Below are 57,671 nucleotides of genomic sequence, written 5' to 3'. Positions count from 1 at the left end.
CCGATGTAGACAATCTTGCCTGCTGTAGATTACTCGAAAAACTCGGCTTTCGGCGCGAAGCCCATTATGTGAAAAACATCTTCTTTAAGGGCGCATGGGGCGATGAATACCTCTATGCCATGTTAAGGGAAGACTATATTGCACCTTAGCTAGCTCTTGGCTCATTCATGCTTGCCATGCAAGTTCTGAATGTCGTTTGGCTTCTGCTTGCTATCTCAGTAAAATCTTAAGCATGATTAGTTGAGTCTGCTAGCTTCAGCCTCGTTCGGATTAAGGAGTTCCCTATGAAAGCAACATCACTCGCCTTAGTGGCGGTTGGACTCACGTTAGGATTATCGGGCTGCGCGACCACTAAATCGCCCACGGGGCGTGGCCAAACCTTGCTGTATTCGGCTTCACAGATGCAGCAAATGGGGGATGCTTCTTTTGAAGAAATGAAAAAGCAGCAAAAGATCAGCAGCGATAAAAAGCTCACCCAGTACGTAAATTGCGTGGCCAATCGCGTCACCGCTGTGCTGCCCGATCAAAGCCAGAAGTGGGATGTCGTCTTGTTCAACTCCGAACAAGTGAACGCCTTTGCATTGCCCGGCGGACACATTGGCGTGTATACCGGCTTACTTAACGTCGCGAGTACCCCGGACCAACTGGCGACCGTCTTAGGCCATGAAGTGGCCCACGTCTTAGCCCAGCACGGTAATGAGCAGGTCTCTCGGGCGCAGATGACGGGCATGGGGATGCAAATCGCCGATGCAGCCCTTGGCGCGAGCGGCGTCTCAAACCGTGACTTATATATGTCGGCCTTAGGACTGGGGGCGCAGGTTGGGGTGATTTTACCCTTTGGTCGCGCTCAGGAGAGTGAGGCGGATGTCATGGGGCTGGAGTTGATGGCGCGGGCAGGGTTCGACCCAGCGCAGAGCGTGGTGCTTTGGCACAATATGTCGAAAGCGGGCGGTAGCCAAGGGCCAGAGCTGTTATCGACGCACCCATCAAACAGCAACCGCATCGCCCAACTCGAGCAATTACAGGGGCAAATGCAGCCTTTATATCAGAGCGCAAAGGCGAATATCAAAAACCAATGCGTGTTGCCTAAATAGTCTTTCAGAGCGTGGCGATCGTTTAGAGGCAGGCCTTATCTTGCCGCAATTAGGCGCTATTGCTGGATAAATACGCATCGGTTACGTAAAATCGCCGCCAAAGTTAAATAAGCAGTCAGTTTATCAGCATAGGGCGTGGAACTATGGTAAACTGGCGCGCAAAATTCCATTGAACATTGAGAGTCGTTAATTATGTCTGATAAATTCAGTACTGTTGAACAGCAAGCAAGCTATGGTGTAGGTCGTCAAATGGGCGAGCAACTGGCTGCTAATTCTTTTGAAGGTGTGGATATTGCTGCCGTTCAAGCAGGTTTAGCCGATGCATTTGCTGGCGTTGAAAGCGCTGTATCTATGCAAGATATGCAAGTTGCATTCACTGAGATCAGCCGTCGTATTCAAGCGGCTCAAGAGCAAGCTGCTGCTGCCGCTTCTGCTGAAGGCGAAGCCTTTTTAGCTGAAAACGCTAAGCGTGCTGGCGTGACCGTGACTGAATCTGGTCTGCAATACGAAGTATTAGTTCAAGGTAGCGGTGCAAAACCAACCTACGAAGACACAGTACGTACTCACTACCATGGTTCTTTCATCAATGGTGATGTGTTCGACAGCTCTGTTGTTCGTGGTCAACCAGCTGAATTCCCAGTGTCTGGCGTTATCGCTGGCTGGACTGAAGCGCTGCAACTGATGCCAGTAGGTACTAAGTTAAAATTATTCGTTCCACATCACTTAGCTTACGGTGAGCGTGGTGCGGGTGCTTCTATTCCTCCATACTCAACCTTAGTGTTTGAAGTCGAGTTATTAGACATCGTCTAATGTGATCGAAACGCCTAAGCCTGTCTTAGGCGTTTTTGTATGGAAGTGATGAACAGGTTTGAGGAGATTGAAATGGGTGGACAAGTGAGAGTTGCAATTGTCGGTGCGGGTGGACGCATGGGACGGACTCTTATTGAATCGGCTTATCATCAAGAGCACATTCGCTTAGGTGCCGCCATCGAGCGTCCCGGTTCAAGCTTAGTTGGCGTGGATGCGGGCGAGCTTGCCGGTGTGGGCAAGTTAAATGTCCTAGTGATGGATTCGCTCGACTATGCGACCGATGACTTTGATGTGCTGATTGATTTTACTGCGCCAGAGGCCAGTATTGTCCATTTAGACTGGTGTGTACGCCATAAGAAAGCCATGGTGATTGGCACAACCGGTTTCAATCATGCTCAAAAAGAACAGATCAATGCCTTTGCCGAGCAAACGCCGGTAGTGATGGCGCCGAACATGTCCGTGGGTGTCAATCTAATGTGGAAATTGCTTGAGTTGGCCGCTGAGGTCATGGGCGATTACACCGATATCGAGATTATCGAAGGTCACCACAGACATAAGAAAGACGCGCCATCTGGCACTGCGCTAAAAATGGGCGAAGTGATTGCCAAGACCTTAGGTCGCGATCTTGAAAAATGCGCCGTTTATGGACGCGAAGGGATCACTGGCGAGCGTGACCGTGAAACGATCGGTTTTGCGACTGTGCGCGCGGGCGACTTAGTCGGTGAGCATACCGCCATGTTTGCCGATATCGGTGAGCGTTTAGAGATCACCCATAAAGCCTCTAGTCGTATGACCTTTGCTAATGGCGCTATGCGTGCCGCCCATTGGTTAGTGGAGCAAAAACCGGGTCTGTATGACATGCAGCAGGTATTAGGTTTGAATTAACAGAAAAAACGCCATATTGGCGTTTTTTTTTGCACTCAGATACCAAGGTGTAGACGAGTTTGGATTTATCCTGTAAACTCGCTGGAATTTGTCAAAATTTCGTAAATAAGCGGAAATTGGTATCTTAACATAGCATAAAAACATTATATTTCAGTGGCTTGGCTCTTTATGGAGGTCGCGTTGACAAAGTCTGCCTTACTCGTACTCGAAGATGGAACCGTATTCACTGGCACAGCAATTGGTGCCGATGGTCTCTCTGTTGGTGAAGTTGTTTTTAACACTTCGATGACTGGATACCAAGAAATTTTAACTGATCCCTCTTATTCACGCCAAATAGTAACTTTAACCTACCCCCACATTGGTAACACTGGTACCAATAATGAAGACGTCGAATCCAATGGGGTTCATGCTTGTGGTTTAATCATTCGCGATCTTCCACTCGTAGCAAGTAGTTTCCGCAATCAGCAAACCCTCAGTGATTATCTCAAAGCGAACAATGTTGTTGGCATCGCAGATATCGATACTCGTAAATTAACTCGAATCCTCCGTGAAAAAGGTGCCCAAGCGGGTTGCATCATGGCGGGTGCTGACTTAGATGAAGCGAAAGCACTGGCTGCGGCTAAAGCCTTCCCTGGTTTAAAGGGTATGGATTTAGCGAAAGAAGTGACGACTGAGAAAGCTTACCCATGGCGTAAAGGTAGCTGGCGTTTAGTGGGCGGCTTACCTGAAGATACTCCAGCCGAAGCGCTGAAGTACAAAGTCGTTGCCTACGACTACGGCGTTAAGCAAAACATCCTGCGCATGTTGGTTGACCGTGGCTGTGATGTCACCGTTGTTCCAGCAAAAACACCCGCTGCTGAAGTGTTAGCGATGAACCCAGACGGTGTGTTCCTCTCTAACGGCCCTGGTGACCCAGAGCCATGCGACTACGCGATTGAAGCGATTCAACAAATCCTGAAAACCGATACGCCGATTTTCGGTATCTGTTTAGGCCACCAATTACTGGCATTGGCATCAGGCGCGAAAACCTTAAAGATGAAGTTTGGTCACCACGGTGCTAACCACCCAGTGAGCAATATCGAAAAAGGTAACGTGATGATCACCAGCCAAAACCACGGTTTTGCTGCCGATGAAGCCACATTACCTGCCAATATCAAAGTGACTCACAAGTCACTGTTCGATGGTTCACTGCAAGGTATCCATCTGACGGACAAGCCTGCGTTCAGCTTCCAAGGTCACCCTGAAGCGAGCCCAGGTCCGAACGATGCGGCCCCACTGTTCGATCACTTTATCGAGCTTATTGAACACTATCGTCTTGTAACGAAAAGTCAGAACGCTAAGTAATACGCAAGCTAGGAGAAGAGAGAAGCAATGCCAAAACGTACAGATATAAAGAGTATTCTTATCCTAGGTGCAGGCCCGATTGTCATTGGTCAGGCGTGTGAGTTTGACTATTCAGGCGCTCAAGCCTGTAAAGCCCTGCGTGAAGAAGGTTACCGCGTCATTCTGGTGAACTCTAACCCTGCCACCATTATGACCGACCCTGAAATGGCCGATGCCACTTACATCGAGCCAATCCAATGGGAAGTGGTACGCAACATTATCGCGAAAGAACGTCCTGATGCGATTCTGCCAACTATGGGCGGCCAAACCGCACTGAACTGCGCCCTTGAGCTTGAGGCTAAAGGCGTACTGGCTGAATTCAACGTTGAAATGATCGGTGCAACTGCCGATGCGATTGACAAAGCAGAAGACCGTAGCCGCTTCGACAAAGCCATGAAGAGCATTGGCTTAGAGTGTCCACGCGCGGGCATCGCCCACAGCATGGAAGAAGCCTATGGTGTACTCGACCTCGTTGGTTTCCCTTGTATTATCCGTCCATCATTCACTATGGGTGGCTCGGGCGGTGGTATCGCCTACAACAAGGAAGAGTTCGAAGAAATCTGTTCTCAAGGTTTAGATTTATCGCCAACCAAAGAGCTGCTCATCGACGAGAGCTTAATTGGTTGGAAAGAATACGAGATGGAAGTGGTTCGTGACCGTAACGACAACTGTATCATCGTGTGTTCTATCGAAAACTTCGACCCAATGGGCGTGCACACCGGTGACTCGATTACCGTTGCCCCAGCGCAGACCCTGACAGACAAAGAATACCAACTGATGCGTAACGCCTCTATGGCGGTACTGCGTGAGATTGGTGTTGAAACCGGTGGTTCGAACGTACAGTTTGGTATCAACCCGAAAGATGGCCGTATGGTGATCATCGAGATGAACCCACGCGTATCACGTTCATCGGCACTAGCGTCTAAAGCAACGGGCTTCCCGATTGCGAAAATCGCCGCCAAGTTAGCGGTCGGTTTCACCCTCGATGAGCTGATGAACGACATCACTGGCGGCCGTACGCCAGCGTCATTCGAGCCAGCCATCGACTACGTCGTGACTAAAGTACCTCGCTTTAACTTTGAAAAGTTTGCTGGCTCAAACGACCGCTTAACCACTCAGATGAAATCAGTGGGCGAAGTGATGGCGATTGGCCGTACTTTCCAAGAGTCACTGCAAAAAGCCCTGCGCGGTTTAGAAGTGAGCCGTCACGGTTTTGACCCCATCACTGACTTAACCAAACCCGATGCCTTAGCGCGTATTCGCCTCGAGCTGAAAGAGCCAGGCTGTGACCGTATTTGGTACATCGCCGATGCTATGCGTGCGGGTTTAACCCTGGATGAAATCTTCCGTTTAACCAACATCGACCCATGGTTCTTAGTTCAGATTGAAGAGCTGATTAAGCTGGAAGGCCAAGTGGCCGAAGGTGGTTTAGCCGGTCTTAACGAAGAGCTGCTGCGTAAGCTTAAGCGTAAAGGTTTTGCCGATGCGCGTCTGGCGGCGGTCCTTGGCGTAAACGAGACTGAAGTCCGTAAACTGCGTGACCGTTTCGACATTCACCCAGTTTACAAGCGCGTAGATACCTGCGCGGCTGAATTTGCTACTGATACAGCTTACATGTACTCAACCTATGAGGAAGAGTGTGAAGCGAACCCATCAGTCCGTGAGAAAATCATGGTGTTAGGTGGCGGTCCAAACCGTATCGGTCAAGGTATCGAATTCGATTACTGCTGTGTGCACGCGGCATTAGCCCTGCGTGAAGACGGTTATGAAACCATCATGGTGAACTGTAACCCTGAAACCGTTTCTACCGACTATGACACTTCAGATCGTCTGTACTTCGAGCCTGTTACTTTAGAAGACGTGTTAGAAATCGTCCGTATCGAGAAGCCAAAGGGCGTTATCGTACAGTACGGTGGTCAAACACCGCTGAAACTGGCTCGCGCCCTTGAGGCGGCGGGGGTGCCCATTATTGGTACTAGCCCAGATGCGATTGACCGCGCAGAAGACCGTGAGCGTTTCCAGCAAGCGATTCAACGCTTGGAAATGAAGCAACCTGAAAACGATACAGTCACCACAGTTGAAGGTGCTGTGATTGCCGCTGAGCGTATTGGTTATCCATTAGTTGTTCGTCCATCCTACGTACTGGGCGGCCGCGCGATGGAAATCGTTTACGACCAACAGGATTTACTGCGTTACTTTAACGAAGCGGTAAGCGTATCTAACGCATCGCCAGTACTGTTAGACCACTTCTTAGATGACGCAATCGAAGTGGATATTGACGCAGTATGTGACGGCGAGACCGTGGTTATCGGCGCGATTATGGAGCATATCGAGCAGGCGGGTGTTCACTCTGGTGACTCTGGTTGTTCTCTACCTCCATACACCTTAAGCCAAGCTATCCAAGACGAAATGCGCGTACAAGTGCGTAAGCTTGCGATGGAGCTGGGCGTTGTCGGTCTAATGAACGTACAGTTTGCCGTGAAGAATAACGAAATCTACATGATTGAAGTTAACCCACGTGCAGCGCGTACCGTGCCATTCGTATCGAAAGCGACAGGTGTGCCGTTAGCTAAGATTGCCGCCCGTGTGATGGCGGGTCAAAGCTTGAAGGCGCAAAACTTCACTCAAGAAGTGATCCCACCTTTCTACTCAGTGAAAGAAGTGGTACTGCCATTTAACAAGTTCCCTGGCGTTGACCCACTGTTAGGCCCAGAAATGCGCTCAACAGGTGAGGTGATGGGTGTGGGCGATACCTTCGCCGAAGCTTATGCTAAGGCGCAGTTAGGTGCGACTTCTGAAGTGCCTAAGTCTGGTCGTGCTCTGTTGTCTGTGCGTAACAGCGACAAGAAACGGGTTGCCGACTTAGCCGCTAAGTTGATTGAGCTGGGTTATCAAATTGATGCCACCCACGGTACTGCGGTTATCCTAGGTGAAGCGGGTATCAACCCACGCTTAGTCAACAAGGTACACGAAGGCCGTCCACACATTCTTGACCGCATCAAGAACGGTGAGTACACCTACATAGTGAACACCACTGAAGGCCGTCAAGCGATTGAAGACTCACGTCAATTACGTCGCGGTGCACTGCGTTACAAAGTGAACTACACCACGACCATGAACGCAGCATTCGCCACTTGTATGGCACACGCTGCGGACGACCGCACTAACGTGACCTCAGTGCAAGAGCTGCATCAGCGCGTATTGGCTAAATAAGCCATAAGCCTCTGTCATCAAAAGGCCGGATAACTTAAGTTATCCGGCCTTTGTTTTTGCGTTAAAAGACTTACGCTCAATATTTATTGCCCAATGCGCTCGGTTTCCATTGGCGGCGCATCATTGGGCAACCAGTGGTGATAAATTTGTGCAAAGGTGCCATCGGCCTTAATGCTGATAAGTGCCTCTTTCCATTTATCGATTTCTTCACTTGGCGTTCCCTTCGAAAATGCAATGTACAGATGATTCGCACTGATAGTGTAGAGGGATTTGACATCATCAATACTCGCGCCCGCTTCGGCCAGAATACTGGGGGCGGTGAGGTTAGTATTGCACCATAAATCGATACGCTTTTTCATCAGTTGTTTAGCGCTCAGTAACGGCGTGGTAGAAGGGGCAATATTGGTAAACTGATGCTCCATTAATAATTGATCTTCCACGGAAGATCGATACACCCCCACGGCCTTCGCCTGCTTGGCATCATCAATCGAGCTAATGTTGAGTTGGCTTTCTTTTAGGGCGTAGAAGTTGATGGTCCCCGTGGCGATTGGGCCTATCATGCTGAACAGTTGTTCCCGTGCAGGCGTTCTGGTCATGGCAAACAGTACTGTATTAGGCTGCTCTGTCATGATTTTCCAGCCGCGTGCCCAGGGAACGACCTTGATGGGATCCTGATTATTCACGCGCTTTTGAATTTCTTGCACCACTTGTACCGCTAAACCATCGGGTTTACCGTCGACGGAAAAGCTAATGGGAGCCCATTCTTCGGTATAGATACTGAGGGCGGCAAGCGCCCGGTACGGAAGAATACATAGGCACGCCGCAATTAGTAAGTGTTTGATAAACTTCATTAACCACCCTAAAAATGAAACTGTTATCGGCAAGTCTCACTGCATGCTCTCAATGAAGTAAAGTTGATAAGCCCTACGCTATCAAGGAGGCTCAGAGGTATTTGTTGGTCGTGATGGCGGAGGAATGCCTTTCAGAGGCAAAGCAGGTATAGAGTGAATTCTCCCAACGAGTGCAGGAGCGGGAAGGGAAGAGAGATTTAGCAATAAAAAGAGCGCCCCAAGGCGCTCATATCTGCTGACAGTCGCGAGTTACTGGCGATACACATCTCGCAGTAGATTATCGAGGCAAGCCACAACCCGCATACTCGAGTCTTCCATAGCATGTAACTGCTTTACCATGTCAGCTAAGTTGCCTTTCTGTTTTGCAGCCAGCGCCGCTTTACCCGCATCGTGCACTGCCTTGTGGGGAGCGTCGAGGGCTTTAAAGTTGCTTAAATGCTGATAATTTTCCGCGCCAAATCCTTTGAAATACCATTGGCCCAAGCGGCATTCGGTGTGTGAATTAACGCTATGATCATGCTTTGGCTTTTCAATTAGTTGGTAAACATTACTCTTCCAGACAGCATGGTCGAGTTTAGTGGTATTTAAAAAAGAAGCGGTCGCCGCATTGTGGATCACCTGCTGCATTTTGTGGGAGCGTTGAAGTACATCTTCAACCACTTGGCCGATTTGAGTCGAGGAGGATGCAACATCGAGGGCACTGTTTTGATTGTTGTGCACAATTTCTTTGATATTCGACGCCTGTGCCACAATCTGCTTTACCAGTTTTTCAATTTGGCTACTGGCCTCGTGAGCCTTACTCGCGAGTTGTCTAACCTCGTCGGCGACCACCGCAAAGCCGCGGCCAGCCTCTCCTGCACGAGCCGCTTCAATGGCGGCATTGAGGGCGAGTAGGTTAGTTTGCTCTGAGATGCCTTGAATGGCGGAGACAAACTGATTAATCGATGAGGTAGTGTTATTCAGCTCGGTTACGGCATCCATACTGTTGGTGGCTTGCTCGTTGATGTCAGTCGCGCGGCTGCCTAAATTGGCAATTGCTACCCGTGTTTGATCAAATATTTTATCTAATTCAGACAGGGCTGCCTGTTCTTCGGTGAGTAATTCAGCGCTGCTGGCTAGGCCTTCTCTCACTGCATTTAGCATCTCGCCGCCCTGATTTTGGCAGGCGATGACTTCGCTATACAGATCAATATGCTGACGGGACTGTTGCTGCATGGCCTCGTTTTCTCGGGCCATGTTTTTTAACTCTTCAATTTCTAATTCGTGTCTGCGTTGTAGATCAATCAGCCGCTGTTTAAGCGCTTCGTTTTCTGCTTTGAGTTTGGAATGAAACCACATAAAAACCTCTAAACCTTTGTCGATATTGTTATGGCAGCAGCTTGTTCGCTCCTTAATGGGCGATTCCTGTGAGGCAGGTGTTAAATCAAAATGCGGCTAGTAAAGCGTAATCTACCCCAGCGCTTTATTCTTATCATTTTCTTAATAAACAACAAATTTATGAACTGGCGCAAATAACGGACCTCAACCAGATGGGAAGACAGAGCGATAAATTCCTTTGCCTTCCCATGGTGGTTTTAAGCTATCACAAAACTCTGTGCGTCACAGCGACATCTGACTGAAAACGCGGTGACGACTTGTTAGAGAACCATCGACCTATGCCGTCGGCAAATCGAGCAGCATAGTGGCAATACTAAAGTAAACCAGTACACCAATGATATCGGCTATTGAGGTGATAAGTGGCGCACTGGCTGAAGCCGGATCCATTTTTAACTTGCTGAGTAAAAAGGGCAGTGACATACCAATCAGGCTGCCAATGACCACCACAATTTGCATGGTCAGTGCAACGACGAGGGCGATTTCAGGGCCGCCGCGCCAGAAACCGAGCAAGGACACCGCCAGCGCCATGCTGGCACCGAGTAATCCCGCAACCCCTAACTCGCGCCCTAGCAGTGAGAGCCAATCCTTGAGTATCACTTCGCCGGTGGCTAATCCCCGCACCATTAAGGTCGCGGATTGCGAGCCTGCATTACCGCCGCTGTCGATAAGTAAAGGCAGAAAGAACACTAAAGACACATAGCTTGAAATCGTATCTTCGAAAAAGGCGATACCCGCCCCCGAGAAGATATTGCCAAAGACCAAAATCACCAACCAGACTACACGCTTACGGTAGAGTAGCCCTATGCTGGCTGTCTTTAAATTGTGCTCGATATTGCCTATGGCCGCGGTTTTGGTGAACTCGAGATCGGCCTGTGAGCTGGCAATATCCATCGCATCGTCATAGGTCACAATCCCGACCAATTGCCCCTTGCCATTGATGATGGGCAGGGCCAGCAAATCGTAATGGGCGATCATCTGCACCGCTTCTTGGCATTGGGCGTTGGCATCCAAGGCAATGGGGTTGGGCTTCATAAAATCGACCACCCGTTCTTCTGGCTGAGCCAGCAGTAATTGCCGTAGCGAGACGGTACCAATTAAGCGTCCCAACATATCAACCACATAGGCTTGATATATGGTTTCTTTGTCGGCGGTTTCCGTGCGAAGCATATCAATCGCCTGGGCGGCGGTATGTCGACTATTGAGCAAGGTATAATCCGATGTCATCGCCGCACCGACCTTGGTTTTATCGTAGGCTGCTAGGGTGCGCAGATCTTCCCGTTTAGCCTGTGCTAACACTGGCAAGAAGAGTTTTTGCTGCTCAGGTTGGAGCAGATTGTAGAGATCGGCGCGCTCATCCGCCGCCATCGTTAGTAAGAGCGACGATAGTGTGGCTTTATCAAGCTGTTGCACTAACGTGGCTTGCTGCTCCTCGCTTAAATAGCGCAGTAAATCGGCGGCAACTTTTGCCGGTGCCAGTTGCAAAAACACTAATTGCTGCGACTGACTAAAGGTGCTGAGCGCGGTGGCAATGTCCGCGGGATGGCGCTCTTTGGCCAAGGCGACCATGCTCGTGCTGTCGCGTTGTTCTAGGATGATTTGCAGGGCTAAGATGATTTGCTTAGTGTTTTTTTGGTTGTTGTTCATGTTCATAGGTCATTCTCCCAACGAGCTATTAGCCAAAGAAAAAAGTGATATCAGCACCGAATTGCTGGGCGTTTCCCTTAAGGTCATTGCCTAGGCTGAACTCGAGTTGCAACTGTCTTTTGAGTAACCATTGATAGGCAAGACGGTAGGCGTGTGCCTCGGGTGCTTTGCGATAAATTTCGCCGATCCATTGCTGATCTTCGCTCTGCGCTAAGGCAATGGCGATGCCTGCGATCAGTTGTGGCGACTGAGCCGCGTGTTGATAAAAGCCCAAATTGCTATAGAGGCGTAAATCCCGTTCCGCCATCTGATATCCCATAATGCTGAGCACTTCTGCGCCAATGGGGTGAGGATCTTGATGATGGTGTTGCAGATTAATGGACAGCGCGCTCTGCCAAGGGCCAGTGTCGATAGGCAAGGGTAATTTAATGCCCAGCTCGGTTTGCTGTTGGTTATTGCTGCTGTCTGCTTGATCTTCAACGCTTAGATGCTGATGTTCAAACCCTAAGTGCCATTCCCATTGTCCTTGGTTGCAGGTTGCCGCCGTTTTGAGTGCTGTCGCAGAGTGATCCGATCTAGGTTGTTGCCAGCCGAGTTGCAGCTCGCAGCGCTCGGCGATGCCGGGATCATCAACGTCCAGCAAAGAGGCGTTCGCTGTGACGCTAAGGCATAGCCCAAAGAGGGCCAAAGGTTGCCGGGCTAAGGTGGATGTATGTTTGATATAAGCCATAGGTAAACTCCCAAAGTAAGGGAAGCCTACTGGGGCAAAACATGCGTGAAGATGTATTCAATGGTCAGCACTTTCCCTCCAGCCAAAGGCCGGATAAAACCAATAGCCGAGCGCAAGCATAAGCTGATTGGCCATGGGTAAAGGCTTAAATTGAATATATGGGAGTGGAGTTAGGAAGCGTCACGCTACTACCCTGCCTAGCAGGTAGCAGCAAAAACATTGCGGGCTAGTGCTAGGTGTTTAATCCTGTCACTTGGACAGGGCATCTACTGTCACTTATGTGTGTGCCCACAGTGGGTCTCCGCAATGATAAAAGTGGCTAGATTCTAAACCGCGAAAACGCAAAGTCAAACCTGAGTGCCAATTCACTATGTTTATGTTTGAATTTGGTTTTTATTCTTGAGTGAATTGAGTTAGTTGGTTTTAATCTTGTTGACTGTTGGTGGTTAAATGCTCTCACCAAGTGGGTTTCTTGTTGGTTTTATGGGCTTTCTTGCCTTGGTCGCTGGTGGTAATGAGTGTGCTGTGATTGATGATCGAATCGATTTAGGTATAACCTTGGGTGTCACGCCTTAAGATGGCATCTCTTGCCTAAGTCGTTGGGAGAATAGGCCATTTTGATGCGTAAATCCGTTAAAGGCGCTGTTGATAGCATGATTTGGCTAAAGAGGAATAATACCGTGGCGCAGCATTCCCCAGAATGGTCGAGTTCGACTGAGGCAACGCAATCGAATATTAAAATTGCGACCGTGAATCTATTTAACTTTATCGAGCCGCCCTCTGCCTTTTACGATTTTGAGAATATCTATAGCCACGGCCAATGGCAGAAAAAGTGCCAGTGGTTTAGCGAGTTATTGAATCAACACCATCCGGATATTGTTGGGTTTCAGGAGGTATTTAGCCCCGAACCGTTACGCCAGCTTGCGTTGCAGCAGGGATTAACCCACTTTGCGGTGGTCGATAGTGCGACCTTGGTCAATGATTATATCTATCAAAGCCCTGTGGTGGCGTTGGCGTCTCGCTTCCCTATCCTTGAGGTACACGCTATCGAACCAGAGGCGCACTTAGTGGCGGCGATGGGCCTGTCGAGCGAATTTAGCTTTAGCCGTAAAGTGTTACGGGCGACGGTGGCGGTGCCGCAGATTGGCCCCTGTGATTGTTATGTGGTGCATTTTAAATCTAAGCGGCCGGGATTGGCTTTAGAGCCGCATCCCTTGGGCTTGTCGTTAAATGCGCCGTCGGATCTTAAGTTACACGCCGAGACTAAGCTATTAACCGAACAGGCCCTCGGGCGCTGGGCCTCGACCATGCAGCGGGGCGCCGAGGCGGCATTGCTGTTCCATGCCATACTCGCCAGAAGGCAGAGTGCCAAATATCCGGTGATCCTGATGGGGGATTTTAACGATAGTTTGTCCTTAGGTGCGTTGGATGCGTTAACCCTCCAAGGCGAAGCGCTGCACAGTAACGATATTAAAGCTGCTGGGCTTGGGCATTTATCCGATGCAGCATTAGCGCAAGTGTTTGCCCACTATCGATTACAAGATGCTTATGAGCTGTTTATCGAAGCCAATTTAGCCGATAACGCCGTCCATTACCGTGAGCATAGGGCGCCCACCCATTACTATGGCCCTAAAGGATCAGTGCTGGATTATGTGTTGCTCTCCAATGAGTTTGATGCCAGCGATAGCCGCAGTTTGGCGCAGGTGGTGGATTATCAGACCTGCGATAGACACTTAGTCAGGCCCGAATATGAGCGCGATGCCTATAGTACCGACCATGCCCCCGTGATGGTGGAATTGGCACTGCGGCGTTAGCGGTTCGAGCCGCTGTTTGTGTATAGAGACTGATGCCTTAATCGTTTGGCTGAACACTCAATATCAAACCTAATTGAAACCAAGCTTGCAGCGCTTGCAACAGCTGCTGCATGGCCTCTTCTGGCGTAAAAAACGCCAACATCAATTCGCATTGCTCGGCAATATTGGCGCCATGAATAAATCCTTGAATTAAGGCTAATTGGTATTCTGCGAGGGAGATAAATTCTGTTAAACGGCTTTCACCGCGCCAGAGTAACCAAGCGCGTTTACCTTGATAATTGGGCGTGGGTGGGACTTGTTGATGCTTTAAGGCTTGCCAGGTTTCGACCGCATTGCTGGCACACTCAAAAAGCTGCACGCTGGGGTGAAAACGCAGTTGGCAATAGGGCCAAGCATCGGCGGGTAAGGATTGCAGCGCCGCAAAACTTGCGCGCTGTGCATCCTTGGCATCGAAGGCATTGAGTAGGCGGCGCTCGAATCTCGCGATATCGCTGATAATTGGATACTGACTAAAAAAAGCGTCGCTGGCTAAGTAGTCGGGCAGGGCATCGGCAAATTGGCGTAACGAGGTAAAACGTGAGGGCTGGTGGGCGATATAGCCATTGGCCATGCGCGCAAATAAGTCATCGCCCAAATACAGACCGAGTATTTCATGGTCGGTATCGAGGACTTCGGTTAAGCGAATGCGATAGGCATTGGCGTAAATCTGCATGCGGATATCACGGCCGACGCCGCCTTGCTCGGCAACTTTGTCACTAAAGGATTTCTCTATGGTTTCTGGTATTGGCGTTTGGGCGGCGCTTGCCAGCAGATAATCCATAAATTGCTGTTGGATCTCGCGAAGTTGACTCATGCTACCGTCTCCTGCCGCGGTCTGTAAACCAGAGGATGGGACTCACCTAAGCTGGTGCGGGCGATGTTGCGGGCAATTGCTAACTCGGCTTCTAATGTATTAAATTCGGGGATGTTGGCATCGCGCTCGATCATAGTGCTGACGCCACCAAAGCGGGTTAATGCCTGTCGATACAGCTCCCAGACACTGGGGCAAACGTCGTGATCATGGGTGTCGATAACATAGTCGCCGTAATCCGAGTGGCCCGCTAAGTGAAATTGTTGCACCCGATTAGGCGCGATTTGCAGCAGATAATCCTCAGGGGGAAACTGATGGTTACGGGCGCTGACATAGATGTTGTTGATATCTAACAGCAATAGGCAATCAGCCTCCTCGGCTACTGCGTTAACAAATTGCCACTCATTCATGGTCGAATCTTGGTAGGACAAATAGCTGGAGACGTTCTCCATCAGAATGCGGCGGCCTAAAAAGTCCTGCACTATGCCGATGCGCTCGGCCACGTGTCTTACGGTTTCTTCGGTGTAGGGTAGGGGCAGTAAGTCATGGCTATTGATACCGTGGATGGCGGTCCAGCAAATATGATCGGAAATCCATTGGGGTTGTACTTCATTCGCGAGTTGTTTAAGCGCCTTGAGATAATCCATATTCAGCGGATCTGTGCTGCCGATGGATAAAGAAACGCCGTGCATCACCAGCGGATAACGCTCGGCAATCTCATTCAGGTAATAGCGGGGTTTTCCGCCCGCGACCATAAAGTTTTCCGAGAGTATCTCGAACCAGTCGACCTCGGGTTGATGCCTAAGCACATGGTCGAAGTGCTGGGTTCGCAGCCCTAAACCAAAACCTAGGGTGGGGTGAGTGAGACGCTGTTTATCCATGTATCAACCTCATGATGACTGAGTGGCTGAAGCGGCCCAGATACCGACCGCTTATTCCTCTGTACCAAGCTTGCGGGCAAGTCTTAAGCGCCGACCTTGCCACCTAAGTCGCCACAGGCTTTGGCTGGGGTGGCCACAAAACCACTGCCTTTGCAGCTGGCGTGTCCGGCGCAGGCATTGTCTGCGGTTTTACAGTCGTTATGGCCTTTGCATGTATTGATGCCATAGCAGTGCACTAACTCGGTATTGGCGATTTTGCCCACCCAATCATCGGCCACTTTGCCACCGACATCGCCACAACTCTTGGATGGCATAGCCACAAATCCACTGCCTTTACAGCTGGCGTGTCCAGCGCAGGCGTTATCTGCGGTTTTACAGTCGTTATGGCCTTTACAGGTATTCACGCCATAACAGTGAACGAGGTCGCTACTGTCGGCGCTGGTCATAGGTTCTGCTGCATTCACTTGGCTTGCCATACCGGCCATGGCCATAGCAAGTGCTGCACCTGAAAGTGCGGTTTGGGCTTTCTTATTCATGGTATCTTCCTTTGCATTCTGACTACATGAGTCATCTTGTTGATTAGCTTGCTTTTATAACGACAGCACCAATAGGCAGCATATAAAGCGGATGGATAAACACAGGAATAAGCCTAGTTGCTTGTGTAGCTTTTGCTTAAGTCCTGTTGCTGGGATAAGACCTTAAGGGGCGAGAATATCTTTCAGCGAAATACTGTTTATCTCGTCGAAAATCGTGCTGGCTTGCCAAAAATCGGCTGTGACAAGTGGGTTTTGCGGCGAAAACTAAGCTATGATCGCCATCACTTAGCGCGGCACTATTGCGCGTTGTTGACGGTGGACACGCGTTGTTTACGGTGGATGGCTCGCGCTCAAACGATATTAGGTATATTATCCGCTTCCATTTTTTGAAGACGGCGCCTGGCGAACTTAACGCAGTTTGTTGTGGCGGTTCAATTTAGCAAGGCGGTACTTTTTTAAGGCGGTACTATGGCAGTCAGAATCAAACTTAAACCCGGTCGCGAAAAGTCCCTTGAGCGTCGTCATCCTTGGGTCTTTTCCAACGGGATCCACAACGTAAAAGGCAAACTCGAGCCGGGCGATACCGTCGATGTGGTTGCCCATGATGGCCATTGGTTGGGCCGTGGTGCTTGGTCTCCTGAGTCTCAAATCCAAGTGCGGATTTGGACTTTTGATCGCGAAGAAGAAATTGACCGTGAGTTTTTTAAGCGCCGTATTCTGCGTGCCCAAGCGGGACGCGACGATCTCATTCGTGAGCAAGGCTTAACCGGTTACCGCTTAATTGCCGCCGAGTCCGATGGTCTGCCCGGTATCACCATTGATAAATACGCTAATGTGTTGGTCTGCCAATTGCTAAGCATGGGCGCCGATGTATGGCGTGACACTATTGTCGATGTGCTCGCCGAGCTGTATCCCGATTGCGCGATTTACGAGCGCTCAGACGTTGATTCCCGTAAGAAAGAAGGCTTAGCTTCCACCATGGGACTGCTCCATGGCACGCTGCCTGAAATGCCCGTTATCATTGAAGAAAACGGTATCAAGATTGCCGTCGATGTGACTAAGGGCCATAAGACTGGTTTTTATCTCGACCAGCGCGACAACCGTGCCATGGCCGCGCGGTTTGTGAAGGGCAAATCGGTGCTGAACTGTTTTTGCTACACGGGCACCTTTGGTTTGTATGCTGCTAAGGCGGGCGCCGCCAGCATTGAAAACGTCGACGTGTCGGCGCTTGCCCTCGATACCGCGCGTTTGAACATGCGAGTCAATGGCTTAAATGATGACAATGTGCATTACAACGAAGCCGATGTGTTTAAGCTATTACGCCAGTACCGTGATGAGGGTAAAACCTTCGATGTGATCGTACTCGACCCGCCAAAGTTTGCCGACAATAAGTCGCAGCTCAATGGCGCCTGTCGTGGCTATAAAGATATCAATATGATTGCGTTGCAATTATTAAATCCGGGCGGGGTGCTGTTGACCTTCTCTTGCTCGGGATTAATGCCCGCGGATCTGTTCCAAAAAATCGTTGCCGATGCGGCACTGGATGCTAAACGTGAGATCCAATTTATCGAGCGTTTAAGCCAAGCGAGCGATCACCCGATTGCCAGCGCCTTCCCAGAAGGCTTTTACCTCAAGGGCTTAGTGGCCCGAGTGTGGTAATCGCTTAATGGCCTTAGTGTCATAAAAAATGAGGGTCATAAAAAATGCCAGTGCAGTTGCACTGGCATTTTTGTTTCTCGCATGGGAGTCTTTCGACTCACCTTGCCTTAAGCGGTAAAGGTTTTCACGCCTTCAGGGGTGCCAACCAATAACACATCGGCGCCGCGTTTCGCGAATAGACCGTTGGTCACTACGCCGACGATGGCGTTGATCTTCTCTTCTAATTCCTTAGGATTGATGATCTTAAGGTTGTAAACGTCGAGGATCACGTTGCCGTTATCCGTGACAACGCCTTCACGGTACACTGGGTCGCCGCCGAGTTTGACGAGTTCACGGGCCACGTAAGAACGCGCCATTGGGATCACTTCAACGGGCAGAGGGAATTCACCCAAAATATCCACTTGTTTAGTGTTATCCACGATACAGACAAACTTTTCAGCTACAGCCGCAACGATTTTCTCGCGGGTTAATGCTGCACCGCCGCCTTTGATCATGTCCATATTGCCGTTGATTTCATCGGCACCATCGACATACACAGATAATTTATCGACGCTGTTTAAGTCATAAACTGGGATGCCAAGGGCTTTCATCTTTTGGGTTGAGGCTTCTGAGCTTGATACCGCACCTTCAATATCGGCCTTCATGGTGGCGAGGGCATCGATAAAGTGATTGACGGTTGAGCCTGTGCCTACACCCACAATGCTGTCTTTCTCAACGTATTTGAGAGCAGCCCAGCCAGCGGCTTTTTTCATTTCATCTTGAGTCATGTTGACATCCTGTAATGGCAAATGAGTAAAAATTCTGGGCTTAGTATACTCTTTTCCATCAAAGTGTGTGGTGCTATTGCACTGTAGCTGTGATCTTGGGCGGTGATCTTATGCAGTGTTCGGCTTAATGTGCTTACAGATTTAATCACTAAGCGAACTCGTTAAAATAAGTGATGTGCCTAAGATAAAGTCCATTTCTCTATTGACGATTCGCTATGCGGGCTTAATCTAACTAAGTTACTATGGTAAAAGCAGAATTGGCGAAAGCAGAATTGATAAAAACAGCATTATTTGTTTAAGGGAGCATGTATGGCAGGGGCGAGTTTATTAACCTTACTCGACGATATTGCATCCATTTTGGATGACGTGGCGGTGATGAGTAAGGTCGCGGCCAAGAAAACCGCCGGGGTATTAGGGGACGATTTGGCCTTAAACGCCCAGCAAGTGACAGGCGTGAGTGCCGACCGTGAATTACCCGTGGTCTGGGCGGTCGCCTTAGGCTCGTTTCGCAATAAATTGATTTTAGTGCCAGCGGCCATGTTGATCAGCGCCTTTATTCCTTGGGCGGTGACGCCCTTGTTGATGTTCGGTGGCTTGTTTTTATGTTTTGAAGGCTTTGAGAAATTACACCACAGCTATAGCCATCGCAAAGACAAACATGCGGAGCAGGCCGAATCGGACTTACCCGAAATAAGCGATCTGGCGGCCTATGAGAAGGAAAAAGTGAAGGGCGCAATTCGCACCGACTTTGTGTTGTCGGCAGAAATTATCGCCATCACTTTAGGCATAGTCGCGGATAAGTCGCTGACGACGCAATTTTTTACCCTCGCCATTATCGGTATTGTGATGACCATAGGCGTTTATGGTTTGGTGGCGGCGATTGTCAAAATGGACGATGCGGGTTTGTATCTGAGCCAGCGTCAGGGCGAGTCGAGCTTTACTCGCTTTAATCGTAAGTTGGGTTTTGGCTTACTGAGTGCGGCGCCCGTGTTGATGAAGAGCTTAACCATTATCGGTACTGCTGCTATGTTTATGGTGGGCGGCGGCATTCTAACCCATGGATTACATTGGGTCGGCGAGCAAATCCACCATGCCGAGCAATTTGTGGAAACCATTGCCGTTGTCGGCCCAGTGCTTGGGTTACTGACGCCGAGCATTCTTAACGCGCTCTTTGGCATCGCGGCGGGCGCTGTGGCGGTACTGCTGATGACTGGGTTCCAAAAGCTACGTAGCTGATCCGTTTTTGATCCTTTATTGCTGATCAGCTAACCCGAGTTGCGCAAGTGCTAAGGTGCTCGCGGCGATTATTTCAACGCTCAAGGACGAAGTATGCAATTAATGCGTTATTGCCTTTCTCCCAATAAGTTGGCTTGGTTGCGTCAGGAATTAGGCGAACATGCCGACGAGCTTATCGCGGCGATGGATAAAGCGGGGAGTCAATATCTGGCTGGGTTAGCCGAGTCCCAAGCGGGAGACTTATCGGCAGGCGATTCGCAACTTAAGTTCCAATGGTTTCAGCAAAAACTCGCCTTAACGACGCGATTAACGGATGCCGAGCTGGCAAACCTCGTACCACTGTCGCTGGTGGATATAAAGGGCGAAATGCGGGGCGAAATGCGGGTGGAATTAGTCACGCCCGATACGCTTGCCACCGCATTACAACAACTTAGCCGTGAATCCGTGCTGGGGTTTGATACCGAAACGCGGGCAAGCTTTGAGCCGGGTGTTCAACATCCATTGAGCTTAGTGCAATTGGCGACCTCAGATACCTGCTATTTATTTCAGCGGGCGGTATTGGGTGAGAGGCTCGCCGAGCTTAAACCTTTGCTCGACAATGAGCAGATCCTCAAAGTGGGGATTGGATTAAGGGGCGATGGTCAAGCACTGAAACGGGATTGGGATATTCAGGTTTCTCCTCGACTCGATTTGAATTGGGCGATGGCGCAGCTCGGCGCTGGGAAGGAAATGGGGACGCGGCAATTGGTGGCGGCATTACTGCATAAACGTATCGATAAACCTAAAAAAATTACCCTCTCGAATTGGCAACAGGTGCCTTTATCCCAAGCGCAAATTCAGTACGCCGCCCTCGATGCATTGGCGGCAAACCTCTGTTTTTGGCAGTTAATCGACAAGCTGCAAGGTTTTTATGGCAAAACGACTGTCGGTAATAAACCCTTATTGCCGCCGAGTTTAGCCACACGACTCGCGAGCTATTTTCATCCAGCTTAAGACTTGAGATAAGGTCGCGAAGATAAGGATTAGGGGGCAAGAGATGTTGGATGCGATTTGTGTACTCACAACCGAGGCTGCGGCAGAGCACGCTTCGTCGCCATTACGACTCAATCCTCATGCTCAGGCCGGTGTCACCTACAGTGTGTTCAAGTTTCAGCAGTTACCCGAGGCTGAGATTGAGCGTTTGCGCCAGCATTTATATTGCCCCGCCTGCTACGGCAAAGCCTATTTTCGTAAAGCATCTAAGGATGGTAGGGCCGCCTGTTTTGGCTCCCGTTACCATGAGCTCGATTGCATCGAATTTAATCCGTCGGCGCAAAAGTCCCGTGAAGAACAAGATGCCCTCGAAGTGCAGCAACAACTGCTCGACGCCGATGCCTTGGTTATCGATTTTTCGCTTAATCCCAGTAATAAGAAACCATCTAACTCAGCGCACAAAATCAAGGCTCCCCAAGAGCAAGAGGTTGGAGCCAAAAGTGAACTTGAAAATGATACCGAGCCATTAGTGTCAGTACAGGAGCCCAGAGCTGGCTATCAAGTGGTGGCCGATAAACCCGAAGTAGCAATCACGGCAATGCGTACTCCGAGCCAAGGGCTAGAAAAGTTACTCCATAGCCTGCTGCGCGGCTCCGAACTGGCGACTTCGGATCTTTGGGTTTACACCGATGATGAGCGTAAGTACCGCTGGCGGGCGAAGAATTTGTTTGTGAATTTTGCCGATGCGGATCCGACGGATAACAAACCCCATATGTACTGGGGCACTATCTCCCATAGTGACCCGACCTTATCTTGGCTCAATCCCGCCGACAGTAAAGACATAGGTATTCCTATCGAGGCTATCAAAACCAAACTGTTTAAGCGCTTTAATATCGAAGATAAACGGGATTTAGAGGGCGCAGGGCTTATCCTGTTTGGTAAGTGTTTTTGGAATAAGGATAAGACCCGCAAAATTATCCAGCTTTGGGACAATGATTTGCGGCGGATTTTTATCTCAACCCTTGATGATTAACCATCAGCGAGGGGATTTAGTCGCGAGAGTATGGGACGCACTGCGCTTAAATTCATCTTTTAAGGCATTTTCACGACTCTTTTGTTATTTTTTTACCATAGAGAGAGCATCATTTCTTAATGTTTACTCAGTTGCTGGCGGTTTTTTTACGTTCAGCACTGAGCTTACATGCTGACTTTTTCAGCTTTATGCCAATTAAATCAACAGTAGATGGCAAACTTGTTTGAAAATTCCTCAGTTAATTAAGTTTGTCATAAAAAGTCCTTTACCTTTGAGAGTGCTTTTAGCATAATGCCCCACGTCAACAGGGGTGTAGTTCCAATTGGTAGAACAGCGGTCTCCAAAACCGATGGTTGCGGGTTCGAGTCCTGCCACCCCTGCCAAATAAAACAACGGCTTGCATAGAAATATGCGAGCCGTTTTATTTTGCGCGCGATAAATTTTCTCACCGCATTTGCTTACATTTGTTAAGTAAAGGTATTTGCAACTTTCGTAGTGTCTAACATACAATCGCAAGCCCTTTGGTTTGAGGATGTATGGTTTGAGTTCTGTGATGCAAACAAGGCGCAGATTAGCACTATGGCTTGCCGCCATCTTAGTGTTGCTGTCTGTTGCGTTTGCGGTGCACAGTGTTTCCCACCTCAATGATGATACCAAGGCCCACTGCGCGCTGTGTTTGCATCAGCATCAATTGCAGCATGCCCTCTCATACTCTCCTTTAGATTTTCAAGTTGCTCAACAGGGTGTTATCTCGGTTGAGTTTGATGTTATTTCCTTTAAGACGCCATTTAGGTGCTACTTCCATAGCCGCGCGCCGCCGCTCACAGCCTAACTCCTGCTTTTTATCTATTTCTCTTATTTTTCGAGCGCCTTGGCTTAACCAAGGTGCCCGATGCTGTTTATTTTTGGAGTGAAAATGGCTGTTTATGTGAGCCACAAGCGCTCGGCATTAGTGCTGGGCGTGGCGTTATTGGCGTTGGATGTGAGTGTTCCCCTATTGGCCGCCGAGGTTGTGCCAACTGATACCGCGGGACTTAATGACGACGATATCGAGCGTTTAAGCATTCATTATCGTCAGGCCTACCGCGGCAATGTGCCAGCTACAGAGCTGCCCCAAGCGATTACTGTGCTGGATGAGCAACTGATTAAAGATACTGGGCTGACGCGTTTTCAAGACTTATTGGATTATTCCGCCAGTGTCGCACGGCAAAACAACGGTGGTGGGCTGTGGGATAGTTTTTCGTTACGGGGCTTTCCTGGGAATGAAAACATGCCATCGGGCTATTTAATCAATGGTTTTAATGGTGGCCGAGGATTCAGTGGTCATAGAGATCTATCGAACGTGGCCTATGTGGAAATCCTCAAAGGCCCGGGTTCGGCGCTTTATGGACGCTCGGAGCCGGGTGGCACTGTGAATATTGTGACTAAAAAGCCGCAGTACGAGGCGCAAGGCTATTTAAAAGCGTCTGCGGGGAGTTTCGATCAATATCGGTTGGAAGGGGATTTTACCTCTGGGCTGACCGATACCTTGGCCTTTAGGATCAATGGCGCTTGGCAGGAGCATGACAGTTTTCGCGATTACGTGTTTAGCGATAAAAAAATCGTCACACCATCGCTGCGCTGGCAATTGTCGGATAGGTCATCGCTCCTGTATGAGGTTGAATATCTTAAGCAAGAACAGTTATTTGACCGTGGTGTAGTGGTACTCAATAACGACTTTAATACTGTGCCCCGTTCGCGTTACTTGGGCGAGCCCAACGATGGGCCAACTAAAGTAGATGCGACTGGGCATCAGCTTACCTATGAGTATGAATTAAATGAGGATTGGTCGCTTACCGCGGGTTATAACTATCGCGATTCGAGTCTGAATGGCTACTCATCGGATGCCGAATTAGCAAGGGGACGTCAATCCTTATATGACGATGGCCGTACTCTGACGCGGCAGCATCGCTATCGAGATTACGCCTCAGAGGATCATTCAGTGCGTGCCGAACTCAGCGGCCAGTTTGATACCGGCAGCATAAGACACAATCTGCTGCTCGGGACGGATGCCTATCATTATCGACTAAAAACGGGACTCTACCGTTATCGAGGCCAGAAGGGCGCCTATGCTATCGATATCTTTACGCCCCAATATGGCGCGGCTCAGCCTGAGGTCAGTCTGCTGTATGAAAACCGAGAGACTCAAGATGCCTGGGGCGCCTATTTACAGGATCAATTGGAGTTAACCGAGCACTGGAAACTGCATTTAGGGTTAAGGTTTGACCGTTATTCCCAAGAAATCGCAGAGCAGGTCAACGCGAGTCTGTCGGGTCAAAGCGATAACAGAGTCAGTCCGAAAGTCGGATTAGTGTACCAATGGTCTGAGGCCTTAAGTGTTTACGGCTCCTATTCGGAAGGATTCTTACCGCTTTCAGGCACTGATTATGCGGGTAATCCCTTCGAGCCAGAGGAGAGCAAATCCGTCGAGTTAGGGGTTAAGTTCAACAGCACTTGGTTTGAGTTACCCGTCAATGGTAGTTTGGCTTGGTTTGATGCGCAAAAGAGCAATATCTTGACCTCTGATCCCGTCAATGTCGGCTTTTCGGCGACCCTTGGTGAAGCCAAGAGCACTGGGATTGAATTGGATATCGCGGCCGAATTGACCGAGAGCTTACAAGCGACCTTGTCCTATGCCTACCTGAATACCCGCACGGCGAACGACAGCCTGAATCTAGATTGGGGCGTGTTAATTCCGGCGGGAAGTCCGCTGGTCAATGTGCCAAAACACACGGGCAGTATCATTCTCAAACAGGACTTAAATGAACTATCTATCGACGGTCATTTAGGGCTGAGTTGGCGTTATGTGGACTCACGCTTAGGTGATTCGGCCGATCCGAGTTTTCAATTACCAAGTTATCAGTTACTTGGAATGTTCTTTACTACTCGGCTTGGTGAAAACCTAAGTCTCGCGCTCAATGTCGATAACCTGCTGGATGAGCACTATATCGCCAGCAGTTATTCGGCGCTGTGGGCCGTGCCGGGTGAGCCACGTAACGTTAAAGTGAGTGTTAGCTATGAATTCTAATGTCACAGTGACACCCATGGCTTCGTCTGTGACGCCTCAGCTGCAAGGGCGTCAGCGAATCAATAGCATCGACATGATGCGCGGCTTAGTGATGCTGATTATGTTGCTCGACCATGTGCGGGAGCGGTTTTTCCTGCATATGCAGGTGAGCGACCCAATGGATTTAAGCACAACCAACTGGGCGCTGTTTGTCAGCCGTTTTGCAGCGCACTTTTGTGCGCCGGTGTTCGTCTTTTTAACTGGAGTCTCGGCCTGGCTTTACGCCAATCGTGGCTATGGCGAGCCGCGCTCTGCGCGCGAGTTTTTAATCAAGCGCGGACTATTCTTAATCGCCCTCGAAGTATTGGTGATTAATGTCTCATGGATGGGCAATTATCACACCCTGTGGTTGCAGGTGATTTGGGTGATAGGACTGAGCATGTTGGCTCTCGCGGCATTAATCAAGCTCCCAAGGCTATGGATGGCATTACTCGGGCTATTGATTGTCTTTGGCCATAACCTATTGTCGCCTATCCATTTTACGCCAGACGAGTGGGGCTATAGTCTGTGGACGATATTGCATGACCGAGGTTATTTGATTGCCGAGGGCGAGCTTAAGCTGAAGATAAGTTACCCAGCGCTACCATGGATTGGCGTGATTTTATTGGGCTATGTAGCTGGCCCCGTCTTTGGCCGAGGGAGTGATGCGTGGCAGCGTCAGCAAAAATTAATACTGTTAGGGCTTGGCTGCGCTCTGCTGTTTGGCTTGCTGCGTGGGTTCAATCTCTACGGCGAGACGCTGCCTTGGCAGTTTGGCGATACCCTAGGTCAAACCTTAATGTCGGTATTTAATCTAACTAAGTATCCGCCATCACTGAGTTTTTTGTTGGTGACCTTGGGCGGGATGTTCTACGGCTTAGTAGTGTTTGAGCGCTATTTTGCGACAGGCAGAGTATTAGGTTGGATGGGGCAGAGGTTAGCAGTGTTTGGCTCAGTGCCCATGTTCTTCTATATCTTGCACTTATATGTGCTGCTGTTGCTGTACTCGCTGGCTAAATGGGTATTTGGCGCAAACCATGGGGAGCTTTTTGGTGTAGCGCATATGGGGTGGATATGGCTGATAAGCTTAGTCTTGATCCCTTTGCTCTATTATCCCGTGCGCTGGTTTAGCCGTTACAAAGGACAGAGTCAGCAGGCTTGGCTTAAGTATCTCTAAATTGGCTTTACCCTAAAACAATGCCCAATAAAAATGGCCGAGCGCGTGACTGCTTGGCCATTTGGCTTGGGGATGATGAAAGGGTTATTCGCTTAATAAGCTACGTAACATCCACGCATTTTTCTCATGGAGTTGAATGCGCTGGGTGAGTAAATCTGCCGTTGCCTCATCGTTAGCTTGGCTAACCAAGGGATAGAGCGCTCGAGCGTTTCGGATCACCACTTCTTGGTCACTTAACAGTTCACGGATCATGGTTTCGGCTTTAGTGACACCTTCATCTTCACGGATTTCAGTCAACTTGGCATAGGCCGAATAGGAGCCTAAGGCTCTTGCGCCTAATGCGCGAACTCGCTCGGCGATTAAATCGACCGCTAAGGCAAGCTCGGTATATTGCTGTTCAAACAATAAGTGCAAGCTAGTGAACATAGGGCCTGTGACGTTCCAGTGGAAGCTGTGGGTCTTAAGGTAAAGGCTGTAGCTATCGGCCAATAACTGATTTAACCCAGCAGCGATTTCTTCTCTGTGACTCTGGTTGATGCCGATGTTAATCATGGAAATTCCTCCTATTGTCCTACTTGATGGGGATAGCTTATCAAATGAGCTAAACATCTAAAGCGGTTAAAATAGATTTTATAAATCGAATTTGCAGATTGAAGTCTGTGGCTTAATTAGGATTTTGGGATGGATTTGTATGAGGACTTGCCTCGAGACAATAACATTCAGCCTATTTAGCTGGTATCCTTATGCGGTGTCAGAGCCTAATGAAACCCCAATCACCCCATGAATAAATCAGCCTATTTAGCCGCAATGGAGATTACTCCCTGGCAGCTTCGTGATACTAAAGTGCGACCTTATCAAGTGGTTTGGGATGCAGATGAGATGACGCCTGCCGCCGAGCCTTTAGTCGAAACTGTGCTCGGATTAATTGGCATCAGTAAGGACGACTGTGAGTTCAACACTGAGCCACATAAGGGCAAAACCGTCGTCTGGGATTTACGCCGCCACAGGGTTAGGCCCAGAGTGGCTTGGTTAGTGTCGGATCCCTTAGCGGACTTACTGTCTCGTAGTGAGGCAAAGCGTGCCTTATGGACGCAGATTTGCCAGTGGCGTGAGCAGCAATTAACGGCCTAAGCCTCTATTGGTCGTGCCCTGTATACATTATCTTAAGTTGCCTTTTTATTTGGATTTTCCTGTGAGTCATCAAGTCCTTAAAACCCTTAGTGAATCGTTGCAAATTGTGCTCCTGACGCCAACGGATGTAAGCCAAATGGCGCGCATTGAGGCGAGTGCCCATTCCCATCCTATGAGTGAGAATAATCTTGCCGACTGTTTTGGCCACTTGTACCGCGTTATTGGGTTAATGCAAAACGATGGCGAGTTGCTCGGTTTTGCGATTGTGCAGCAGATTGTCGATGAGGCAACGCTGCTGGATATTTGTTTGCCGCCGGAGCAACAAGGGCGAGGATACGGGCATCTGCTACTCACGGCGGTTATCGACGGCGCTAAGGTTGCCAAGGCTGTGGTGCTGATGCTGGAGGTTCGTGAATCAAACCTTGCGGCGCGCGCGCTCTATCAGAAACGGGGCTTTATCGAAACCGGTCGTCGCAAAGGTTATTATCCTTTGGCTGACGGCAAGGAAGATGCGATTTTGATGGATTTAGCCTTAAGCGAAACGGCTTAAGGTTTTAGAAGAAGATAAAAAAAAACAGCGCCTTAGCGCTGTTTTTTTATGGGGTTAATAAAGCGAAGATTACTTCACTTCTTTACCTTGAGCTTGCAGGTCGGCATGGTAGCTTGAACGTACTAATGGACCACAGGCGGCGTGAGTAAAGCCAAGCTCGTCGGCAAGGACTTTAAGCTCATCGAACTCGGCTGGCGACACATAACGCTCAACCGGTAGGTGGAACTTAGACGGTTGCAGATATTGGCCTAAGGTCAACATTTCGACCTTGTGCTCACGTAGGTCACGCAGCACTTGAGCGATTTCCTCGTTGGTTTCACCTAGACCCATCATCAGTCCCGATTTTGTCGGTACATTGGGGTGACGCTCTTTAAAGCGCTTCAGCAGGTCGAGTGACCATTGATAGTTCGCACCCGGACGCGCTTTGCGGTAATGCATAGGCGCAGTTTCGAGGTTGTGGTTGAACACATCAGGCGGCTCGGTCGACAGAATGTCGAGGGCGGCGTCGATACGACCACGGAAATCGGGCACTAAGATTTCAATCTTAATTTCAGGATTGAGCTTACGGATCTCACGGATACAGTCGGCAAAGTGTTGGGCACCGCCATCACGCAGGTCATCGCGGTCAACCGAGGTGATAACCACGTATTTTAGCTTCATATCACGAATGGTTTGTGCCAGTTTGACTGGTTCTTCCGCATCAGGCTTGAGTGGACGACCGTGGGCCACGTCGCAGAATGGGCAGCGGCGAGTACAAATTGCGCCCAAAATCATAAAGGTCGCGGTGCCGTGGTTAAAACATTCTGCCAAGTTAGGGCAAGAAGCTTCTTCACAGACCGAGTGCAGACCGTTCGAACGCAATGCTTGCTTGATCTCGAGAATGCGTTGGTTAGATGCGGGCAGTTTGACCCTTAACCAATCGGGTTTGCGTAACATGGTTTCGCGCTCAGAGGGCACGATTTTAACCGGAATGCGCGAGACCTTATCGGCATCTCTTAATTTGACTCCGGGTTGTAAACGTTCAGGCCTATTCATGACGCTGCTAATCCTTGATGATGAACTAGTTGTTGGTAGCCCAATAGTTGGCTAAGGGTAATAATGAGTTGGTCGCCTGCTTCTATCACGGTTTGTGGGCCGCCCAGTTCCTTGCATTGCACCATTTCAAGCCCAGCATAACCGCAAGGGTTAATACGGCGAAACGGCGCCAGATCCATATCGACATTCAGTGCTAAGCCGTGGAAGGAGCAGCCTTTACGAATGCGAAGCCCTAAAGAGGCAACTTTGCGCTCATCCACATACACGCCCGGCGCATCGGCCTTGGCGTAGGCATTGATATCGTATTTGGCGAGCATATCGATAATGCTTTGCTCGATATGGGTCACGAGCTGACGGACGCCAATCTTGCTGCGTTTAATATCGAGGAGAGGGTAGACAACTAATTGTCCCGGCCCGTGGTACGTCACTTGGCCGCCACGATCAACTTGGATCACGGGAATATCACCCGGATTCAAAATATGTTCGCTTTTACCTGCTTGGCCTTGGGTAAATACGGGTGGATGTTCAACGATCCACAGTTCGTCTGGGCTATCGCTGTTACGTGTGTCGGTGTAATGCTGCATCGCATGCCACACAGACTCGTAATCCTGTTGTCCCAGATGCCGAATATGCAAAGTGGTGTCTTGCAAGGGCAACCTCTCCCCTAGAATTGAGTGGCGCTATTATACGCCTCTTGACCATAAATGTAAGACAGATCACATTTCATGGCCTTGAGGAATACTTATAGTACGCGGCGTACGCCTTCGATACCGGCAAGCTCAGTGTACAGTGTCTCAATATGATCTTTGCTGGTCACTGTGACGCGGATAGTCACTGAGTAGTAGCTACCTTTGCTTGAGGCCTTAACTGTGGGTGAATAATCACCAGGGGCGTGTCTTTGCACTACGGCAACGACTCTGTCGGTCAGGGCTTCGTGGGCATCGCCAACCACTTTGAATGGGAAGGCGCAGGGGAACTCCATGAGTTCATCAAATTTCGTGTTTAACATAGTGGTGCTCTATAACCATTTTAATGGGAACTATATGGTGACGATTATACCCGATTCAAGGGCGATACTCCCCCAAAAACAACTAAGCCACCCGAAGGTGGCTTAGTTTTTGTGATTCCGATTAGCTAAACCAACCAGAAAACAGTTGCTTAAAGTAATCAACTAATTTGCTGAACCAGCTGCCTTCGTTGACTTCTTGCAGGGTAACCAGCGGGAATTGCGCAATATCTTTGCCATCTAACTGGAAGTATAAGCGGCCAACGGTTTCACCTTTTTTCAGTGGTGCATCCAGTGGCTTAGTCAGTTCGAAGTTGGCTTTTAAGTCTTTTGCACGGCCACGACTGATGGTGATTGGAGTATCAGTAGCAACACCTAAATCGACAGTGCTCTTATCGCCGTACCAAATTTGTTGGGTCACGAAGCTGTCGCCCGCCTTGTAAGGGGTTACTGTTTCGAAGAAACGGAAACCATAGGTCAGCAGCTTTTTACTTTCGGCTTTACGGGCGGCTTCACTCTGGGTGCCCATGACCACTGAAATTAAACGCATACCGTCTTTGGTGGCAGATGCAACTAAGTTATAACCCGCGCCAGAGGTGTGGCCGGTTTTGATACCGTCGACATTCATGCTGTTATCCCACAGCAGACCGTTACGGTTATATTGCTTGATACCGTTGAAGGTATAATATTTTTCGCTGTAGACACGGTATTCTTCAGGCACGTCACGGATAAGTGCGGCACCTAATAACGCCATATCGTAGGCGGTTGATTTGTGGTTTTCTGAGTCTAAACCGTGGGAGTTTTCGAAGTAGCTGTCACGCATGCCAAGCTGCTTCGCCCATGAGTTCATCATGTCAACGAAGGCGCCTTCGGTGCCAGCAATGTGTTCGGCCATGGCCACACAGGCATCGTTACCCGATTGGATGATGATGCCGCGGTTTAAGTCGGAAACCTTAACGGTTTTACCCACTTCGATGAACATTTTTGATGAGTCAGAGAAGTTCTTTGACCAGGCATTTTTACTGATGGTCACATCATCATCTGGGGATACGTTACCGGCTTTGATTTCTTGACCAATCACATAACTGGTCATCATCTTCGTTAAGCTGGCTGGGTTTAAGCTTTCGTAGGCATTTTCTTCGGCAATGATTTGGCCCGAGTAATAATCCATCAAGACGTAAGCCTTGGCGGCAACTGTAGGTGCATCAGGGGTAACAATCGGCTGCGCAGCATAAACAGGAAGAGAAACACTCGAAATTAGCAGCAATGTTTTAATGGGACTTTTTACAAAATTCATCATTAACTTAGCACGTCTTTTTGGTTGTATTGAAAGAAAAGGCAAAATAGTTTCGCGAGTATACCACCCTTCGACAAAGGTTTTCAGTGAAGGTTCCTTCATCTGGGGTATTTTTAAGCTAAATCTATATCTTATAGTGAGCGGTCACTACTCCAAAACCATATAGCCTTCGGGGTAACCGTCTTGTTTCACTTTATTGAGTAATCGGTCGGCCAGTTCGGTTTGACCAATTGGACCGAGCTGTAGTCTATACATATTGTTTGCCGGTTGTACACGGGTCTTGACCTGATATTTCTTCTCCAGATCCTTCGCCATTTTGTTCAGTCTATGCTGATCCTTCGAAGCCACTAATTGTATGTAGTGATTGCCTGAGGATTGAATACTGGCGATAGCTGACTGTGTCGCAGCCTGAGTGCCAATATAGATCACATCCAGCTTAATTCGAGCGGTACCTGTGCCTAACATACCCAGCTTATAAGCGGCGGCGTAGGATAAGTCCAAAATCCGGTCCGAATGGAAAGGGCCGCGATCGTTAATCCGAATAATGACCTGCTTATTGTTATCTAAGTTAGTGACGCGAGCATAGCTTGGCAAAGGCAAGGTCTTGTGTGCCCCAGACATGCCATACATGTCGTAGGGCTCGCCATTCGATGTCTCATAGCCGTGGAATTTCTCGCCGTACCATGAGGCGCGGCCAGTTTCGGAAAAGCCTTGACCCGAATCTAACACCGTATAGGACTCACCATAAACCGTGTATGGTTTATTACCGCGACGGCTGTAGGGCTCGTATTTTGGGGTCGCGTTTGGCACATGGTCCACATTGGGTGGATTGATGGGCATCTTATCGTTTTTTAGTGCATAACGGCCCTTGTTGGGATCCATGTTCTTGTTCTTCTCGCTGGCCGAGCCAGAATTAGAACTCGAGCAGGCCGCAAGCGCAAAACAGCAGCCGAGCATCAAGAGCTGTAAAAGATTATTTCTTAGCGTCATGTTGTTGCTTCAGTTGTTGGCTAAATTGGTAAACGGCCATGGAATACAAAGGGCTACGGTTATAACGGGTGATCACATAAAAGTTATTGAGTCCTAACCAGTAGTCCTTGCTATCCACTTGTTCCAGCTCGATAAGCATGGCCTTTTGCGAGGCATTTAAATCGCGGGCGGTGGCCAGCGATAAACTTGGGGAGAGAATATCAGAAACCTTGTACTGCAACTTCTCGCCGGCCCACACTTTGGCTTTAGGCGCATTGGGACTGCTGTTCACTAAGGGGAGCGCAACGGGCGCGTGCAACTGCCAACCGTGTTCATGGAAATAATTGGCGACACTGCCAATGGCGTCCTCTGGACTCTGGAGTAAATCACGGTTGCCACTGCCATCAAAATCCACGGCATAGTGGCGGTAGCTTGACGGAATAAACTGACCAAAGCCCATGGCGCCAGCGTAAGAACCCTTGAGGCTATTGATATCTAAGTGTTCTTCTTTTACCAGCTTCATCAGCTCGCCAAACTCCTTGCGAAAGAAAGTGGCTCTTGGCTCGTAATAAAACCCTAAGGTGTAGAGCGCGTCGATTACCGGATAATTGCCCGTGTACTGACCATAGAAGGTTTCAATACCAATAATGGCCACAATAATTTGTGGCTCGACTTGGTACTGAGTGGCGGCTTTGGCAATCGTTGCCTCGTGTTTTTTCCAGAAGGCTAGGCCCGCGTTGAGGCGTTTCTCGGTGAGGAAAATCGGATAATACTGGTGCCAAGGCTTAGCTTCCCAAGGGCGAGAAATCGCATCAATAACCGCCTGGTTGTAGTTGGCTTTGGCCAAGAAACTTTCCACTTCGGCTTCAGTAAAGCCTTGTGCCATTTGGGTTTTAATAAACTCTGCCTTTAAGGCCTCGGGCAATACAGGTGTTGGCGCCTGTGTGGTCACGGCCGCGCTTGGTGGCGGTGTCGTTGTTGCTGGCTCGTTCGCGGTCGAGCAGCCAATGAGGTATGAACTGAGGCAAAGCACTGCCAGTGGAGCCAAACAAGCTCGAAGAATAGGCATTAAGAAGTCCCTAAAAATTATCTATCTACAAAACGTCTATGGGTATGAATGCTCATAAGAATGCCAAACCCTGTCATCAATGTCAGCATGGAAGTGCCACCATAACTGACAAGGGGTAAAGGTACACCCACCACAGGCAGGATACCTGAAACCATACCAATATTCACAAAAACATAAACGAAGAAAGTCAATGTGATACTGCCGGCAAGGAGTCTGGCAAAGCTGGTTTGCGCCCGAGAGGCGATGACTAAGCCGCGTCCGATGATGTACAGATACATCAGGAGCAGGATAATACTGCCTATCAGGCCAAACTCTTCACCGATCACCGCAAAGATAAAGTCGGTGTGACGTTCGGGGATAAATTCTAATTGGGATTGAGTGCCATCGAGCCAACCTTTACCCCAGAGACCACCAGAGCCGATGGCAATTTTCGATTGGATAATATGGTAACCGGCACCTAAGGGATCCTGCTCTGGATCGAGTAGGGTCAATACGCGGGTTCTTTGGTAATCGTGCATCAGGAAGTACCAAAGGATCGGTAAGAAGGCTAATACGGCGGCAATAAAACCGCCCACAATTGCCCAGCTCATGCCCGATAAAAAAAGTACGAAAATGCCCGATGCGGCAACCAAAATCGAGGTGCCTAAGTCAGGTTGTTTGGCAATTAAAAGCGTCGGTACTAAGAGGATCACTGCAGCGCCCGCAAGGTAGCGTTTCTTCGGCGGCAGAGGGAACTTACTGATATACCAAGCCATAGTAATGGGGAAGGCGAGCTTAATCAGCTCCGAAGGCTGAAACTCCATAAAGCCTAAGTTCAACCAGCGCTGCGCGCCTTTGTTAATTTCCCCAAAAAAATGCACCCCAAGCAGCAGCACAATCCCCGCAAGGTAAATCGGTAGGGCCCAGCGTTTTAGCGCCTCGGGATTGATCTGCGCCATAGTAAACATAATGCCTAGGGATAAAAACATCCTAAACAGTTGGCGCTCCATCATGCCAAGATCTTCACCGCTGGCGGAGTAGATAACAAACAGGCCAAAGCCCATGACGGCAAACAGGCCGAGCAGTAAGGGCAAGTCGATATGCAATCGTTGCCAGATGTTTTGACGTTGGTGGGCACTCATGGCGTTGGTTTCCAAGTGTCTCTTAGCATGTATTCATCGAGCATGGCGCGGGCAACAGGGCCTGCGTTTGCACCACCCCAGCCGGCGTTTTCCATCACCACAGCGAGGACGATTTTAGGATCTTCAAAGGGCGCGTAGGCGACCACGAGGGCGTTATCGCGGAAATGCTCGGCAATCTTATTGGCATCGTACTTAGTGTTTTCGGCCACGCCAATGACCTGCGCCGTACCGGTTTTCATCGCGGCCGTGTAACTGGCGTCGGTGAAGCGAGACTTATGAGCCGTTTGGCGCATGGCTTCGTTGATGATTTTCCAGTTGCGCGGGTTTTTAAGTTCAATCGGCGGTAACTCGTTAATGGGTGAGTCAATTTTAGCCGTATTATCCTTAATCGACTTTAACAAATGTGGCGGGAAGCGGCGGCCATCATTGGCGAGAATGGCGGTGGCGCTAGCCAATTGCAATGGCGTGGCGGTCCAGTAACCTTGGCCGATACCGACAGAAATGGTGTCACCAATATACCAAGCTTGATTGTATTTTAAGCGCTTCCATTCCTTAGACGGCATATTGCCTGCCGACTCTTCGAAAATATCGACACCGGTATTTTGGCCAAAGCCGAATTGCTCCATAAAACGGGCGATAGGATCGACACCGATTTTATAAGCCAATTCATAGAAGTAGGTATCGCAGGATTCTACGATGGCGCTGTAGACGTTCACCCAGCCATGGCCCCAACGTTTCCAGTCGCGGTATTTACGCTCAACGCCAGGGATTTGCCAAAAGCCAGGGTCCCAAATACGAGTGTGTTCGGTGACGGCTTTTTCATCCAATCCCAGCAGGGCGATAATGGGTTTAACCGTCGAAGCTGGCGCATATTGACCTTGGGTGGCGCGGTTAATCAGTGGGCGAGATTTATCGTTTAATAAATCACTGTAATCTTTGCTGTTAATCCCTTGAACGAACTGGTTGGGGTCGTAACTAGGGCTTGAGACTAGGGCTAAGATGCCGCCGTCCCTCGGATCAATAGCGACAATTGAGCCACGGTGACCTTGGAGTAATTCCACCGCCTTTTGCTGCAATTGCAAATCGAGGGTTAAGTAAATATCTTGCCCCGGTTCCGGCGGTACGATTTTAAGGGTTCGGATAGTCCGGCCGCGGTTGTTCACTTCTTCTTCGAGGTGACCCGGCGTGCCGTGTAGCAGAGATTCATAAAACTTTTCAATGCCTTGCTTACCAATATCCTTGGTGGCGGCATAGTTCTTCCATTGATCGTTACGCTCCAATTGGGCGCGATCGCGGGTGTTGATTTTGCCCACATAGCCCAGCACATGGGTGAGCTGGCTCGCATAGGGGTAGTTACGTTTTAAACCCGCCTCAACGGAAATTCCGGGAAAGCGATGCTGGTTCACGCTAAAAATCGCCACTTGCTCTTCAGTCAGCTGATTTTTAAGGGTAAGCGGCTTAAAGCGGCGGTGAAATTTTAAGGCGTCGGTAAAGGTTTCGCGCTCATCTGGGGTGATTTCGATTAACTTGCCTAGCTCGTCCAAGGTCTCGGACATATTGGCAATTTTCTCAGGCACCAGATCGAGGGAGTAAAAGGGTTGGTTTTCGGCGAGGAGTACGCCGTTTCTGTCGTAAATCAGGCCACGGCTTGGGGCGATGGGCACGACACGAATACGGTTGTCATTAGAACGTGTTGCGTAATCTTTATAGGATTCAACCTGAAGGTGATAAAGATTGGTCACCAACACGCTCAGGAGGGCGACAACACAAAAAAAAGTGAACAGCGCACGGCGCTTAAACAGTGACGCCTCGGCGGCGTGGTCGTGCATGGTTATCCGCTTTTTTGGCGACACTTAGGCTATCTCCAGCTGGTCCCATCCGGGTGGTTGACACTCGTTAACATCAAGATCCCGCTATTCTCTGTGATAAGGGTGATTGGTGTTCACGCTCCACGCGCGGTATAAGCTTTCGGCAACCACAATCCGCACCAATGGATGGGGCAGGGTCAATGCCGATAGGCACCAACTCTGATGGGCGGCTTCCTTACAGGCGGGCGCTAAGCCTTCGGGGCCGCCAACCAGTAAGCTCACATCACGACCATCGAGTTGCCATTTGTTCATGGCGGTCGCCAATTCTGGCGTAGTCCAGTTTTTGCCGGGAAGATCTAAGGTGACAATGTGATTGCCCTTAGGGATTGCCGCTAACATTTGCTCGCCTTCCTTCTGCAGGATACGAACGATATCAGCGTTTTTTCCGCGCTTGCCGGCAGGGATTTCGATAAGTTCCAGCGCCATATCTCGGGGGAAGCGGCGTTGGTACTCTTCAAAGCCGCGGGTGACCCAATCGGGCATCCGTGTCCCTACTGCGATAAGTTGCAACTTCATTAGGCTTGCTTTTCTGACCAGAGCTTTTCAAGCTGGTAGAAATCGCGGGTTTGGTCTTGCATAACATGCAGGATCACGTTGCCCATATCCACCAATACCCATTCGCTGCTGTCGCGGCCTTCGATACCGATTGGTGGAATGCCAGCGGCTTTCGCTTCGAGCACGAGGTTTTCGGCGATCGCTTTCACGTGAGTTTTAGATGTACCTGAACAAATCACCATATAGTCAGTGATGTTAGATTGGTTGCTGACATCGATAACCACGACGTCACGGGCTTTTAAATCGTCGATTTTGTCGACAACAAACTGCTTTAATTCGGCGCTCTGCACGCTGATGTACCTCATTCATTTTAAATAGCGCGCTAGTATATCAGTCTTAAGCGGGGGAATACATTCTCTTAGCGATCTTCGCGGCTGAGTTTGTACTCTTAGCGCTTGATTTTCAGCCTAAGAAAAATAAAGCCGTTGTTTTTGAATGTAATTTAGAGTGACGGGTAGGAGGGCGTCCTGTGGAATTTCCCCCATGGCCAGCTGTGAGCGAATTTGAGTGGACGAAATATCCTGTGGGCTGATGTCGACGGTAAAGATGCGTCCATGTTGCGGCTCGCTTGAGTGACTTAAGGCTTCAAGCGTTGCGTGACGTACGTTTAGCTCATGCTGCATTGGGTGCCCTTCGGCTAAATGCCAGCCCGGGCGCTGGCATACCACAATATTGGCTAATTCAAACAGTTGCTGCCATTTGTGCCAGCTTTGCAGGTGAATAAATGAATCCATCCCCATGATAAAAAACAGTTCGTCATCGGGATAAAGCCGACTTAGTTGCTTAAGGGTGACAACCGTATAGGATGGGCTGTCACGTTTAGCTTCGATATCACAAAGCTCAAAACCGGTTAATGCCTCACATACCTGCGCGACCATTTCGAGCCGCTGCGCTGTACTCGAGTGGGTGGTGTTTTTATGCGGCGGAATATGGTTGGGCATCAGCAGGATGTTATCCAGTTTGAGACTGGCTTTGACTTCCATCGCGGGGCGAATATGGCCGTAATGTATGGGGTCAAAGGTGCCGCCTAAAATACCGATACGCATTCAGTCAGTGCCTTAATCTAAGCTGATGTGGGCCAAATGGCCGTGGGCCTTAGGATCGAATAATAAGCACAGGTGGCTAAGCCCTGTCCAATCTTCATGACCTAATTGTTTTAAGTTCAGCTCCAGCTTAGACGCGAAGGCAAGCATGTGTTCGATTTGGGTGAGGCTTAAGCGCTGCAACGCGGTCTGGTACAAGGGTTTGCGTTTATCCCAAATTCGATGTTTACCAAACAGGCTATTTAAGGGCGCGCCTTGGGCTTGTTCACTCTTGAGGCTAAGCAGTAACTGCAGCTCTTTGAATAAGGCCCAGAGTAAAATCGGCATGGCCGTGCCTTCACCGTTGAGCTGGGCCAGCATATGCTGAGCACTGTCTTGGCGATTATTCAGCAGTGCATCGGTGAGCTGAAACACGGTAAAGCGGGATTGATCTTCAAAGTAATGGCTTAACTCGTCGGCACCGATAGGCTGACTTGGGCTTAACAGTTGCAGCAACTGCATGGCCTGATCGGCGGCGAGTAAATTCCCTTCGTAGAGGGTGTACAGCATAGCGCGCGCATCGGGTTGTAAATTCAGCTTAAAGTGCGCAATGCGTGAGTCGAGCCAACGTCTGAATTGGTCGCCCTCTGGTGTAGTGCAGGGTAAATAAATCCCTAAACTATCCAAGGTTTTGAACCACTTGCTATTGGTTTGCTCGCTGGCGAGTTTTGGGCCTTCGAGGATCAGCAACACATCGGGATTTGGCGTTTGCAGCAACGCTTGTAGTGCCGCCGAACCATCTGCACCGGGTTTTGCGTTGGGTAGTGTTAGCTCAATGATGCGCCGACTAGAAAACAGGCTCATGGATTGCCATTCTTGGGTCAAGTCACCCCAGTTAAAACCCGTTTCTTGAATTAACTGAACGCGCTCTTCAAACCCTTGGCGTTTGGCTGCTTGGCGGATCTGATCCTTGGAGGTTTCGAGCAACCAAGGATCATCACCAAAAATCAGGTAGCAAGCGTGAAGCGGATTGAGATGGCGGGAGAGTTGATCAGGATAAACACGCATTTAAACCACTCTCCACATTTTATTGCAGTGCCACATTAATTTGGACCCTGCATTAATTCACCTCTGTGCTGGCCATGGATTGCAGGATCCGGTCGGCCGCTTGAATACGCATTTCTTTGACTAACAGTTCCATCTCACGGCTTTTCGCCAGTGCGGTGCGAGGGTCGTCTAAGTAATCGCGGCGAATTTCAATCTTGAAAGGCTGCGCCTCTTTGCCCGGCAAGGCCACGGCAAACTCGACGAAATAGATAAGCTCATACTCAGCCACATTGCCCGTAGGGTAAAGTGACAGGGTCGAACGCTCTAAGGAGTCGGTGATGAGCCTTAACACTGGCACATCATTGGCGGCATCGACAATCTTGACGTTGTTCAAACGTAACCGCTCACGCACCAAACGGGTGAGCTCGCTGTATTCGTCCGAGCTGCTCAAACTGAGTTGATTGAGCTGCTCGGGGATTTGGTAGCTACGTTGAAGCTTAAAACCGCAACCTGCGCTGGTCATAATGACCAGCGCCATGATTGCGAAAGCTAAGCGTTTAATTAGCATAAGTTTTCGCGGTTTCCTGTTTGTCTTGTGGACAGCATCCGTTTATCACAGCAACGATGTTAGTTGGCAACGATGCTGAGCAGTTTACCGGGTACATAGATAACTTTACGAACCGTAACACCATCTAAGTACTTGATGACTTGCTCATCCGCCATACCGAGCGCTTCAACAGACGCTTGGTCAGCATCGGCAGCGACAGTGATTTTAGCGCGCACTTTACCGTTCACTTGTACCACGATGAGTTTGCTGTCTTCTACCAGAGCAGATTCATCCACAACAGGCCATTGGCTGTCTTCGATGCTGTTGGTGTTGCCCAGTTCATTCCACAGGGTAAAGCTCACGTGTGGGATGATTGGGTACAGTAAACGCACTACCGCAGTTAAGGCTTCGCCGATAATGGCTCGGTCTTGACCTGTGGTTTGTGGCGCTTTTTGCAGGTGGTTCATCAGTTCCATCACGGCGGCAACCGCGGTGTTGAACATCTGACGACGGCCGATATCATCGGTCACCTTAGCGATGGTCTTGTGCACTTCACGGCGCAGCGCTTTTTGCTCGCTTGTTAATTTGCTAACGTCTAAGGCTTCACTGTTGTCCTGCGCCACATAATCGCTGGCCAGTTTCCACAGACGTTTGATAAAGCGGTGTGCGCCTTCAACGCCAGACTCTTGCCATTCCAGCGTTAATTCTGGTGGTGATGCGAACATCATAAACAGACGCACAGTGTCGGCACCGTATTTCTCTACCATCACCTGTGGGTCGATACCGTTGTTTTTCGACTTAGACATCTTGCACATACCGGTGTAAACCAGTTCGTTACCGTCTTTATCTATGGCTTTGGTGACTCGGCCTTTATCGTCTTTTTCTGTGGTTACTACATCCAGCGGAGACACCCATACACGGGCACCTTTGTCGTTGGTGTAGTAGAAGGCATCGGCTAAAACCATGCCCTGAGTCAGCAGTTGTTTCGCTGGCTCGTTAGAGTTCACTAGACCCGCATCACGCAGCAACTTGTGGAAGAAGCGGAAGTATAACAAGTGCATACAAGCGTGTTCGATACCACCAATATACTGATCCACAGGTAACCAGTAGTTAGCCTTGCTTGGATCTAACATTTGGTCTGCTTGTGGGCTGCAGTAACGGGCGTAATACCAAGAAGACTCCATAAAGGTATCGAAGGTATCGGTTTCGCGCAGCGCGTCTTGGCCGTTAACTTGGGTTTTCGCCCATTCTTTATCGGCCTTGATTGGGCTTTGAATACCGTCCATCACCACATCTTCTGGCAGAATAACTGGCAGTTGATCTTCAGGCGTTGGGATAACAGTGCCGTCGGCTAAGGTCACCATAGGAATAGGTGCGCCCCAGTAACGCTGGCGTGATACACCCCAGTCACGCAGACGGTAGTTCACTTGGCGTTTACCTTTACCTTCAGCCACTAACTTGTCGGCGATGGCATTGAAGGCGCCGTCAAAGTCTAAACCGTCGAACTCACCAGAGTTAAACAGTACGCCTTTTTCGGTGTAAGCCGCTTCGCTGATATCTAACTCGCCATCAACAGGCTTGATTACCGCTTCGATGGGCAGATTGTACTTTTTCGCGAATTCGTAATCGCGTTGGTCGTGGCCAGGGACTGACATCACGGCACCAGTGCCGTAGTTCATCAGTACAAAGTTCGCCGCCCAAATAGGCACTTGTTTGCCAGAGATGGGATGAATCGCGTAAAGGCCTGTTGCCACACCACGTTTTTCCATGGTGGCTAAATCGGCTTCTGAAGTGGTGCTGTTTTTGCACTCTTCAATAAATTGAGCCAGCTCTGGGTTAGATTGAGCGGCTAATTCTGCTAATGGGTGACCCGCAGCAATTGCCACATAGGTTACGCCCATTAAGGTATCTGGACGGGTTGTGTAGATGTCGAATGACTTGTCGCTTCCTGCCACACCAAAGGTCATCTCAACGCCTTCGCTGCGACCAATCCAGTTGCGCTGCATGGTCTTAACTTGCTCAGGCCAGCCGTCTAAGGTGTCGATATCGTTTAACAGTTCTTCGGCGTAGGCGGTGATCTTAATGAACCACTGTGGAATTTCTTTTTGTTCTACAGGGGTATCACAACGCCAGCAGCAACCGTCTTGCACCTGCTCGTTTGCCAGTACGGTTTCATCGTTAGGGCACCAGTTAACAGAAGCTGTCTTCTTGTAAACTAAGCCTTTTTCGTACAGTTTAGTGAAGAACCATTGTTCCCAGCGGTAGTATTCTGGGGTACAAGTGGCGATTTCACGGCTCCAGTCATAGCCAAAACCTAACAGTTTTAGCTGATTCTTCATGTACTCAATATTTTGATAAGTCCATGGTGCTGGGGCCGTTTTGTTGTTGATTGCGGCGTTTTCTGCAGGCAAACCGAAAGAGTCCCAACCGATAGGTTGTAGCACGTTTTTGCCTTGAAGACGCTGGAAGCGGGCAACCACATCGCCTATGGTATAGTTGCGAACGTGTCCCATGTGGAGTCGACCTGAAGGATAGGGGAACATCGAAAGGCAATAAAACTTTTCTTTGTTCGCATCTTCAGTAACTTCAAAGGTTTTGTTGTCGTGCCAGTGCTTTTGCACTAAGGCTTCAATTTCTGAGGGATTATATTGCTCTTGCATCACGCTATTTCCGGCAGTGCCGCCTATTTATTTGATCTAACGCCATATCGACGCGAATAAGATCTGCATAGAATAAACTAGAAGCGATGCATTAAAAAGGTTCTATGAAGGAGTATTGGTTATGAATGATAGAAGTAGTGCGCTACTAGGATTGTATCAAGCCTTAATTAACGAAGTGAAAGCGCAATTTGCGGAAGATAACTCGCTGACTGCAAAGAATTTATTTAAGTCTGTCACTCAAGGGAAGGAGTTTTTACGCCTCAAAGAACAAGCAGGGGAAGATGAACTCGCCTTAGTGGAGCAATTCTTAAAGCGTGATATCGCCAGCTTTTTGCGTGAGCAAAATGCCGACAGCTTAAGCCACAGCCCGACGGTGATCACCCTTGAAAACACCCTTTGGCATTGGTTAAGTGAAATCACTGACCGCAGCCAAGTGGAGTGGCACGAGTTGACTCAAGACTTCAAGCACCACGGCTATTACCAAAGTGGCGATATTGTCAGCCAAGGGGTGATGGTGTGTACTAACTGCGGCCATGAAATGAGTATCGAGTTCCCGGGAGTGATCCCAGATTGCCCCGAGTGTGACCATGAGGAGTTTACCCGCGAGGCGTTAACGCCTTAAGGATTTTTCTTCTGCTCGCATAAATAAAAAAACGACGCTTTGCGTCGTTTTTTGTGAGTCATTAACAGCCTTGAACATTGATATCGTAAAGCGGCGGAGTGCTCGAATCGGCAGCTTGGGTGTAGCGGAAATAACACTGATCGTCGTCGACAATGGAATTGTCATTTAAGTCGTAACCAATATAAGTAATATCAATGCCTTGATATTGAATAACGAGTTTATCGTCTTTCGTTATCCATTTTTCGATATCGGTATTGTCCAGATATCCCCACTTGAGGCGAGTGTCGACCGTGCCATTACCATCGAGGTCGATGTCGATAATATCGTCACGGCCCACAACGGCTTGGCTTTGCAAACTGGGCATTTGGGTCTTGGAATAGGCCAAGGTATTGGCGGTTTTGACGCTGGCTTGGAGCTGCAGCAGACTTTTCTCCCGCGCCTCTTTGCTCATACCGATAAATTTCGGCGCCGCTATAACCGCTAAAATCCCGAGCACTATGATAACGACGACGAGTTCGATTAAGGTAAAACCTTGAATGCGTTTCTGATTAATCAATTTCTAACTCTATTGTTATTTTTTACGACGGATAAACCCGACTAATAGCAGCGCGCCACACAGCAGTAGCAGTGGTGTTTGGCCGATTTTGGCAAACCAAGTTTGGCCTGTAACCAGTGGAATCGTCGCGCTTAGCACGCCCGTTTCGAATTGCGGTAGTGCAGCTGTGATATTGCCTTTCTCATCAACTACCGCGGTCACACCGTTGTTGGTGGCGCGCACTAGCGGACGGCCCAATTCGATGGCGCGCATTTGGGCGATTTCCATATGCTGCAACGGTCCATTTGAGGTACCAAACCACGCATCGTTCGATACGGTTAACAGCAGATCTGTGCCGAGGTTAACACTGGCACGCAGCTGCTCTGGGAAGGCGATTTCATAACAAATTGCCGGGGCAATTTTATGGCCTACGGCGCTCAAGTTCGGCTGTTGATAATCGCCCCGAGCGAAGGAGGACATTGGCAGATTGAAGAAAGGTGCAATCGGGCGCAGTAAGGCTTCAAAGGGTACAAACTCGCCGATAGGCAGCAGATGGTGTTTCTTAAACTGGTTGCTGCCATCGCTCTCATAATCCGGCGTATCTTGCTGCTTCTGATTATGGTTACCTAAAACTATCAAAGAGTTATAAAACTCGTTCTGTTGACGGCTAATAATCCCCGTAATGATTGAAGTGTGGTTAAGGTTGGCGACCTTGTTAGCATTATCCAAAAAATCTTGCACCATGGATTCTGGCGCCGGGATCGCTGCTTCTGGCCAGACGATAATGTCAGCGTCGAAGTGCTCACGGGATAAATCCATGTATTTCAATAGGGTTGGCCAGAGCGCCTCGGGTTCCCATTTCATACTCTGGGGAATGTTTCCCTGCACCAATGCAACTTTAACTGATTCGCCTGTCGGCTGGATTTGCGTTAGCTTTGGGGCAACCCAAGCCGCAGCTGCGATGATGGGCAGTAAAATCAACAGGCTTTTGTAGCGCTTGCTAAAACACAGGGCTAAGGCGCCCGCGAGCATCGCAATTAAGAAACTCAGTCCTAGGGCACCAATAATACTCGCGAGTTCCTTTAATGGACCTTGGGTTTGAGAGTAGCCAGCCCAGATCCAGGGAAATCCTGTCATCACCCAGCCTCTAGCCCATTCGGTTAAGACCCAAAGCGCGGGGAAGAGGAGCAGGTTACGCCATAGCGACGGAGTATTAGTGCGGGTCAACCACGCTAAACCTAGACCCGTTAAGGCCGGATAAAGGGCTAAATAGAGGGCTAACAGCGCCATTAGCCCCACTGAGGCGGCTAAGGGTAGGCCACCGAAGGTGTCCATACTGACATGCACCCAACTGATCCCAACGGCAAAACAGCCAAAACCAAAGCTTAACCAATGGAAGAAGCTGGCTTTAGGAGTCAAGGAGCCACTCAGCCACAGGGCTAAGGCCATGGCGACGGGATAGATAATCCACAAGGAATAAGGGGCAAAGGAAAGCGCCGTACTGGCGCCTAAAATAAACGCCAGCACGAGCCGTAACACGCTCAGTCGGGACTTTTGTTGGGCAAAAGCCCGAATGTTAGTTAGCACGGATAATTCTTCTTACACTGAGCGTTATTCTTACGCAGAGGGTTATTCTACGTCTTCACCGACATTGGGATCAGGGAGTTTAACTCTGAGCTGGATTAAGCGTCTGGTATCGGCATTGATAACTTTAAATTCAATACCTTCGATCATAATGCTCTCATTACGCTCTGGTAGATGACCAAAGGCATGGGACACTAAACCACCGACGGTATCAAACTCTTCATCGCTGAAGTGAGTATTGAATTCTTCGTTAAAATCCTCGATAGGCGTTAATGCTTTTACCATGTAGACAGTGTTGCCAACCTTGCGGATCTCAGTGTCTTCAGGGCTATCGTGGTCGAATTCGTCTTCAATCTCACCGACGATTTCTTCGAGAATATCTTCAATGGTCACTAGACCCGATACTCCGCCGTATTCGTCGACGACAATCGCCATATGGTAACGCTGGGAGCGGAATTCTTTGAGTAACACATCGACGCGTTTGCTCTCTGGCACAACGACGGCGGGGCGGATCACGCGCTCAAGGGAGAAGGGTTCTTCACTGTTTGAGAAACCATAAGGGATCAAATCTTTAGCCAGTAAAATGCCTTCGATATGGTCTTTATCTTCGTTAACCACAGGGAAGCGAGAATGGCCTGAACCGATAACAGTTGCGAGCAATTCTTCGACGGTATTGTCGATTTGAATCGCGACAATTTGAGCTCGTGGGATCATAATATCCCGAACACGCATATCAGAAACTTCTAATACACCTTTGATCATTTCGCGGGTGTCTTCGGTGATTAACTCGCGCTGTTCTGCGCCATCAATCACATCGACTAAGTCTTCGCGATTTTGAGGTTCGCCCTGAAATAACTGACTTACTCTGTCAAACCAGCCTTTCTTTTGGGCGCTCGTACTCGGGGGGATATCGTCACTCATAGTTTTCTCATTAACCTTGATGCTGTGCACTGCGGTTAATTATTGTTCCTTATATGGGTCAGTAAAACCTAAGCTTTCAATGAGTTGAGTCTCTAACGACTCCATCTCTTCGGCTTCTTCGTCTTCAATGTGATCATAACCTAGCAGATGCAGGCAACCATGTACAACCATGTGTGCCCAATGGGCTTCTAGGGTTTTATCTTGTTCACGCGCTTCATTTTCAACGACTGCGGCACAAATGACAAGATCTCCAAGCAGTGGAAGTTCAATTTCTGGCGGTGCTTCAAAGGGAAACGATAGCACATTGGTCGGTTTGTCTTTCCCTCTGTAGGTGCTGTTTAGCATTTGGCTTTCACGGGCATCGACGATGCGAATGGTCAGCTCCGCCTGTTCCATGCTGTTACCAATGGCGGTTTTGACCCAGAGAGCAAACTGCTCTTCACTGGGCAGATAGTCACTCGCCGTGGCGTATTGCACATCTAAGGCTAAATCAAGACTCATGCTTTAAGACTTCCTCTTGTGTTTTTGATTGCGCGTGTTGATAGTCGCGGCGCTCTTTTTCAGCCTTTAATGCCTGCTCCTTACGATCGTAAGCATCATAGGCTTCAACAATCCGAGCAACCACAGGGTGGCGCACTACGTCTTGAGACACGAAGAAGTTAAAGCTGATTTCCTCGACTTGGCTCAGGACTTCAATGGCGTGACGCAGACCCGACTTAACATGTTTGGGTAAGTCTGTCTGGGTGATGTCACCGGTGATCACCGCGCGTGAGTTAAAGCCAATACGGGTTAAGAACATCTTCATCTGTTCGACCGTGGTGTTTTGGCTCTCATCGAGAATAATAAAGGCATCGTTTAGGGTGCGACCACGCATATAGGCGAGCGGCGCCACTTCGATGACGTTTTTCTCGATTAAGCGTTCCACCTTTTCAAAGCCGAGCATTTCGAACAAGGCATCATAAAGTGGGCGCAGGTAAGGGTCGACTTTCTGGCTTAAATCACCGGGTAAGAAGCCGAGTTTTTCCCCTGCTTCAACCGCAGGGCGGGTGAGCAGAATACGGCGCACTTCTTGACGCTCTAATGCATCAACGGCGGCGGCCACTGCTAAGTAGGTTTTGCCCGTTCCCGCCGGGCCAATACCAAAGGTTATATCATGGCGCACAATGTTGGCCACATAGGTGCTTTGGTTGGGGTTACGCGGTTTAATAACGCCACGGCGAGTTTTGATAAATAAGGCTTTATCGTCACCGCTGTCGTCCTGTTCGAGGGCGATGGCTTCTTGAATTGCCAAATGCACCTGCTCAGGGTCGAGATCCGGCGTGCTGCCCTTGACCGTTTGGGTCTCGATATAGAGCTGCTTAAGTAAGTTATTGGCACTTAAACAGTTACGCGGCAGTCCGGTAATTTGAAAATGGTTGTTCTTACGGACTATCTCAACGCCAACGCGACGCTCAATCTGTTTGATATTGTCATCGAAGGGACCGCACAGCGAGGCCAGACGGCGGGTTTCTGCGGGTTCGAGATACAGATTCATTGTGGTTAATTTACTGGACAAATAGTACTCCTATTGTCAAATACCAAGCAAAGTGCTGAGTGAAAAACCAAGTGCGATGCCTGTTTGCTATCGCAGTCTCTAATCAGAAGATAATCTCAGTTTACGAGCCATAGCGGATAATTGCTAACGGAAAATCGTTAAGCCCAAGGGTTTTGAATGACTGCTCTATAGAAGGCAAAAGTACACAAAACAAAAAGGGCGACACTGAGGTTAACTAACCATGTCGCCCTGATATAGGTGCTGCTTGCTCGGTTTTAAACCCTTAAGGTTTAAATTGTGTCACACCGAGATCGTCATCCTGTTTGTGTTTTGCCAGAATATCCGATGGGCGCAGGTTGCGGCGCAGATCCATTTCATCTTCACCACGGATAAATTTACCGCGCAGTGAGTTAGTGTAAACGTCAACAATTTCGACATCCACAAAGCTACCGATGTGCTTTGGCTGGCCTTCGAAGTTGACGACACGGTTGTTTTCGGTACGGCCGCGTAGCTCCATAGGGTTTTTCACCGATGGGCCTTCAACCAGAATACGTTGTACTGTGCCCATCATATGGCGGCTGTAACGCATGGCTTGTTGAGTGATACGGTCTTGCAGAATCGCCAGACGTTGTTTTTTCTCTTCCATATCAACATCATCGGGTAAATCTGCCGCAGGTGTACCTGGGCGCGCACTATAGATAAAGCTAAAGCTGTGGTCAAACGCCACATCTTCAATCAGCTTCATGGTATCGGCGAAGTCTTCTTGGGTTTCGCCTGGGAAACCAATGATAAAGTCAGAGCTGATTTGGATATCAGGGCGAGCTTTACGCAGACGGCGGATGATTGACTTGTACTCAATCGCCATATGACCACGCTTCATTGCCGTCAGAATGCGGTCAGAACCCGATTGCACTGGTAAGTGCAGGAAGCTGACTAATTCAGGAGTATCTTCGTAAACGTCGATAATGTCCTGCGTAAATTCAATCGGGTGACTGGTGGTGAAGCGAATACGGTCGATACCATCGATAGCGGCAACATAGCGTAATAGCTCGGCAAAGGTACAAATGCCGCCGTCGTGGGTTGCACCACGGTAGGCGTTAACGTTTTGACCGAGCAGGTTGACTTCGCGCACACCTTGTTCTGCCAGTTGGGCGATCTCGAGGATGATGTCGTCCGATGGACGGCTGACTTCTTCACCGCGGGTATAAGGCACCACGCAGAATGAACAGTACTTGCTGCAACCTTCCATGATAGACACAAACGCCGTTGGGCCTTCGGCGCGCGGTTCTGGTAGACGGTCAAATTTCTCGATTTCAGGGAAGCTTACGTCGATCACGGCCTTTTCGCCACGACGTACTTGGTCGATCATATCTGGCAGACGGTGCAGTGTCTGTGGTCCAAAGATAATGTCAACGCAATGAGCGCGGTCTTTGATCGCCTTACCTTCCTGCGATGCAACACAACCACCCACACCAATGATCAGATCGGGATTTTTATCTTTGAGGGTCTTCCAACGACCTAACTGATGGAACACTTTTTCCTGTGCTTTTTCGCGGATAGAACAAGTGTTTAGCAGTAGAATATCTGCTTCTTCTGCTTCTTCAGTCAAGGTGTAACCTTGGTATTCGCCTAAAAGATCCGCCATCTTGGATGAGTCATACTCATTCATTTGACAGCCCCAAGTTTTAATATGGAGTTTTTTGCTCATCAGTTGTGTTGCCCTACGCTGCCCTGTAAAAAGAGTCCCGAGCCGTCGTTGCCCCATAAAAAAGCCAACAGACCGCCCAGTCAAAATAGCGCGACATTTTACCCGCAGTTATGGCTGCTGACCAGCTTTGTCCACATTTTTACTCGCTAATGCCCTGAGATTGTGATACCCACAAAGAAGCTAAGTTTATCTCAGTTGGTTGATTTTGCGCGAGCGATGGTTGGCTAAATTGGGCGGCATTTGCCATTTCTAACAAGCTATTACGGGCTTGAATGCTAATGTCTTCACGGATTTCGAGTCGAAATACGCTCAACATTTCCGTGGTATGTAGATATAGGGCATAATCGACGGGATCGCGGTAACTGACTGTGATGGTTTCCATCACGGGTGTTGCCGCCAAGGCATGACTAAATGGGATCGCGCTGCAAATCAGTAGACTACTGGCTATCTGTAAATGGATGAGTGTTTTCATGACATCCTCACTAACTCTATTAAGTGGATTCACTGGTAACTCGTCCCGAACGGCTAGGGCTCGCTAAGTGAGAAGCTAATCGGCTTATCCCGCAGACCGCCTGAGATCCCCGCGGGGTTGCCTTAGAGTGTAGTGGCTTTGCCAAGGCTGAAAACTTGCCTTTGTAAGCAACTGTGAGCAAATGCGCCCCTAGCAACATTTGCTCACCTTTGAGCTGAAATTGACATGCTTTTGATACAATACCCGCGATCAGAGTGATGCGCTTTAAGCTTGAGTCTCAAGTTCGAGTTTAGGTAAGAGTAAAGTGCGTCAGATAAATGGAAAGAATTCTAAAGAGTGGTAACTAAGATGAGCCAAGCGATAAGCCAAACACTGCAACCAAGCCAGGCAACCACAGATGCTCAGCGATTTGATGTGATCCTTGTCGGTGGCGGTATGGTGGGCGCGGCAACGGCTATCGGGTTGGCGAAGCAAGGCTTACAGGTGGCGGTGATTGAATCATTTGCCCCCGAGGCTTATTCCCCCGAGCAGGCATTAGATGTGCGCGTGTCGGCGATAAGCGTAGCCTCTGAACAGTTGCTCGAGCAGTTAGGCGCGCTCGATAGTCTGCTTAACATGCGTAATGTGCCTTATCTGGGCTTAGAAACCTGGGAGCTTGATGGCTGCATTACTCAATTCCATAGCTCACAAATTGGCGCGAGCCATTTAGGGCATATTGTTGAAAACCGTTTGGTGCAACTTGCCCTGTGGGAGCAAATGCAGCAATGGGATGCGATTAAATTGTTTTGCCCCGAACGTGTGGCGACATTTTCGCGCCTCACAGACGGGGTAAGCGTGCACTTACAATCCGGTATTCAGCTTGAGGCAAAGCTGCTCATCGGGGCCGATGGCGCCAACTCGCAGGTGCGTCAATGGGCGGGGATTGGCATTTCGGGGTGGGACTATGCCCAATCGGCGATGCTGATTAATATCCAAACCGCCCAAGGTCAGCAAGATGTCACTTGGCAACAATTTACCCCTAACGGCCCGCGTTCGTTATTACCTCTCCCCGGCAATCATGCGTCGTTAGTCTGGTATGACGATGCCAATCGCATTAAACAGTTAATGCAGCTCAATCATAAGCAGCTTGCCGACCAAATTCGCCAGCATTTTCCCGCTCGCTTAGACAGTGACTTTACCGTTGAAGCCAAAGGCAGTTTTGCCCTTACACGCCGCCACGCGAATGCCTATTTTAAGCCGAATGTGGTGATTTTAGGGGATGCGGCGCACACCATTAACCCGTTGGCTGGCCAAGGGGTTAACCTCGGCTTTAAAGATGTCGAGGCCTTACTAACGGTCATCAAGACTGCATTAACCGAGGATAAACCTTGGTGGTCCACCGAGGTATTAAACGCCTACCAAGCCAAACGTTATCGCGATAATCAACTGATGATGACGACCATGGATGTGTTTTACGCAGGCTTTAGTAATGACATTCTGCCACTTAAATTACTGCGTAACGGCGCGTTAAAACTGGCCAATATTAACTCCCCCATCAAGCGAACCGTGCTGAAGTATGCGATGGGCCTCAATTAGGCCACATCATTAGTGCTGACTCACTCGGCATTTGTTGACTTACGCATTGAGTGCTAAAATGCCGCGTTTTTAACGAGCATAAGCGGCATTATTAACTCAAGATGGTCGTCCATGTGCGCTTTGCCATCGACCAATTAACACAGTATTGAGTGCCATTAGTGAGTGTCATGAGCGAAATTAAATTAATCGTAGGTCTTGCCAATCCGGGCGCTGAATATGCGCAGACTCGCCATAATGCGGGCGCTTGGTATGTGGAAGAATTGGCCCGCATCTGTGGCGTCAGCTTAGTGCCGGATAGCAAATATTTTGGCCTCACCGCCAGAGCCGTGTTGCATGGCAAAGATGTGCGTTTGCTGATCCCAACGACTTATATGAACTTAAGCGGCAAAGCCGTGGGGGCCTTAGCGAATTTCTTCCGAATTACGCCTGAAGAAATTCTAGTGGCCCACGATGAGTTGGATATGCCGCCCGGTGTGGCTAAATTTAAACTCGGTGGCGGTCATGGTGGCCATAACGGTTTAAAAGACATTATTGCTAAACTGGCTAATGATAAAAACTTCTACCGTTTACGGATTGGGATTGGCCATCCCGGCGATAAGAATAAAGTAAGTGGTTACGTACTGGGTAAGGCGCCAGCTAAAGAACAAGAGCTGATCAACGCCGCCGTAGATGAAGCTGTACGTTCCACTGAAGTGCTATTTAAAGAAGACATGGTGAAAGCCATGACTCGTTTACACTCCTTTAAAGCGGAGTAAGCCCAGTGCTCGCGGCCTGCGAACACTAGGACAATCGAATTAATCAATGTACTGCCTAAGGGCAGGGTGACTATAAACTTGCTAGTGAGTGTGACTCGCCAGCCTATCATCGAGAGAAAGGTAAGAATATGGGTTTTAAATGCGGCATTGTTGGTCTTCCTAACGTAGGTAAATCAACGCTTTTTAATGCGTTAACTAAGGCTGGCATCGAAGCGGCAAACTTCCCGTTTTGTACCATAGAGCCAAACACTGGCGTAGTACCTGTGCCGGATCCACGCTTAGACGCGCTGGCGGCGATTGTTAATCCGCAACGTGTACTGCCAACCACGATGGAATTCGTGGATATTGCTGGTCTAGTAGCGGGCGCGTCGAAAGGTGAAGGCTTAGGTAACAAGTTCCTTGCCAACATCCGCGAAACCGATGCTATCGGTCACGTGGTACGTTGCTTTGAAGATGACAATATTGTCCACGTGTCCAACCGTGTTGATCCTGCACGCGATATCGAAGTCATCAACACTGAATTGGCATTAGCCGACTTAGACAGCTTAGAGCGTGCGGTGATCCGTCAACAAAAACGCGCTAAGGGCGGCGACAAAGACGCTAAGTTTGAAGTGGATGTTCTCGAGAAGATGCGTCCAATCCTCGATGAAGGCCATATGTTGCGTTCTATGGAGCTGTCTAAGGAAGAATTAGAAGCGGTTGCTTACTTAAACTTCTTAACCTTAAAGCCAACCATGTACATCGCTAACGTGGCCGAAGATGGTTTCGAAAATAACCCACACTTAGATGCAGTGCGTGCCATTGCTGAAAAAGAAAACGCCATTGTTGTGTCAGTGTGCGCCGCCATTGAGTCAGAACTGGCTGAAATGGAGGCCGAAGAGCGTGATGAGTTTATGGCTGACCTCGGTTTAGAAGAACCTGGGTTAGACCGCGTGATCCGCGCTGGATACCAATTGCTGAACCTGCAAACTTACTTCACCGCAGGTGTAAAAGAAGTGCGCGCTTGGACCGTTTCTGTGGGCGCGACTGCACCACAAGCGGCGGGCGTAATTCACACCGACTTCGAACGTGGCTTTATTCGTGCTCAAGTGATGGCATTTGACGACTTTATTACCTATAAAGGTGAAGCGGGAGCCAAAGAAGCGGGCAAGTTACGTGTAGAAGGCAAGACATACATTGTTCAAGACGGCGATGTAATGCACTTCCTGTTTAACGTATAACGAGTTTGATAAAGGGCTAAGCTTTAGAAAGTAAGGCAAAATACGAGCAACAGAGGTCGATTTAGCGCATCTGTTGCTCAGTTTGGTGAAGTAATAGCCGAACGGTTTGTCTCAAGGAAAATAGCGAAAAAAAGCTGTTGACCTCGATACCTCGAATAAGCATAATACGCCCCGTTCCTCGCTACGAGGGGCGCGCAATAACGAAGTGGCAATGTAGCTCAGCTGGTTAGAGCACAGCACTCATAATGCTGGGGTCGCAGGTTCAAGTCCCGCCATTGCTACCATTTCGTTATCCTAGCGTTTGCTAGCATCAATTCAGGATGTCAACTTGAAGCAGTGCGGGAATGGTGAAATTGGTAGACACGCCAGATTTAGGTTCTGGTGCCGAAAGGTGTGAGAGTTCAAGTCTCTCTTCCCGTACCATTATTTTTAAACATCGGCATTAGCGGATGTATGAAACAAGTTAGTGATGGGGTATCGCCAAGCGGTAAGGCACCGGGTTTTGATCCCGGCATACCTAGGTTCGAATCCTAGTACCCCAGCCATCATTTCATGTTTCTCAGTTTTTGGGGTATCGCCAAGCGGTAAGGCACCGGGTTTTGATCCCGGCATACCTAGGTTCGAATCCTAGTACCCCAGCCATGGCAATGTAGCTCAGCTGGTTAGAGCACAGCACTCATAATGCTGGGGTCGCAGGTTCAAGTCCCGCCATTGCTACCATATTTAAATCCACGTTAAATCAATTTGATTTATCTGGTAAAAATCCAGAGACGCCTTTGTTTGCCAATCTGGTACATTTTGATGCGGGAATGGTGAAATTGGTAGACACGCCAGATTTAGGTTCTGGTGCCGCGAGGTGTGAGAGTTCAAGTCTCTCTTCCCGTACCATCAAAGTGCAAGCTTCTAGGTTTATGACAAGTTAATTGGGGTATCGCCAAGCGGTAAGGCACCGGGTTTTGATCCCGGCATACCTAGGTTCGAATCCTAGTACCCCAGCCATAGTTAAAAAGCCCGTCCTACGACGGGCTTTTTGCTTTCTGTCTTTTGTGATGTGCTTTTCGAGTCACTCCCTCATTACTTCGTTATCTTTCAATCTTCTGCTCTATTGCTCGCGTGTTATGGCTTTACTAGAGCAAGCCTTATGTTTTGGTTATGTGCGAATGACTAAGATGTACTTTGGGGTTGGAATGGGGGCGTCATCGAGATAAAAAAGCCACAGTGTTTAATAAACACTGTGGCTGACAGCGACAAAAGTGAAATGCGACTAAAACGATTAGTTATTATTGTACGGGTTTAACTTCTTTAACCGCTGCGGGGGGAGTGATTTCGCTCACTGCCTTTTCAAGCACCGCTTCCTGTGTCGCTTTTACATCGCCTGTGGCAACCGCTTTTAGGGGCGCAGCCGCTGGGATTTGTTCTTGCAGCTTTTCCGTGCCAGCATCTATCGCCTTTTGCTGTAGTTTTTGCGGATCTGTGTAGTCAGCCAGTTCTTTAGGCCAGCTAGGTATCAGTTTCTCAGCCTGATCGGTAAATTGCTCAGAGATAATTTTTGGCGAGCCACCCGTAAGTAACATCACCGCCATTTGGTTGGTTTCTGAGTTCCACACAAAGCCTGCTTTTTCGGCCATTTCCGGCACTGGCGTATAGGTCGATACCATATAAAACAGTGGGCCTTCCTGCTGGATTTTATCGGCGGTTTTCAGCAGCGATACTGTGGTCTCGTAGTTTTCTCCGAGCAGAGCCTTCATTCGATCTTTAATCAGCGGCTGTTCGAATAGCCCCACGTCATTTGGATTTAATCCGACAAGGGGTTTCAGCAGTGCCCACATCAGTTGGCCTTGGGGGGACATCAATAGCAGTGGAGCAACACAGGCATTAAGCATTAGTGCGAGCCAGATAATATGTAGGCAACGCATTTTTTTGAGCAGAGTTGTACTCAAGATGATATTTCCTTTGGAAGTACCAGCAAGTCGCCGGCGGCGGATTGTAGCCGATTGCGATTCTGTAAACGAGAGGGGTGAATAAGTAAATTTTTACTGAGATTAGAGGGTAAAAGGTTAAGTTTTATCTAATTGAATTTGTATTGGTTTTACAATTATTTCTGTTTTCTCCGCCTCATTTCTCGCTCTGCGAGTTTGCGATATTTCCTATCAACTTTGCCGTTATACCGTACTCCTGATGTAAAGAATGTAAACCTAGGTTTTGTTGATAATAAATATCATTTACTCTCTATCCAATTAACTTTCGTTAATACAGGCTATTAGCTAACGGTTGGTGGCGATTTAGGCGCTCGCCTAATATCCCTTCTTGAGAGTCAGTCATTGAAATTAAAAGTTAGTAAATCATCGCTTTCCTTCGCTCGGATTATTCATGTTTATGTCTCTATGGCACTGCTGCTGTTAATGCTGTTTTTTGCCGTAACCGGGATCACCTTAAACCATCCCAATTGGTTTTCATCAGCAGATCAAGAACCGCGACGTGAACAGTTTGATATTCCTAACTATTTGATACCCGCAGCGCCGCAGGAGCCTGAGTGGCGTTTAGCGGCGGGGCATTGGTTAAAAAGCCAGTGGGATATGGATATTGGCACTGCCGATATCGATGAGGATGAGATAAGTCTAGTGAATAAAGGCCCAGGCACGTACCGCACCGTCACCTTAGATCTGCTCGACGGCAAAGCCTATGTTGAGACCTTAGATTATGGCGTTGTTGCAGTGCTTAACGATCTGCACAAGGGGCGCAATACCGGGATAGTCTGGGCTTGGGTGTTAGATCTCTGCGCCTTGCTGATTATTCTCTTTTCGCTCACCGGCGCTTATTTGCTGCTGCCTCAAACTAAACGACTTAAAAAATCCTTGTTTTATATGGTGCTCGTCAGCTCAGGCTGTGCACTTGTGTATGTCTACTTTGTTCCATAGGGAGAACCGATTAATGATGCGTCAGCTTATTCGCACCAGCGCCATCGGTGCGTTGTTTGTGAGTTCAGCGGTATTTGCCGCGCCAAAAATGACCGTTGATTTGACCTTGCCTGAAATTACCGAAGGCCAGTATCACCGTCCCTATGTGGCCGTGTGGGTTGAGGATGCCAAGGGTCAAACCGTTAAAACTTTAAGCCTATGGGTATGGGACGAGGGCCATAAATGGCTCAAGGACATTCGCCGTTGGTGGCGAAAGGCGGGGCGTGAAGACATGAGTTTTGTCGACGGTATTGCCTCGGCGACCAAGCCTGCAGGCCATTACACAATTGATTGGGACTTAACGGATGACGCGGGTAAGCCGCTGACTCCTGCCTCCTACACAGTGTTTATCGAAGTGGTGCGCGAGCACGGCGGGCGTGACCTCGTGAGACAAAATATTGATTTAACGGCGGGGGATTTTACCGCCCAACTACCAGCGACCACTGAAACTGGCGTGATTGATATTCGCTTAAGCGGTATGACTCGCTAAGCCCTGCACTTTACTGAAAGGATATGAAGATGAAACTACGTTTACTTGCCTTAGTTAGCGCGCTCTGCATCAGCCCATTGGCGAGCAGCCATGACCGCTGGATTTTACCCAGCCACTATAACGTCTCGGCCGAAAGCCAAGAGGCGGTATGGATCACCTCGGATGTATCCGCCAGTAACCAAGTGTTTATGTTTGATAAACCGGTCACCGCCAGCGATGTGCGAGTGTACTTACCCGATGGTAAGCCAAGCTCCCCAAGTTCAAGTTACACAGGTGGTCGTAAATCGGTTTTCGACGTGCAATTACTGCAAGACGGTACCTATAAGTTTGAAAAGGAAGTCACGCCAAGATACTTTTCTGTTTACAAAATCAAAGGTAAAGAAGGCATGGTTCGCAGTCGACTCGATAAAAAAGCGACAGCGGCCGTGATGCCAAAGGATGCCTATGAACTAAAAGGTTCATTAAATGTGGCGCGGGTCGAAACCTATGTGACCCGTAACAAACCAACCGATAAGGTACTGGCGCCGAAAGGTGAATACTTGGAATTGGTGCCTATTACCCATCCCGCTGATATCGTTGAAAATGAACCCGCAACACTGCAGTTTGTTTACGATGGTAAGCCCGTCGAAGGCGTGAGTGTGGCGATCATGAAGGATGGCAGCCTGTACCGTAACAAGCCGGAAGAAATCAGTTTAACTTCGGATAAAGAAGGTAAAGTGGCGATGACGCTGCCAGCTGCTGGTCGTTATCTGCTGCATGCTTCAATCGAACGTCCAAGTCCTGATAAATCTCTTGCCGATAAAACAGTTAGCGAAATCTTTTTGACCTTCGAAGCTGGGCTCGAATAAGCGCCTGCTTTAACGCTCCCCATGCCCACAAATTCATTTGTGGGCATTTTGTCCCACTTAAGTTCGCACTATTATACTTTGGCACTAGCATCTGAGCGTGAGCTTCAGTAAGCTGCACTGGTGCATAGTTCTTGATGCATCCCAAGCGCATAACGATTAGAATAGCGCAATTCCACCCTGATTTTACTGTGTTGACCTTTAGCGTCGGCACGGGTTGCTTTTGTTTTAAAGGAGACGAAAGAAGTTATGACTAAGGTTCCTATGACAGTTGTCGGTGCAGAACAGCTGCGTAAAGAGTTAGATATGCTCAAGTTTGAACGTCGCCCGAAAATCACTGAAGCGATTGCCTCAGCGAGAGAGTTAGGCGATCTGAAGGAAAACGCGGAATATCATGCAGCCCGTGAAGAGCAAGGGATCTGTGAAGCGCGTATCCGTGACATTGAAGGCAAACTTTCTAACGCGCAGATCATCGACGTGACTAAGATGGCGAACAATGGTCGTATCATTTTTGGTACCACTGTGACTATCCTCAATCTGGATACTGATGCGGAAGTGACTTACCGTATCGTGGGCGAC

55 protein-coding genes and 8 tRNA genes (2 of these 63 cut by a window edge) are annotated in these 57,671 nt (G+C 49.1%); 32 read left to right on the top strand and 31 right to left on the bottom strand.

What is annotated here, in order from left to right; all coding sequences use genetic code 11:
- The 6 genes from L2713_RS00550 to carB form a co-directional block, all read left to right on the top strand.
- Window positions 1-149: the 3' portion of a GNAT family N-acetyltransferase gene (locus tag L2713_RS00550; RefSeq protein ID WP_248966503.1), read on the top strand. 445 nt of this gene lie to the left of the window's left edge; 149 of the gene's 594 nt are visible here — the last part of the coding sequence; the start codon falls outside the window, past its left edge; the stop codon is at window positions 147-149.
- A 135-nt stretch (window positions 150-284) separates the two neighbouring features.
- Entirely contained in the window at window positions 285-1,094 is an 810-nt protein-coding gene (locus L2713_RS00545) for a M48 family metallopeptidase (RefSeq protein ID WP_248966502.1), read from the top strand.
- Between the two features lie 192 nt (window positions 1,095-1,286).
- Window positions 1,287-1,904, top strand: a complete 618-nt coding sequence (bamJ, locus tag L2713_RS00540; RefSeq protein ID WP_248966501.1) for a BamJ family beta-barrel-assembly machinery protein — start codon at window positions 1,287-1,289, stop codon at window positions 1,902-1,904.
- A 72-nt stretch (window positions 1,905-1,976) separates the two neighbouring features.
- Complete coding sequence (dapB, locus tag L2713_RS00535; RefSeq protein ID WP_011621756.1) at window positions 1,977-2,789, top strand: 4-hydroxy-tetrahydrodipicolinate reductase; 813 nt, start codon at window positions 1,977-1,979, stop codon at window positions 2,787-2,789.
- Window positions 2,790-2,957: 168 nt separating this feature from the next.
- Window positions 2,958-4,133: a glutamine-hydrolyzing carbamoyl-phosphate synthase small subunit gene (gene carA / locus L2713_RS00530; protein ID WP_248966500.1), complete on the top strand. Its 1,176-nt coding sequence runs from the start codon at window positions 2,958-2,960 to the stop codon at window positions 4,131-4,133.
- A 27-nt stretch (window positions 4,134-4,160) separates the two neighbouring features.
- Window positions 4,161-7,385 (top strand): carbamoyl-phosphate synthase large subunit, encoded by a 3,225-nt coding sequence (gene carB, locus L2713_RS00525; protein WP_248966499.1) that lies wholly within the window; start codon window positions 4,161-4,163, stop codon window positions 7,383-7,385.
- Window positions 7,386-7,468: 83 nt separating this feature from the next.
- Here the strand turns inward: carB and L2713_RS00520 are convergent, their stop codons facing one another.
- From L2713_RS00520 to L2713_RS00505, 4 genes are all read right to left on the bottom strand, one after another.
- Window positions 7,469-8,236, bottom strand: coding sequence for a substrate-binding periplasmic protein (locus tag L2713_RS00520; RefSeq protein WP_248966498.1), 768 nt, complete (start codon window positions 8,234-8,236; stop codon window positions 7,469-7,471).
- Between the two features lie 249 nt (window positions 8,237-8,485).
- Window positions 8,486-9,574, bottom strand: a complete 1,089-nt coding sequence (locus tag L2713_RS00515; RefSeq protein WP_248966497.1) for a methyl-accepting chemotaxis protein — start codon at window positions 9,572-9,574, stop codon at window positions 8,486-8,488.
- A gap of 315 nt (window positions 9,575-9,889) precedes the next feature.
- Window positions 9,890-11,263, bottom strand: a complete 1,374-nt coding sequence (gene mgtE / locus L2713_RS00510) for a magnesium transporter (protein ID WP_248966496.1) — start codon at window positions 11,261-11,263, stop codon at window positions 9,890-9,892.
- Window positions 11,264-11,285: 22 nt separating this feature from the next.
- Window positions 11,286-11,987 carry a hypothetical protein gene (locus L2713_RS00505; protein ID WP_248966495.1) on the bottom strand — a complete coding sequence of 234 codons (702 nt, stop codon included), beginning with the start codon at window positions 11,985-11,987 and terminating at the stop codon, window positions 11,286-11,288.
- Between the two features lie 680 nt (window positions 11,988-12,667).
- Here L2713_RS00505 and L2713_RS00500 point away from each other — a divergent pair.
- Window positions 12,668-13,801, top strand: coding sequence for an endonuclease/exonuclease/phosphatase family protein (locus L2713_RS00500; protein WP_248966751.1), 1,134 nt, complete (start codon window positions 12,668-12,670; stop codon window positions 13,799-13,801).
- Between the two features lie 37 nt (window positions 13,802-13,838).
- Here L2713_RS00500 and L2713_RS00495 read toward each other — a convergent pair whose 3' ends face one another.
- The 3 genes from L2713_RS00495 to bufA2 form a co-directional block, all read right to left on the bottom strand.
- A complete protein-coding gene (locus tag L2713_RS00495) occupies window positions 13,839-14,654 on the bottom strand; it encodes an HvfC/BufC N-terminal domain-containing protein (RefSeq protein ID WP_248966494.1) in 816 nt (271 codons plus the stop codon).
- Complete coding sequence (bufB, locus tag L2713_RS00490; protein WP_248966493.1) at window positions 14,651-15,532, bottom strand: MNIO family bufferin maturase; 882 nt, start codon at window positions 15,530-15,532, stop codon at window positions 14,651-14,653. Before bufB ends, L2713_RS00495 begins: the two co-directional genes overlap by 4 nt.
- A gap of 83 nt (window positions 15,533-15,615) precedes the next feature.
- On the bottom strand, window positions 15,616-16,068 hold the full coding sequence (bufA2, locus tag L2713_RS00485) for a BufA2 family periplasmic bufferin-type metallophore (RefSeq protein ID WP_011621764.1): 453 nt from the start codon (window positions 16,066-16,068) through the stop codon (window positions 15,616-15,618).
- A 468-nt stretch (window positions 16,069-16,536) separates the two neighbouring features.
- Between bufA2 and L2713_RS00480 the strand changes: the two genes are divergently transcribed.
- On the top strand, window positions 16,537-17,727 hold the full coding sequence (locus L2713_RS00480; RefSeq protein WP_248966492.1) for a class I SAM-dependent rRNA methyltransferase: 1,191 nt from the start codon (window positions 16,537-16,539) through the stop codon (window positions 17,725-17,727).
- A 107-nt stretch (window positions 17,728-17,834) separates the two neighbouring features.
- On the opposite strand, the gene rpiA is transcribed toward L2713_RS00480, so the two are convergent.
- A complete protein-coding gene (gene rpiA, locus L2713_RS00475) occupies window positions 17,835-18,494 on the bottom strand; it encodes a ribose-5-phosphate isomerase RpiA (protein ID WP_248966491.1) in 660 nt (219 codons plus the stop codon).
- A 309-nt stretch (window positions 18,495-18,803) separates the two neighbouring features.
- Here rpiA and L2713_RS00470 point away from each other — a divergent pair, with 309 nt between their 5' ends.
- From L2713_RS00470 to L2713_RS00440, 7 genes are all read left to right on the top strand, one after another.
- Complete coding sequence (locus L2713_RS00470; protein ID WP_089068300.1) at window positions 18,804-19,730, top strand: DUF808 domain-containing protein; 927 nt, start codon at window positions 18,804-18,806, stop codon at window positions 19,728-19,730.
- A gap of 93 nt (window positions 19,731-19,823) precedes the next feature.
- A complete protein-coding gene (locus L2713_RS00465; protein ID WP_248966490.1) occupies window positions 19,824-20,723 on the top strand; it encodes a 3'-5' exonuclease in 900 nt (299 codons plus the stop codon).
- Between the two features lie 43 nt (window positions 20,724-20,766).
- Window positions 20,767-21,735, top strand: coding sequence for a hypothetical protein (locus L2713_RS00460; RefSeq protein WP_248966489.1), 969 nt, complete (start codon window positions 20,767-20,769; stop codon window positions 21,733-21,735).
- Window positions 21,736-22,041: 306 nt separating this feature from the next.
- Window positions 22,042-22,118, top strand: a tRNA-Trp gene (locus L2713_RS00455).
- A gap of 158 nt (window positions 22,119-22,276) precedes the next feature.
- Window positions 22,277-22,567 carry a DUF2946 domain-containing protein gene (locus L2713_RS00450; protein WP_248966488.1) on the top strand — a complete coding sequence of 97 codons (291 nt, stop codon included), beginning with the start codon at window positions 22,277-22,279 and terminating at the stop codon, window positions 22,565-22,567.
- Between the two features lie 60 nt (window positions 22,568-22,627).
- Window positions 22,628-24,802, top strand: coding sequence for a TonB-dependent siderophore receptor (locus L2713_RS00445; RefSeq protein WP_262251177.1), 2,175 nt, complete (start codon window positions 22,628-22,630; stop codon window positions 24,800-24,802).
- Entirely contained in the window at window positions 24,792-25,997 is a 1,206-nt protein-coding gene (locus tag L2713_RS00440; RefSeq protein WP_248966486.1) for an acetyltransferase domain-containing protein, read from the top strand. Before L2713_RS00445 ends, L2713_RS00440 begins: the two co-directional genes overlap by 11 nt.
- A gap of 84 nt (window positions 25,998-26,081) precedes the next feature.
- Here the strand turns inward: L2713_RS00440 and dpsA are convergent, their stop codons facing one another.
- Window positions 26,082-26,549, bottom strand: coding sequence for a DNA starvation/stationary phase protection protein DpsA (gene dpsA / locus L2713_RS00435; protein ID WP_248966485.1), 468 nt, complete (start codon window positions 26,547-26,549; stop codon window positions 26,082-26,084).
- A gap of 228 nt (window positions 26,550-26,777) precedes the next feature.
- Between dpsA and L2713_RS00430 the strand changes: the two genes are divergently transcribed.
- Together L2713_RS00430 and rimI are read left to right on the top strand one after the other, a co-directional pair.
- Window positions 26,778-27,128 carry a DNA polymerase III subunit psi gene (locus L2713_RS00430; protein ID WP_248966484.1) on the top strand — a complete coding sequence of 117 codons (351 nt, stop codon included), beginning with the start codon at window positions 26,778-26,780 and terminating at the stop codon, window positions 27,126-27,128.
- 97 nt (window positions 27,129-27,225) lie between these two features.
- On the top strand, window positions 27,226-27,678 hold the full coding sequence (gene rimI, locus L2713_RS00425) for a ribosomal protein S18-alanine N-acetyltransferase (protein WP_248966750.1): 453 nt from the start codon (window positions 27,226-27,228) through the stop codon (window positions 27,676-27,678).
- A gap of 69 nt (window positions 27,679-27,747) precedes the next feature.
- On the opposite strand, the gene lipA is transcribed toward rimI, so the two are convergent.
- The 14 genes from lipA to leuS form a co-directional block, all read right to left on the bottom strand.
- Entirely contained in the window at window positions 27,748-28,713 is a 966-nt protein-coding gene (gene lipA / locus L2713_RS00420; RefSeq protein ID WP_011621776.1) for a lipoyl synthase, read from the bottom strand.
- Window positions 28,710-29,363 (bottom strand): lipoyl(octanoyl) transferase LipB, encoded by a 654-nt coding sequence (gene lipB, locus L2713_RS00415; RefSeq protein ID WP_011621777.1) that lies wholly within the window; start codon window positions 29,361-29,363, stop codon window positions 28,710-28,712. The genes lipA and lipB overlap by 4 nt, the downstream gene beginning before the upstream one ends.
- A 92-nt stretch (window positions 29,364-29,455) precedes the next feature.
- Window positions 29,456-29,722, bottom strand: a complete 267-nt coding sequence (ybeD, locus tag L2713_RS00410) for a DUF493 family protein YbeD (RefSeq protein ID WP_011621778.1) — start codon at window positions 29,720-29,722, stop codon at window positions 29,456-29,458.
- A gap of 121 nt (window positions 29,723-29,843) precedes the next feature.
- On the bottom strand, window positions 29,844-31,019 hold the full coding sequence (locus L2713_RS00405; RefSeq protein WP_011621779.1) for a serine hydrolase: 1,176 nt from the start codon (window positions 31,017-31,019) through the stop codon (window positions 29,844-29,846).
- Window positions 31,020-31,163: 144 nt separating this feature from the next.
- On the bottom strand, window positions 31,164-32,006 hold the full coding sequence (locus L2713_RS00400; protein ID WP_011621780.1) for a septal ring lytic transglycosylase RlpA family protein: 843 nt from the start codon (window positions 32,004-32,006) through the stop codon (window positions 31,164-31,166).
- Window positions 31,990-33,054 carry a lytic murein transglycosylase B gene (gene mltB / locus L2713_RS00395; RefSeq protein WP_248966483.1) on the bottom strand — a complete coding sequence of 355 codons (1,065 nt, stop codon included), beginning with the start codon at window positions 33,052-33,054 and terminating at the stop codon, window positions 31,990-31,992. The genes L2713_RS00400 and mltB overlap by 17 nt, the downstream gene beginning before the upstream one ends.
- A 17-nt stretch (window positions 33,055-33,071) precedes the next feature.
- The gene (gene rodA / locus L2713_RS00390; RefSeq protein WP_011621782.1) at window positions 33,072-34,175 is read right to left on the bottom strand and encodes a rod shape-determining protein RodA; all 1,104 of its coding nucleotides are present in this window, start codon (window positions 34,173-34,175) and stop codon (window positions 33,072-33,074) included.
- Complete coding sequence (gene mrdA / locus L2713_RS00385; RefSeq protein ID WP_011716117.1) at window positions 34,172-36,028, bottom strand: penicillin-binding protein 2; 1,857 nt, start codon at window positions 36,026-36,028, stop codon at window positions 34,172-34,174. Before mrdA ends, rodA begins: the two co-directional genes overlap by 4 nt.
- Window positions 36,029-36,088: 60 nt before the next feature.
- Entirely contained in the window at window positions 36,089-36,559 is a 471-nt protein-coding gene (gene rlmH / locus L2713_RS00380; protein WP_011621784.1) for a 23S rRNA (pseudouridine(1915)-N(3))-methyltransferase RlmH, read from the bottom strand.
- Entirely contained in the window at window positions 36,559-36,888 is a 330-nt protein-coding gene (gene rsfS / locus L2713_RS00375) for a ribosome silencing factor (protein WP_037430791.1), read from the bottom strand. The genes rlmH and rsfS overlap by 1 nt, the downstream gene beginning before the upstream one ends.
- Before the next feature lie 117 nt (window positions 36,889-37,005).
- Window positions 37,006-37,644, bottom strand: a complete 639-nt coding sequence (gene nadD, locus L2713_RS00370) for a nicotinate-nucleotide adenylyltransferase (RefSeq protein ID WP_248966482.1) — start codon at window positions 37,642-37,644, stop codon at window positions 37,006-37,008.
- A gap of 12 nt (window positions 37,645-37,656) precedes the next feature.
- On the bottom strand, window positions 37,657-38,688 hold the full coding sequence (gene holA, locus L2713_RS00365) for a DNA polymerase III subunit delta (protein ID WP_023268302.1): 1,032 nt from the start codon (window positions 38,686-38,688) through the stop codon (window positions 37,657-37,659).
- A gap of 52 nt (window positions 38,689-38,740) precedes the next feature.
- Window positions 38,741-39,235 (bottom strand): LPS-assembly lipoprotein LptE, encoded by a 495-nt coding sequence (locus tag L2713_RS00360; protein WP_011621788.1) that lies wholly within the window; start codon window positions 39,233-39,235, stop codon window positions 38,741-38,743.
- Between the two features lie 59 nt (window positions 39,236-39,294).
- Entirely contained in the window at window positions 39,295-41,874 is a 2,580-nt protein-coding gene (leuS, locus tag L2713_RS00355; protein WP_248966481.1) for a leucine--tRNA ligase, read from the bottom strand.
- 121 nt (window positions 41,875-41,995) lie between these two features.
- Between leuS and L2713_RS00350 the strand changes: the two genes are divergently transcribed.
- The gene (locus tag L2713_RS00350; RefSeq protein ID WP_011621790.1) at window positions 41,996-42,496 is read left to right on the top strand and encodes a zinc ribbon-containing protein; all 501 of its coding nucleotides are present in this window, start codon (window positions 41,996-41,998) and stop codon (window positions 42,494-42,496) included.
- 61 nt (window positions 42,497-42,557) lie between these two features.
- On the opposite strand, the gene L2713_RS00345 is transcribed toward L2713_RS00350, so the two are convergent.
- From L2713_RS00345 to L2713_RS00315, 7 genes are all read right to left on the bottom strand, one after another.
- Window positions 42,558-43,052: a type II secretion system protein gene (locus L2713_RS00345; RefSeq protein WP_011621791.1), complete on the bottom strand. Its 495-nt coding sequence runs from the start codon at window positions 43,050-43,052 to the stop codon at window positions 42,558-42,560.
- A 15-nt stretch (window positions 43,053-43,067) separates the two neighbouring features.
- Window positions 43,068-44,618, bottom strand: a complete 1,551-nt coding sequence (lnt, locus tag L2713_RS00340) for an apolipoprotein N-acyltransferase (RefSeq protein ID WP_248966480.1) — start codon at window positions 44,616-44,618, stop codon at window positions 43,068-43,070.
- 42 nt (window positions 44,619-44,660) lie between these two features.
- The gene (gene corC / locus L2713_RS00335; protein ID WP_011716122.1) at window positions 44,661-45,536 is read right to left on the bottom strand and encodes a CNNM family magnesium/cobalt transport protein CorC; all 876 of its coding nucleotides are present in this window, start codon (window positions 45,534-45,536) and stop codon (window positions 44,661-44,663) included.
- Between the two features lie 39 nt (window positions 45,537-45,575).
- Window positions 45,576-46,037, bottom strand: coding sequence for an rRNA maturation RNase YbeY (gene ybeY, locus L2713_RS00330; protein ID WP_023268295.1), 462 nt, complete (start codon window positions 46,035-46,037; stop codon window positions 45,576-45,578).
- On the bottom strand, window positions 46,027-47,091 hold the full coding sequence (locus tag L2713_RS00325) for a PhoH family protein (RefSeq protein ID WP_011621795.1): 1,065 nt from the start codon (window positions 47,089-47,091) through the stop codon (window positions 46,027-46,029). Before L2713_RS00325 ends, ybeY begins: the two co-directional genes overlap by 11 nt.
- A gap of 262 nt (window positions 47,092-47,353) precedes the next feature.
- Entirely contained in the window at window positions 47,354-48,778 is a 1,425-nt protein-coding gene (gene miaB, locus L2713_RS00320; protein ID WP_248966479.1) for a tRNA (N6-isopentenyl adenosine(37)-C2)-methylthiotransferase MiaB, read from the bottom strand.
- A 139-nt stretch (window positions 48,779-48,917) separates the two neighbouring features.
- The gene (locus L2713_RS00315; protein WP_248966478.1) at window positions 48,918-49,250 is read right to left on the bottom strand and encodes a hypothetical protein; all 333 of its coding nucleotides are present in this window, start codon (window positions 49,248-49,250) and stop codon (window positions 48,918-48,920) included.
- A gap of 348 nt (window positions 49,251-49,598) precedes the next feature.
- Between L2713_RS00315 and L2713_RS00310 the strand changes: the two genes are divergently transcribed.
- The 10 genes from L2713_RS00310 (at window position 49,599) to L2713_RS00265 (ending at window position 53,799) form a co-directional block, all read left to right on the top strand.
- The gene (locus L2713_RS00310) at window positions 49,599-50,825 is read left to right on the top strand and encodes an FAD-dependent monooxygenase (protein WP_248966477.1); all 1,227 of its coding nucleotides are present in this window, start codon (window positions 49,599-49,601) and stop codon (window positions 50,823-50,825) included.
- Between the two features lie 167 nt (window positions 50,826-50,992).
- The gene (gene pth / locus L2713_RS00305) at window positions 50,993-51,580 is read left to right on the top strand and encodes an aminoacyl-tRNA hydrolase (protein WP_011621799.1); all 588 of its coding nucleotides are present in this window, start codon (window positions 50,993-50,995) and stop codon (window positions 51,578-51,580) included.
- Window positions 51,581-51,708: 128 nt separating this feature from the next.
- Complete coding sequence (gene ychF / locus L2713_RS00300; protein WP_248966476.1) at window positions 51,709-52,800, top strand: redox-regulated ATPase YchF; 1,092 nt, start codon at window positions 51,709-51,711, stop codon at window positions 52,798-52,800.
- 207 nt (window positions 52,801-53,007) lie between these two features.
- Window positions 53,008-53,084, top strand: a tRNA-Met gene (locus tag L2713_RS00295).
- Between the two features lie 54 nt (window positions 53,085-53,138).
- Window positions 53,139-53,223, top strand: a tRNA-Leu gene (locus L2713_RS00290).
- A 47-nt stretch (window positions 53,224-53,270) separates the two neighbouring features.
- Window positions 53,271-53,345: transfer RNA gene (locus tag L2713_RS00285), tRNA-Gln, on the top strand.
- A gap of 22 nt (window positions 53,346-53,367) precedes the next feature.
- Window positions 53,368-53,442: transfer RNA gene (locus tag L2713_RS00280), tRNA-Gln, on the top strand.
- Between the two features lies 1 nt (window position 53,443).
- Window positions 53,444-53,520, top strand: a tRNA-Met gene (locus tag L2713_RS00275).
- An 83-nt stretch (window positions 53,521-53,603) separates the two neighbouring features.
- Window positions 53,604-53,688, top strand: a tRNA-Leu gene (locus L2713_RS00270).
- A gap of 36 nt (window positions 53,689-53,724) precedes the next feature.
- A tRNA-Gln gene (locus tag L2713_RS00265) sits at window positions 53,725-53,799 on the top strand.
- A gap of 281 nt (window positions 53,800-54,080) precedes the next feature.
- Here L2713_RS00265 and L2713_RS00260 read toward each other — a convergent pair.
- Window positions 54,081-54,716, bottom strand: coding sequence for a hypothetical protein (locus L2713_RS00260; protein WP_248966749.1), 636 nt, complete (start codon window positions 54,714-54,716; stop codon window positions 54,081-54,083).
- A gap of 405 nt (window positions 54,717-55,121) precedes the next feature.
- Between L2713_RS00260 and L2713_RS00255 the strand changes: the two genes are divergently transcribed.
- From L2713_RS00255 to greA, 4 genes are all read left to right on the top strand, one after another.
- On the top strand, window positions 55,122-55,718 hold the full coding sequence (locus L2713_RS00255; protein WP_086903712.1) for a PepSY-associated TM helix domain-containing protein: 597 nt from the start codon (window positions 55,122-55,124) through the stop codon (window positions 55,716-55,718).
- A gap of 16 nt (window positions 55,719-55,734) precedes the next feature.
- Window positions 55,735-56,247 (top strand): DUF2271 domain-containing protein, encoded by a 513-nt coding sequence (locus tag L2713_RS00250; RefSeq protein ID WP_248966748.1) that lies wholly within the window; start codon window positions 55,735-55,737, stop codon window positions 56,245-56,247.
- 29 nt (window positions 56,248-56,276) lie between these two features.
- Window positions 56,277-57,095, top strand: coding sequence for a DUF4198 domain-containing protein (locus L2713_RS00245; RefSeq protein ID WP_011716132.1), 819 nt, complete (start codon window positions 56,277-56,279; stop codon window positions 57,093-57,095).
- 246 nt (window positions 57,096-57,341) lie between these two features.
- On the top strand, window positions 57,342-57,671 hold the 5' portion of the coding sequence (gene greA / locus L2713_RS00240; protein ID WP_011621805.1) for a transcription elongation factor GreA. It continues 147 nt past the right edge of the window; 330 of the gene's 477 nt are visible here — the first part of the coding sequence; it begins with the start codon at window positions 57,342-57,344; its stop codon lies beyond the right edge, outside the window.

The organism is Shewanella seohaensis, assembly GCF_023283775.1.
GTDB classification, from domain to species: Bacteria; Pseudomonadota; Gammaproteobacteria; order Enterobacterales; family Shewanellaceae; genus Shewanella; species Shewanella seohaensis.
This window is presented reverse-complemented; position numbering and strand designations above follow the sequence as displayed.

Excerpts from the sequence above, each read along its gene's own strand:
- L2713_RS00545 (WP_248966502.1), top strand. The coding sequence starts at position 285 with ATGAAAGCAACATCACTCGCCTTAGTGGCGGTTGGACTCACGTTAGGA.
- bamJ (WP_248966501.1), top strand. The coding sequence starts at position 1,287 with ATGTCTGATAAATTCAGTACTGTTGAACAGCAAGCAAGCTATGGTGTA.
- dapB (WP_011621756.1), top strand. The coding sequence starts at position 1,977 with ATGGGTGGACAAGTGAGAGTTGCAATTGTCGGTGCGGGTGGACGCATG.
- carA (WP_248966500.1), top strand. The coding sequence starts at position 2,958 with ATGGAGGTCGCGTTGACAAAGTCTGCCTTACTCGTACTCGAAGATGGA.
- carB (WP_248966499.1), top strand. The coding sequence starts at position 4,161 with ATGCCAAAACGTACAGATATAAAGAGTATTCTTATCCTAGGTGCAGGC.
- L2713_RS00520 (WP_248966498.1), bottom strand. The coding sequence starts at position 8,236 with ATGAAGTTTATCAAACACTTACTAATTGCGGCGTGCCTATGTATTCTT.
- L2713_RS00515 (WP_248966497.1), bottom strand. The coding sequence starts at position 9,574 with ATGTGGTTTCATTCCAAACTCAAAGCAGAAAACGAAGCGCTTAAACAG.
- mgtE (WP_248966496.1), bottom strand. The coding sequence starts at position 11,263 with ATGAACATGAACAACAACCAAAAAAACACTAAGCAAATCATCTTAGCC.
- L2713_RS00505 (WP_248966495.1), bottom strand. The coding sequence starts at position 11,987 with ATGGCTTATATCAAACATACATCCACCTTAGCCCGGCAACCTTTGGCC.
- L2713_RS00495 (WP_248966494.1), bottom strand. The coding sequence starts at position 14,654 with ATGAGTCAACTTCGCGAGATCCAACAGCAATTTATGGATTATCTGCTG.
- bufB (WP_248966493.1), bottom strand. The coding sequence starts at position 15,532 with ATGGATAAACAGCGTCTCACTCACCCCACCCTAGGTTTTGGTTTAGGG.
- bufA2 (WP_011621764.1), bottom strand. The coding sequence starts at position 16,068 with ATGAATAAGAAAGCCCAAACCGCACTTTCAGGTGCAGCACTTGCTATG.
- L2713_RS00480 (WP_248966492.1), top strand. The coding sequence starts at position 16,537 with ATGGCAGTCAGAATCAAACTTAAACCCGGTCGCGAAAAGTCCCTTGAG.
- rpiA (WP_248966491.1), bottom strand. The coding sequence starts at position 18,494 with ATGACTCAAGATGAAATGAAAAAAGCCGCTGGCTGGGCTGCTCTCAAA.
- L2713_RS00470 (WP_089068300.1), top strand. The coding sequence starts at position 18,804 with ATGGCAGGGGCGAGTTTATTAACCTTACTCGACGATATTGCATCCATT.
- L2713_RS00465 (WP_248966490.1), top strand. The coding sequence starts at position 19,824 with ATGCAATTAATGCGTTATTGCCTTTCTCCCAATAAGTTGGCTTGGTTG.
- L2713_RS00460 (WP_248966489.1), top strand. The coding sequence starts at position 20,767 with ATGTTGGATGCGATTTGTGTACTCACAACCGAGGCTGCGGCAGAGCAC.
- L2713_RS00445 (WP_262251177.1), top strand. The coding sequence starts at position 22,628 with ATGCTGTTTATTTTTGGAGTGAAAATGGCTGTTTATGTGAGCCACAAG.
- L2713_RS00440 (WP_248966486.1), top strand. The coding sequence starts at position 24,792 with ATGAATTCTAATGTCACAGTGACACCCATGGCTTCGTCTGTGACGCCT.
- dpsA (WP_248966485.1), bottom strand. The coding sequence starts at position 26,549 with ATGATTAACATCGGCATCAACCAGAGTCACAGAGAAGAAATCGCTGCT.
- L2713_RS00430 (WP_248966484.1), top strand. The coding sequence starts at position 26,778 with ATGAATAAATCAGCCTATTTAGCCGCAATGGAGATTACTCCCTGGCAG.
- lipA (WP_011621776.1), bottom strand. The coding sequence starts at position 28,713 with ATGAATAGGCCTGAACGTTTACAACCCGGAGTCAAATTAAGAGATGCC.
- ybeD (WP_011621778.1), bottom strand. The coding sequence starts at position 29,722 with ATGTTAAACACGAAATTTGATGAACTCATGGAGTTCCCCTGCGCCTTC.
- L2713_RS00405 (WP_011621779.1), bottom strand. The coding sequence starts at position 31,019 with ATGATGAATTTTGTAAAAAGTCCCATTAAAACATTGCTGCTAATTTCG.
- L2713_RS00400 (WP_011621780.1), bottom strand. The coding sequence starts at position 32,006 with ATGACGCTAAGAAATAATCTTTTACAGCTCTTGATGCTCGGCTGCTGT.
- mltB (WP_248966483.1), bottom strand. The coding sequence starts at position 33,054 with ATGCCTATTCTTCGAGCTTGTTTGGCTCCACTGGCAGTGCTTTGCCTC.
- rodA (WP_011621782.1), bottom strand. The coding sequence starts at position 34,175 with ATGAGTGCCCACCAACGTCAAAACATCTGGCAACGATTGCATATCGAC.
- rlmH (WP_011621784.1), bottom strand. The coding sequence starts at position 36,559 with ATGAAGTTGCAACTTATCGCAGTAGGGACACGGATGCCCGATTGGGTC.
- nadD (WP_248966482.1), bottom strand. The coding sequence starts at position 37,644 with ATGCGTATCGGTATTTTAGGCGGCACCTTTGACCCCATACATTACGGC.
- holA (WP_023268302.1), bottom strand. The coding sequence starts at position 38,688 with ATGCGTGTTTATCCTGATCAACTCTCCCGCCATCTCAATCCGCTTCAC.
- L2713_RS00360 (WP_011621788.1), bottom strand. The coding sequence starts at position 39,235 with ATGCTAATTAAACGCTTAGCTTTCGCAATCATGGCGCTGGTCATTATG.
- leuS (WP_248966481.1), bottom strand. The coding sequence starts at position 41,874 with ATGCAAGAGCAATATAATCCCTCAGAAATTGAAGCCTTAGTGCAAAAG.
- L2713_RS00350 (WP_011621790.1), top strand. The coding sequence starts at position 41,996 with ATGAATGATAGAAGTAGTGCGCTACTAGGATTGTATCAAGCCTTAATT.
- corC (WP_011716122.1), bottom strand. The coding sequence starts at position 45,536 with ATGAGTGACGATATCCCCCCGAGTACGAGCGCCCAAAAGAAAGGCTGG.
- ybeY (WP_023268295.1), bottom strand. The coding sequence starts at position 46,037 with ATGAGTCTTGATTTAGCCTTAGATGTGCAATACGCCACGGCGAGTGAC.
- miaB (WP_248966479.1), bottom strand. The coding sequence starts at position 48,778 with ATGAGCAAAAAACTCCATATTAAAACTTGGGGCTGTCAAATGAATGAG.
- L2713_RS00315 (WP_248966478.1), bottom strand. The coding sequence starts at position 49,250 with ATGAAAACACTCATCCATTTACAGATAGCCAGTAGTCTACTGATTTGC.
- L2713_RS00310 (WP_248966477.1), top strand. The coding sequence starts at position 49,599 with ATGAGCCAAGCGATAAGCCAAACACTGCAACCAAGCCAGGCAACCACA.
- pth (WP_011621799.1), top strand. The coding sequence starts at position 50,993 with ATGAGCGAAATTAAATTAATCGTAGGTCTTGCCAATCCGGGCGCTGAA.
- ychF (WP_248966476.1), top strand. The coding sequence starts at position 51,709 with ATGGGTTTTAAATGCGGCATTGTTGGTCTTCCTAACGTAGGTAAATCA.
- L2713_RS00260 (WP_248966749.1), bottom strand. The coding sequence starts at position 54,716 with ATGCGTTGCCTACATATTATCTGGCTCGCACTAATGCTTAATGCCTGT.
- L2713_RS00250 (WP_248966748.1), top strand. The coding sequence starts at position 55,735 with ATGCGTCAGCTTATTCGCACCAGCGCCATCGGTGCGTTGTTTGTGAGT.
- L2713_RS00245 (WP_011716132.1), top strand. The coding sequence starts at position 56,277 with ATGAAACTACGTTTACTTGCCTTAGTTAGCGCGCTCTGCATCAGCCCA.